Source organism: Bradyrhizobium sp. BWA-3-5 (assembly GCF_032917985.1).
GTDB lineage: Bacteria > Pseudomonadota > Alphaproteobacteria > Rhizobiales > Xanthobacteraceae > Bradyrhizobium.
The window spans coordinates 1,112,844-1,169,473 of the sequence record NZ_CP136626.1 but is presented as its reverse complement, the minus strand read 5'-3'; the positions used below and the strand labels follow the sequence as shown (position 1 = coordinate 1,169,473).

Below are 56,630 nucleotides of genomic sequence, written 5' to 3'. Positions count from 1 at the left end.
CGATCCTGCATAGGGAATGTGCGTCAGGCTGATCTGCGCCGTGAGCTTGAACAGCTCCATGGCGAGATGCTGCGGCGTGCCGCGTCCGGGCGAAGCATAATTGATCTCGCCCGGCTTGGAGCGGGCAAGCGCGAGCAGCTCCGCGAGCATGTTGACGCCAAGCGTGGGATGAACGACGAGCGCCAGCGCGCCGGTTGCGATCTCGACGATCGGCACGAAGTCCTTCTCCGGATCGTACGGTAGTGTCGGATAAAGGCTCGCATTCATCACGAACGTATTGACGGTGACCAGCAGGTTCTGGCCGTCGGGCGCGGTGCGCGCCGCGGCCTGCGTGCCGATATTGCCGCTGGCGCCGGGCTTGTTCTCAACGATGACGGGATGATTCCAGCGCTGCCGCAGTTCCTCTGAGAGGATGCGCGCGAGCAGGTCGGGCCCGGTGCCAGGCGAGAACGGGACGTTGAGCCGGATCGGTTGCTGCGACTGCCCATGCGCCAAACCGGGCATCATCGGGGTAACGGCCGCGGCGAGAATCCGCAGCACCGTACGGCGCGAATGCATGCCGCTTGCGGAAGCGATCGCCACGTTCTTCTCCCATGTTTTCACCGCTGGCCGGCCGGCTCGCGGACTTTTCTTTGTAAAATCTCTTAATGTGAGATTATGCTGTATTATGCGGCGATCCCGCGCCAGTTCAAGGTTGATTCTGCCGGATCGGGAAAAGTAATGCCCCGGGGCGTGGCCGACGCGGTCCCATGCGCCGAAACTGGAGCTAAGTCAGACCATGCGGCGTGAGGCATGAAGCCGAAGAACAGCCTGGAGCGGGTGCTTGCGGTCCTTGAAGTGTTTTCCGAGGAGAGGCTGGAATGGACTCCCGAGGATCTGATGCGCGAGCTCGGCTACAGCCGGCCGACGCTCTACCGTTACCTGAAAATCCTCAAGGACGCAGGCTTCCTGATGCCGACCCGCAACGCCGGCGTCACGCTGGGGCCGAAGGTCGTCGAGATGGATTACCTGACGCGCCGCTCCGACCCGCTGGTGCTGCTCGGCGCACCCTACCTGAAACAGCTCACGGCCGCCTATTCCTGCACCGCGATGGTGCTGCGCTGGTACGGCAACAAGATTCTTTGCGTGGCCTCGGAATCCTCCAGCAAGAACCCGGTCAGCTCCTATCCGCGCGGCCGGCCGATGCCGCTCGGACGCGGCGCCATCGCGCGCTCGATCCTGGCGCTGCTGCCGCGGCCGCGCCTGGTGCCGCTGATCGAGCGCAATCTCGCCGACCTCCGCGCGGTCGGTCTCGGCGACACCGCCGATGATGTGCTGAAAAGCCTGAGGAAGGTCCGCAAGGCCGGCGTTTGCGTCGCCTATGGCGAGGTCACGCCCGGCGCCGTCGGCATTGCAGCGCCTGTTGTCGACGACCGCGATTATCCGATCGCCAGCGTCTGCGTCACCATTGCCGGCAATTTGGTGACGGGCGCGCAGATCGATCAGATCGGCGCCGAGGTCCGCCGCGTGGCGTCGCAGATTTCGGCCGATCAGGCGAATGGGAAGGCCTAAGCCAAAATCTCACATAATGAGATTTATTCTTGACTCCGGGCCGGACCTGCTTTCATTTTCCTGCCGCCCGCGCGCCCGTCACGCCAATCGCAAGAAGCAAGAATGAACGTCACCGCCGAATCCGCCACCCAAGTCGTCATTGTCGGAGGCGGGCCGGTGGGTCTCGGTCTTGCGATCGAACTCGGCCAGCGCGGCGTGAACTGCATTCTGGTCGAGCGCTACATCAGCCCGCAGCCGATCCCGAAGGGTCAAAACCTGACCCAGCGCACGCTCGAGCATTTTTACTTCTGGGGCGCGGAGGCGGAATTGCGCGCGGCGCGGACGATCCCGCCCGACTACGGCATCGGCGGCATGACGGCCTACGGCACGCTGCTGAGCGGCTATCGCTATGACTGGCTGCAGCGCGAGCTGGTGCGGCGCTTTTACTTCACCGACAACGAACGGCTGCCGCAATACGCCACCGAGGCCGTGCTGCGGCGTCGCTTGAGCGAGTTGCCGAACGTTGAGACGGTTTATGGCTGGAGCGCTACCGGCATTGCACAGGACGCCAAGGGCGTGCAGGTGACGATTGCCGAGCGCGCCAGCGATCGGCAGCGCACGCTATTGGCAGACTATGTGGTCGGCTGCGACGGCAGCCGCTCGCTGGTGCGCGAGGGCGCCGGCATCACCCAGACCCTGACCGATCACGACCGGCTGATGGTGCTGTTGGTGTTCCGTTCGACCGGCCTGCACAAATTGCTGGAGCGCTTTCCCAACAAGTCCTTCTACAACGTGCTGCATCCCGACCTGAAAGGCTACTGGAAGTTCTTCGGCCGCGTCGATCTCGGCACCACCTGGTTCTTCCACGCGCCGGTGCCTTCAGGCACGACAAGGGACAATTTCGATTTCCGCGGCCTTCTGCATGGCGCGGTCGGTGAGGAATTCGACATCGCGTTCGAGCATGTCGGCTTCTGGGAGCTGCGCGTCGCGATCGCCGATCAATACCGCATCGGCCGCGTCTTCATCGCCGGCGATGCCGCGCACAGCCATCCGCCCTATGGCGGCTACGGCATCAACACCGGCCTCGAAGACGCCGCCAATCTCGGCTGGAAACTTGCAGCAGTGCTGCAGGGCTGGGCCGGAGCGCAGCTCCTGGATTCCTACGGCGAGGAACGGAGACCGGTGTTCGCATCGACCGCGCAGGATTTCATCGAGAAGGCGATCGAGAGCGACCGGAAATTTCTGGCCGAGTTCGATCCTGCGACCGACAAGGATGCGTTCGAGGCCGAGTGGCAGGCGCGCTCGTCCGGCGCGCGTTCCGAGGTGAACTCATTCGAGCCGAATTACGAGGGCTCGTCGATTGTCGCAGGCCCGCCCGGCGCCGCCTGCAGCGCGATCGGGTCGCATCAATTCGCGGCACGCGCCGGCCATCATCTGGCGCCCCGGAAACTCAGGTCCGGCCGCAATGTCTTCGAGGAACTGGGCGAAGGGTTTACGCTGTTCGATTTCGGCGCGCCGGACGCCGCCGCGACACTCAGGTGCGCCGCCGACGCCAGCGGCGTACCGCTCAAGCCCGTCGAGGACAATTGCGCGGAAGCGCGGGAATTCTACGGGGCGACGCTCGTGCTGGTCCGGCCCGATCAGTTTGTCGCCTGGGTTTCGGATGGCGACGTGACGGACGCTGCCGGCATTATCCGTCGTGTGGTCGGCGGCCACCCCTGAGGAATTACGCCAGTTCCCCCATCGAACAACAACAGGCCGAAGGCCGGCAAGAAAACGCAAGGGAAAACGTAATGAGCCGTTACAGCGCCGCGCATTATTTCCTCGAAGGCCTCGTCGACCTCGGCGTTGATTATATCTTCGCCAATCTCGGCACCGATCATGTCTCCCTGATCGAGGAGATCGCGCGCTGGGACCGCGAAGGCCGCAAGCATCCGGAAGTCATTCTCTGCCCGCACGAGATCGTCGCCGTTCACATGGCCGGCGGCTACGCACTGGCGACCGGCAAGGGACAGGCCGTGTTCGTCCATGTCGATGCCGGAACGGCCAATGCCTGCATGGCGATCCAGAACCTGTTTCGCTATCGGCTGCCGGTGATGCTGTTCGCCGGACGCGCGCCCTTCACGTTGCATGGCGAACTGACCGGATCGCGCGACACCTATGTCCACTTCGTGCAGGACCCCTTCGACATCGCCAGCATCGTGCGGCCCTATGTTAAATGGGAGTATTCCCTGCCCTCCGGCGTCGTCGTGAAGGAAGCGCTCGCCCGCGCCGGCGCCTTCATGCACAGCGATCCGCCCGGGCCGGTCTACATGATGCTGCCGCGCGAGACGCTGGCCGAGGAATGGGACGAGGCGCAAATGCCGGCCTACAGTCCCGCGCGCTATGGCGGTGTGGCGGCCGGCGGCATCGATCCTGCGCGTGTCGAGGCCATCGCCACGCGATTGATGGCGGCGCAAAATCCGATCGCGCTGACCGCCTATCTCGGGCGCAATGCCGAGGCGGTCGCGGCGCTGGAGCGCCTCGCGCTGGCCTGCGGCATCCGGATCGCGGAGTTCAACTCGATCGATCTCAATATCTCGCAGGATTCGCCGTGCTTTGCGGGTTTCGATCCAATGCCTTTGTTGGAACAGGCCGACGTCGGACTGCTGCTCGATACCGACGTACCGTTTGTGCCGCAATACGCCAGGCGCGTCGAAGCGATCGACTGGATCCAAATCGATATCGATCCATTGAAGTCGGATTTCCCGATGTGGGGATTCCCGACCGATATCCGAGTGCAGGCCGATTGCGCGACGGTGCTGCGACAGGTGCTCGAGATCGTCGCGGCCCGCGCCGATGACAGCTATCGCAAACGTGTCATCGACCGCATTGCCGGCTGGAGCGGCGCCCGCGAGGCGGCGGAGAAGCGCCGCGCGGCCGCAGCCTCCAACAAGGGCTCGCTAGGAGCGATCAGCGCGGCCTATCTGTTCGCGACCTTGAACCGCGCGCTGTCGCAGGAGGATATCCTCGTCAACGAAGCGATCCGCAATGCGCCGCTGGTGCAGGAGCATATCCGCCGCACCCGGCCGGGAAGCTATGTCGGCCTCGCCGGCGGCGGGCTCGGCTTCAGCGGCGGCATGGCGCTGGGCCTGAAGCTGGCGCAGCCGGAGCGGCGCATCGTGCAGATCATCGGCGACGGCGGTTTTCATTTTTCCTCGCCGGATTCGGTATTCGCCGTCGCCCAGCAATATCAAATTCCGATCCTGACGGTCGTGCTCGACAATGGCGGCTGGCAGGCGGTGAAATCGTCGGTGCAGCGGGTCTATCCGAAGGGCGTCGCGGCCGAGACCAATTCCTTTCAATCGGAGTTGCGCTCGGGTCGGCAGGGCGAACAGCGCAGCTTTTCCGATATCGGCCGCGCGTTCGGCGCCCACGCCGAATTCGTCAGCGAGCCGGATGAACTCGCCGCGGCCATCGATCGCTGCCTCGCCGCCGTCGACGGCGGGGCCGCGGCCGTCCTGCATGTCCAGATCACGCCGCTGTAGCGGCCAAAGTTTTGTACGTCGTGCCGCCAAGAGCACGAACGAAATAATTGCTTGGGAGGAAACACAATGAAGATCCTTTGCCAGATGGCACTCGCCACCCTCTGTTTGTGCTTACTCAGTCACGCGCGCGCAGACGCCCAGGTCGAGTATCCAAACCGGCCGATCCGTATCGTCGTCGGTTTCACGCCGGGTGGCGGCAACGACATCATCGCGCGCATCTTCGGGCAAAAGCTGTCGGAAAGCCTCGGCCAGCCAGTGATCATCGAAAACAAGCCCGGCGCGGGTGCGATCCTCGCCACGGAATATGTCGCACGCTCCGCGCCAGACGGCTACACCCTGCTGGTGGGTGCCAGCGGCGCCATGGTGATCAATCCCGCCGTCTACGAGAAGCTGAGTTACGACACGATGCGGGATTTCAAGCCGGTGTCCGAGCTCGGAGCGTTTCCGTTGATCCTGATCGTCAACGCGGCATCGCCGATCAAGTCGCTGGCCGATCTCGTCGCCTACGCAAAGGCCAATCCCGACAAGGCGAACTATTCCTCTTCCTCCGCCGCCTTCCAGCTCGCGACCGAGCTGTTCAAGCAGAAGACCGGCGTGCCGATGCAGATGATCCCCTACAAGGGCGCGAACGATTCCGTCACCGCGGTGATCTCGGGAGATGTGACCGCGACCATCGCCGATGCCGGGCCGGTGACCAGTCAGGTCAATGGCGGCAAGGCCCGCGCGCTGGCGGTTGCGGCGCCGAAGCGGGCGGAGAGCCTGCCTGACGTGCCGACCATGAAGGAAGCGGGAGCCGATGTCGAAGCGGTGCTGTGGAGCGGCATCTTCGTGCCGGCGGCAACGCCACCTGAAATCGTCAGCAGACTGGAGGCTGAGTTCATCCGCATTGCGCGATTACCCGACGTTGTCTCCCGCCTCAAATTGCTCAACATCGATTCCGTCGGCAATTCCGCGGAAGAGTTTTCCCGCATCATCGCCGCCGACCTCGAGCGCTGGAAGGTGGTCGCCCGCGCCGGCAATATCAGAATTGCCCAATAGAGCCGGTGCACTTCATGTCCGATGTCGTTGAAACCAAAATTCTCATCGTTGGCGGAGGCCCCGTCGGACTGACGCTCGCGATGGACCTTGCCAGGCGGGGCATCCGGACCGTCGTTGCCGAATTGCGCCACAAGGGCGAGCCGCCAAGCGTGAAATGTAACCACGTCTCGGCACGCTCGATGGAAATCTTCAGGCGCCTCGGCGTCTCGAGGGCGGTCCGGGAGGCCGGCCTGCCTGCCGACTATCCCAATGACGTCTCTTATCGGGTCAGCTTTACCGGCAAGGAGCTGTCGCGCATCCCGATCCCGTGCCGGAGCGACCGCTATACGGCCCGCGGAGGTCCGGACACCTGGTGGCCGACAGCCGAGCCGCCGCACCGGATCAACCAGATCTACCTTGAACCGACGCTATCGGCGCACGCCGAGACGATCGCCGGTCTCACCTTGCTCAATCGCGTTGAGATCAACTCGTTCGAGCAAACGCCTGACGGCGTGATCGCGCAAGGCATCCAGCTCAATAGCAACCAGACGATCACGATACGCGCCGACTTCCTCGTCGGGTGCGATGGCGGACGATCGACCATTCGCAGGGCGATCGGTGCGATCCTGTCCGGCACAGCGGAGGTTCAGCGCGTCCAATCGACCTATATCCGCGCGCCCGCGCTGCTTTCCATGAGCCGCGTGAAGCCGGCCTGGGCCAATTTTTCTCTCAATCCCGTCCGCTCCGGAAACGTCTACGCGATCGATGGCCGCGAAACATGGCTCGTGCATAATTATCTGAAGCCGGGCGAACATGAGTTTGACTCGGTGGATCGGGATTGGGCGCTGCGGAAGATCCTCGGGGTCGGCGCCGATTTTTCCTACGAGATCATTCGCAAGGAGGACTGGATCGGCCGCCGGCTGGTGGCAGACAAGTTTCGTGAAGGCCGGGTATTCATTTGCGGGGACGCAGCCCATTTGTGGGTGCCGATGGCGGGATACGGCATGAATGCCGGGATCGCAGACGCGGCCAACCTCGCCTGGCTGCTGGCGGCCCATCTGTCGGGCTGGGCTCCGGCCGATATCCTCGACGCGCATGAGGCGGAACGCCTGCCGATCACCGAGCAGGTATCCGTGTTTGCCATGAACCACGCGCTTTCGCTCTCGCGCCAGCGCAGCGAAGTGCCTGACAATATCGATGCCGACGATGAGGCCGGCGAGCAGGCAAGAACCGCGCTGGGCAAGCGCGCTTATGATCTCAATGTTCAGCAGTATTGCTGCGGCGGATTGAATTTTGGGTACTATTACGACAAGTCGCCGATCATCGCCTATGACGAAGGCACGCCGCCGGCCTATGGCATGGCGGACTTCACGCCATCCACGGTGCCGGGCTGCCGCGTCCCGCACATCTGGCTGGACGACGGCCGCTCGCTCTATGACGCGCTCGGTCCGGATTACACGCTGCTACGCTTTGACGCCGCTGTTGATGTTTCGGACCTGATGTCGGAAGCAGCCCGCGCGCGGGTCCCGATCAAGCTGCTGGACGTCGCATCCAGCGAAAGTGCCGGTGTCTACGATCGTTCGCTGGTCCTGGCACGACCCGACCAGCACGTCGCCTGGCGAGGCGATCTGCCGCCAAAAGATCTGAGGAAGCTTGTCGATTTGATTTCCGGGCGTCGGGATTAGAGCGGACGAGTGGATAAAGCCCGCCTTCGCCAAGTGGCTTCGGCGCGGCAGCCTTCGCTTGCTTCGCTACGATAGTTCGGAGTGTGGCTTGCCGAGCCGTAGCTTGCGAAGCAAGCGAAGGCTGGTGGGCACGACAGGGATCGAACCTGTGACCCCTACCATGTCAAGGTAGTGCTCTCCCGCTGAGCTACGTGCCCTAGAAGTCCAACTCGGGTGGGGTCCGTATATCGGCTCCAACGCCCCCCTGCAAGGATGCTTGGGCGTAATTTCTGGAGCGATTTTGACGGAAATGGAGGCCTGGTCAGGCCGCCAGCATCTTGTTCACTTCGCTGACCAGTTCGCGCAGGTGAACCGGCTTGGCCAGCACCTTGGCGTTCTTGGGCGCCTCCGAATCGGAATTCAGGGCGACGGCGGCAAAGCCGGTGATGAACATGATCTTGATGTCGGGATCGAGTTCCGAGGCGCGGCGCGCCAGCTCGATGCCGTCCATTTCCGGCATCACGATATCGGTCAGCAGCATCTCGAACGGCTCCTCGCGCAGCCGCTGATAGGCAGACATGCCATTATCGTGGGGCGAGACCTGAAACCCGGCGTTTTCCAGCGCCTTGACCAGGAAGCGGCGCATGTCGTTGTCGTCTTCGGCGAGGAGGATCTTGTGCATGGCAGTCAGCGGTCGAGCCCGGCTTGGAGGATCATTCCGCCCACTAAGCCCGACAGAGGGTAAATTTCGGGTGAAAGGTAACTGTGTCTAGGCAATAAGGGGCGGCGCTATTTTCGGTAGCGCCCCATATCTGGAGCAAACAACGCGGCGCTTTTCGGGCGTTTGCGACAGCTTCCAGGCGAACGGCGGCTTTTTTCGCTTGGCAGAATGATTACGATTACGGACAATGCATCCTTACAAAGCCCCGCCCTTCGCCGGCAGAATCGGTCACCGGATCGATCGCGGGATAAGGGAATGCGGACATTCAAGGGACGGCGCCCGACGATGACCCAGTTTGATGGCGAGCTGTCGCCCCCGTTCGAGATCGTGGAGCCGGAGCACTGGCGGGCGCCGATCATCTTCAACTCGCCCCATTCCGGCTCGGTCTATCCGCTCGAATTCTTAAGCGCCTCCCGGATCGACCTCGCCGCGCTGCGCCGCTCCGAGGATTCGTTCATGGACGAATTGATCGGCGATCTCAGCGCGCAGGGCTTTCCGACCGTCCGGGTCAATTTTCCGCGCTCCTATGTCGACGTAAACCGCGAGCCCTATGAGCTCGATCCGCGGATGTTCACCGGGCGCCTGCCGAGCTTTGCCAATACCCGCTCGATGCGGGTGGCTGGCGGCCTCGGGACGATCCCCCGCGTGGTCGGCGACGGGCAGGAAATCTATCGCGAACGGCTCTCGGTCGACGAGGCACTGGGGCGGATCGAGGCGCTTTACAAGCCCTATCACCGCGCGCTGCGGCGGCTGATCAACAAGGCCCACCAGGCGTTCGGCACCGTGATCCTAGTCGACTGCCACTCGATGCCGTCGGTCGGCGTATCCAGGGACGAGCCGCGGCGGCCCGATATCGTGATCGGCGACCGCTATGGCACCAGCTGCGCGAACCTGTTGCCCGAAATCGTCGAGGGCGTGATGGGCAAGCTCGGCTATTCGATCGGGCGCAACAAGCCCTACGCCGGCGGCTTCATCACCGAGCATTACGGCAATCCGGCCAGCGGGCTGCACACCGTGCAGCTCGAACTCAACCGCGCGATCTATATGGATGAGCGGCGGCGCGAGCGCAGCCCGCGCTTTGCGCAGGTCGCGGCCGACTTCACCAGGCTGGCGGAAGCGCTGGCGCAGGTGCCGCTCGGCGATCTCGGCCCGTTCCAGGCAGCGGCGGAGTAGAATTCACAACCGTCATTCCGGAGCGCGAAGCGAACTACGATGCGATTGCACATCGGAGAATCTCGAGATTCTCAGGTGCGCAATTGCGCACCTCAGTTCGATGCTGCGCATCGCCCCGGAATGACGAAGCACGAAATTCGGAATGGCTCCCAAAAGAAAAAAGGGCCGCTTGAATGAACAAGCGGCCCAAGTCTAGGGAGGAAACGCCCAAGGAGGGCAGCGATAGCGCGAGGCGCTACCGCACCGCAACAATATGCGACCGCGCTGCACAAAACGCAAGTATTTTCGCGCTTGTTCCGGTGCAATGTGGAACAGGCTGGCGGATTGGCCACACTCTCGCACAATGAAAATTGTACGAGTAATATCAATTACTTACGTGAATAGTGGCTACAAGCCCTCGTCTCAGTGCAGTGCTGGTATGCCAAAAATCGCAACTTCGTGATATCGGCGCTAACCAAAAATCCATGCCTAAACGAAGCCATTCCGAAACCCGATTCGAAAGCTGGATCGCAAAGCGGTTGGGAATAACGTTGCCGTCGGCGTGCGCGGCAGCCCGGATTGGGCTAGGCATGTGGCGGCATTTTTATTGCGGTAAGGGACAGCCGTGACGGTCATCGATTTCACTGCGTTTATCGGACGGCTTGCGACGGCGTCGGGCGAGACCATCCTGCCGTTCTTCCGGACCTCGCTGTCCATCGACAACAAGAGCGCCAGCGATTTCGATCCCGTCACCGAGGCCGACCGCGCCGCGGAAGCGGTGATGCGCCGCCTGATCAAGGCCAACTTTCCTCAGCACGGCATTGTCGGCGAGGAATTCGGCAATGAGCGCGAAGACGCTGAATACGTCTGGGTGCTCGATCCGATCGACGGCACCAAATCCTTCATCGCGGGCTTTCCGATCTGGGGCACGCTGATCGCGCTGCTTCACAAGGGCGTGCCGGTGTTCGGCATGATGCACCAGCCCTATATCGGTGAGCGCTTTTCCGGCGATTCCGGCTCGGCACATTATTCGGGTCCATCCGGCGAGCGGCGGCTGACGGTGCGCCGCTGCGCCTCGTTGAAGGACGCCACCTCCTACACCACGAGCCCGCTGTTGATGAACGCGGCCGACCGCGAGATATTCGGCCGGGTCGAGAGTTCGGTGAGACTGTCGCGCTATGGCGGCGACTGCTACTCCTACTGCATGCTGGCGTCCGGCCATCTCGACCTCGTGGTCGAGACCGAACTCAAGCCTTATGACATCGCAGCCTTGATCCCGATCGTCACCGGCGCTGGCGGGGTCGTCACCAATTGGGAAGGCAAGCCCGCCCAGAGCGGCGGCCGCATCATCGCCGCCGGCGACCCACGGGTGCATGAGGCGGCACTAAAGCTGTTGAACAGCTAGAGGCACACACGAGGCCCGATGGATGCATTGATCGTCGTCGACATGCAGGTCGGGCTCTAAGCGGCGAGCCCAAATACGACCTGTCCGGCGTCGTCGAACGGATCAACCGCCTCGCCGCAAAGGTCCGCGAACGGTCGGGCCGCGTCATCTTCATCCAGCACTGCGGCGGCAAGGGCGACGATTTCGAACCGGAAACGCCGGGTTGGGCATTCCTGCCGGAATTGCACCGCGAGGCCGCCGATATCGTAGTTCGGAAGACCTTGAACGATCCGTTCGTGGAGACCGACCTCTCCGCACGCCTGAAAGGCGCTCGCCCCTAGCCGTCTCCTGATCACTGGATAGGCGACCGATCTCTGCGTCGATGCGACCGTGCGATCGGCCGTTTCGAACCACTACGATGTCGTCGTGGTAACGGACGCCCATACCTTGAACGACCGCCCTCCCCTCGACGCGGCAAGCATCATTCATCACTACAATTGGGTCTGGTGCAATCTGATTACGCAGCGATCGATCCGGCTCGCGCGAACGGACGAACTGCTGGTTTGACGAGGCCCGGCTTCTGCCACAACCGGCAGGGCCTTGCATCGCGCGGCTCGTTGCGTACGATGGCTCCCAATGCGCACGACAGATGCGCCGTCGGGGAGTATTCATGAGACTACCGGGCACGTTGCTGGCTGGACTGACGCTGCTGTTGCTACCGGCTCTCGCCTCCGCGCAGGATTTCCCCGCAAAACCGATCAAGCTCATCGTGCCGTTCCCGGCCGGCGGCCCCAACGACATCATCGCGCGGGTGATCGGCCAGCGCATGTCGGAGATATCAAAGCAGCCGGTCTTGATCGACAACCGTGGCGGCCAGGGCGGCGTGCTCGGCACCGATGCAGTCGCCAAGGCCGCCCCCGACGGCTACACCATCGCTATCTCGAGCGCCGGCGCGCTCGCCATCAGCCCGAGCATGGAGAAGGTCGCCTACGACACACTGAAGGATCTTGCGCCGGTAACGCTGGTCGCGACCGTGCCCGAAATGCTGGTGGTCGCAACCAATGTCCCCGCCAAGGACATGAAGGAGCTGATCGCACTTGCCAAGGCGCAGCCGGGCAAATTGAACTTCGCCTCATCAGGTCCCGGCAGCCTGCCGCATCTGGCCGGCGAACTGTTCAAGCTGACTGCCGACATCGACATCGTCCACGTGCCCTACCGCGGCGCCGCGCCCGCGGTGAACGACCTGCTCGGACAGCAGGTGCAGATGACGTTCCTCGATTTGCCGGTGGTGCTGCCGCAGATCAAGGCCGGTGCCTTGCGGCCGATCGCCGTCGGCGCGGCCGAGCGGGCGCCGACCGCGATGGAGGTGCCGACGACGGCCGAGGCCGGCATGCCCGGCATGATCGTCGAGAACTGGTATGGCATGGTCGCGCCCGCCGCCACGCCGCCGGCGATACTCGCGGCCCTGCACAAAATCACGACCGAGGCGATGGCCGATCCGACCGTGAAGGAAAAGCTCGCCGCGCAAGGAGCGACGCTGGTCGGCGACACGCCGGAGCATTTCCGCGGCTTCATCGACAGCGAAATCAGGAAGTGGACGAAGGTGATCAAGGACGCAGGGGTCGTGACGACGAAGTGATAACGACGCGGACAGCCCTTGCTTGTTGCTGCACTTAAAGAAGTGAAATAGCCGGAACGTCCGGCACGACAAGTGACCGGAGGCTTTGATGCAGGCTCTTCGCGTGCTTCTGATCGGAATGGCGGTGCTGCTACCCGGCATGGCAACGGCGCAGGAGTTTCCGAACAAGCCGATCAAGCTGATCGTGCCGTTCCCGCCCGGCGGTCCCAACGACATCATCGCGCGCCTCGTCGGCCAGCGCATGTCGGAAATCACGAAGCAGCCGGTCGTAATCGACAATCGCGGCGGCCAGGCCGGCGTGCTCGGCACCGATGCGATCGCCAAGGCCGCGCCCGACGGCTACACGATCGGGATCGTCAGCGCGAGCGCGCTCGTCATCAATCCGACGATGGAAAAGGTGCCCTACGACGTCGCCAGGGATTTTGCGCCTGTCACGCTGCTGACGACGGTGCCGGAAATGCTCGTCGTCGCCGGCAACGTGCCCGCCGGCAACATGAAGGAGCTGATCGCGCTCGCCAAGGCGCAGCCCGGCAAGCTCAATTTCGCATCCGCCGGCGTCGGCGGCATGCCGCATCTGGCTGGTGAGCTGCTCAAGCAGACGGCCGCAATCGACATCGTGCACGTGCCCTATCGCGGCGCCGCGCCCGCCATCAACGACCTGTTGGGACAACAGGTGCAGATGGCATTCCTCGATCTGCCGGTGCTGCTGCCGCACATCAAGGCGGGCACCCTGCGCCCGATCGCGCTTGGCGCCCCGAAGCGCGCGCCGACCTCACCCGACGTACCGACCACAGCCGAAGTCGGCATGCCCGACCTCCTGATCGAAAACTGGTACGGCATGCTCGCGCCGGCCGGCACGCCCGAGACGATCCTCGCCACCTTGAACCGCCTGGCGAACGAAGCGATGAATGACCCAGAGGTGAAGCAGAAACTCGCCGACCAGGGCCTGACCGTCGCCGGCAACACGCCAGCACATTTTCGCAACTATATTGACGCCGAGAACCAAAAATGGGCGCGCGTCATCAAGGCAGCCGGGATTGCCATAGGCAAGTGACGTCCGAATTCTCATCAGAGTCAGGCAGACGCTTCCCATATTCAGCGCGGAGCGCTCTTTCGCAGATGCTCCGCCAGTTGCTGCGCAGGTTTTGGCAGAGACCGGAAGCTGCGGGCGCAGATCACCAGCCGCCGGTTGGCCCAGGAATCCCTGATCCTGATAACATTGATTTTCATCGAGCGCGCACAGCGTTTTGCGGCGACCTCGGGCATCACGCCAATCCCGATGCCCGAAGCGACCATCTGGCCGATCGAATCGAAACTGTTCAGCCGCGCACGAAAGCGCAGACGCGCGCCAAGGCGTGCGGCATGCCCGCTGATATGGGTGTGCAGCGCAATCGAGCTGATCAGGCCGACGAAATCGCGCTGCACCACTTCGCTGAAATCGACCTGTCGCCGGTTGGCCAGTTCGTCGTCCCGCCCGGCGATCAGCACCAGACGATCCTCACTGAACGGCATCCGCTCGATATTGTCCGCGAGCGCGTGTTCGGCCGCGAGTCCGAGATCGGCCGCGCCAATGACGATGGCGCGGGCGATCTCGGCACTTTCACGCTCCTCCACATCGATCGAAATGTGCGGATGGGCGGCAAGAAACGCCGCCAACGCCTTCGGTAGATATTCCGAAAGCCCCGATGTGTTGGCGAGGAAACGGACGGTAGCCTTCGCGCCGCGGCCAAAGGCTGCGAGATCGCCGCGCATCGTCTCGACATTGTGAAGCACGATCCTGGCATGATCCAGCAGGGTTTCGCCGGCCGGCGTCAGCTCGACGCCGCGGCGGCCGCGCGTCAAGAGCGAAACGCCGAGCGCCTCTTCCAGGCCCTTGATCCGCTCGCTCGCCGAGGCCAGCGCAAGGTGAACCTTCGCAGCGCCGCCCGTGATGTTGCGCGTCTCGGCGACCGCGACGAAGAGCTGAAGGTCGACCAGGTCGAATCGCATCGACATTTCGACATCTCCGTGCCTTAGGTAAACCCGAAGGCTATCTCCGTAATCTCCAGATTGTGCCGATAATTGCAATCGGTCAATGTCGCCGGCATGTTCGATACCACACTGCCTTTCATCGCCACCGCCCTGCTGCTGGCCGGCTTCGTCAAGGGAGCCCTCGGGCTCGGCCTGCCCACCGTGGCTATGGGCCTGCTCGCGGTATCGATGCCGCCGGCCCAGGCGATTGCCATCGTCATTGTCCCGGCGATCGTCACCAACATCTGGCAGACCTTCGGCGGCCCTTATTTTCGCGACATCATCCGGCGGCTATGGCCGTTGCTGATTGGGACCGCCGCAGGCATCTGGCTGAACGCGGGATCGCTGACCGGTCCCTATGCGCGCTACACCACGATCGCGCTCGGCCTGCTGCTGGTCCTCAATGCCGTCATCGGCCTCTGCAAATTGAATTTTACGATCGCGCGCCACAACGAAAAATGGGTGGGCGGCCTCGTCGGTGTCATCACCGGCATGGTTTCCGCCGCGACCGGCGTGCAGGTGATTCCCTCAGTGCCATTCCTGCAGGCGATCGGCATGGAGAAGGACGAGTTGATCCAGGCGCTCGGCGTGTTCTTCACGGTCGCGACCCTCGCGCTTGGCTTCAATCTCACGAGTGAAGGCTTGCTGACTGCCGCAAGCGCGCTGCCGGGTGCGATTGCGCTGGCGTGCTCGTTCATCGGCATGTTCATTGGACAGGCGGCACGCGCGCGATTGCAGCCGGAGACGTTCCGCCGCTGGTTCCAGATCGGAATGATTGCCCTGGGTCTCTATCTTGCCGGCAATGCACTCGCGAAACTGGTCGGCGTCTAATTGTTTGAGCATGATCTCCGCGCAAACGCGCTCCGCGTTTGTCGCGAGGAAAACCGCTTCACACTTTTCCGGATCATGCTCTAGCGCGCCTCCAGCATCGCAACGCGGATGCCGAGATAGACGAACAGCCCGCCGAGCGCGCGGTTGACCCAAGCCACGCCGCCGGCCGACTGCCGGATGCGGCCGGCGACGCGGGCTGCGAAGGCGGCGATGCCGAAGCACCACAACGTGCCGCTGGTGATGAAGATCAGGCCGAGCGTCAGGAAGGCCAGCGTCTTGTGGGCGGACTCCGCCGCCACGAACTGCGGCAGGAACGCCAAAAAGAACAGCGCCACCTTCGGATTGAGCACGTTGGTCAGCGCGCCCTGCCAGAACACGCGGGCAAGCGACGTTTCGCCGCCCGCTGAAGCTGTCTCCACCAGCGGGCGCGAACGTGACAGCAGCATCTGGACGCCGGTAAATAACAGATAGGCGGCGCCGACCCATTTCAGGACAGTAAGAGCGGCCGATGACGCCATCAGCAGTGCCGAAAGCCCGATGGCGGCCCCGAACACGTGAACGAGGCAGCCGACGCTGATCCCGGTCGCCGCCGCTGCCCCGCCGCGCCAGCCGAACTGGATGCTGCGGCCGATAATATAGGCAGTATCCGGCCCCGGGGTGATGTTGAGAAGCAGCCCCGAGAGGATGAATAGCCACAGTTCGTGAATGCCGAGCGCTTCCGCCATCGTTAACGGGTTCCCTTGCGCCTGAGACCAATGGCGCGCATGCCAATCTGGAAGGATTGCAGTACTATCATGGGCAAATCGGCCTTCCACCAAATTGCGCATATTTTATAAACATTGGAATTGGTCGACTGAGCGCGTAGTGGTTATGCTGCGCACTCCGGCGCCGTTGGGGATATAGTGGGGAAATGGAAAGACGCTTGGCAGCCATCGTCTGCGCTGACGTCGCCGGCTATTCCCGCATGATGGGGGCCGACGAGGCGGGAACGCACGCCACGTTCAAGGCCCATCGCACCGCGATCTATCCGATCATCCTCAATCATGGCGGCCGTCTGGTGAAGAACACCGGCGACGGCTTTCTTCTGGAGTTTCCCTCCATCGTCGGGGCCATCGAGGCCGCGGTCGCCATGCAGATGGTGATGGCGGAACGGAATGAGCACCTGCCGTCCGACCGCATCATGCAGTTCCGCATGGGCATCCACATGGGCGACGTGATGGCCGACGAGGATGAGGTGTTCGGCGACGACGTCAACATCGCCGTCCGCCTCGAATCGGTGGCCGCTCCCGGTGGCGTCGCGGTCTCGGGCAAGGCCTGTCAGGAGGCCGGCAAACGTCTCAGCGTCACCTTCACCGACGCCGGTCCGCACCGCTTCAAGAACATCGAGGAGGCGATCCATGTCTGGACCTGGCGGCCCGAAGGCGCCAATGACGGCGCCCCGGTGCCGAAGGAGACATCGATCGGCCTGCCGTCCCACTATCGCACCGCGATCGTGGGCGTGCTTCCATTCGCCAATCTGAGCGAAAGCGCGGATGAGTATTTTTCCGACGGGCTGACTGAGGACCTGATCCATGCGCTCTCGCTGCAATCGTTCTACCGGGTACTGAGCCGGCCCTCGACGTTCTCGTTCAAGGGCAAGAACGTGAGCACGCGCCTGATCGCGCGCGAGATCGACGCCAGCTACCTGATCCAGGGTTCCGTGCGTCGCGCCGCCAACAAGATTCGCGTCACCGCCGAGCTGATCGCGCCCGAAACCGGCGAGCAATTATGGACTGGCCGGTTCGACCGCGACATGGGCGACCTGTTCGCCATGCAGGACGAGCTCACGACCAGCCTCTCAGCGGCAATCGCGGCCGAGATCTACCGGGCGGAAGCTTCCGCCCCGCCCCGCTCCTCGTCGAATGACATCACCGCCTGGGATCGCTTCCTCAAAGGGCTTTCCTACTACTACCTGCAGACCAAGGAGGATTTCGAAACCGCGATCGGACTGTTCAGGGAAGCCATCGCGCTCGACCCGACCCTGTCGATTGCCCGCGCCTATCTCGCCACCATCCAGATCCAGGCCATCCAGTTCGGCTGGATCAAGGGCACGCGCGAAGCGTGGGACAGCGCGATGAGCCTCGCCGAAAGCAGCGTCCGGCTCGATCCCCGCTCGTCCTTTGCATTTCAGAGCCTGAGCTTTCTGCATGCCGTCGAAGGACACTACGAGGCGGCGATGGACGCCGCCCGACGGGCCGTGTCGCTCAATCCGTACGATATGGGCGCGCGGGGCGTGCTCGGTGTGTGCCACCTGGTGTCCGGCGACCACCGACAGGCCGTCGAGCTGTTTACGGCGGCGTCGCAGCTTGGCAACAACGATCCCCGGTATCAGTGGTCTGCCGTGAATGCGTTCAGCCATTATCTGCTCGGACAGTATGACGCCTCGCTGTCATGGTCGCGCGAGCAGCTTTATGTGCATCCGAACCATCTTCAGGCGCTCGCGATACGTGCCGCGGCACTCGCGCAACTGGGGCGCACCGGGGAAGCGGTAAGCGCGACCGAGATTCTCTTGAGCAACTATCCGACCCTGACCGTCGACCGCCACTTGCGGAACTTCCGCTGGAAGCTGGCTGCCGACGTTGCGCACTATCGTGACGGCCTCGTGAAGGCGGGCGTTCCTTTCAGCAGGCTCACGCTCGTCGAATCCTCACCGAAGCTCGCTGCCGATTCCTGAGCGCGTGTGAACCGGTCAATTGACACGGCGCCGAATTCCGCCAAGACTTCCCTACACGCTGAAGTAGCGCCTCGCCGAATTTTCTTTTCAAACGTCACCCGCTTCGCGCCGGGGGACGGGCCATTTTCATGTTCGGCGCCTTTGAGGATTGAACCATGTCGGATCATGCGATTGCCACGACCCTGGGCGCAGCGCTCCCCGGACAGTTTCCCGTCTCAACCAACAATCCCTGTCCATTCCTGCGCGCGCTGGTCGCGGGCGGCTATGTCGGCGGCCATGTCGTGCCGCTTTCAGAGCTCGCCGAAATGGTCGGGTGTGCCAGCGGCGAGACCGGATCCGCCCTGACCAAGGTGCATATCGAAACGCGGATGGTTGCCGGTATCGCCAACGGGCTCGGACCGGTGAGCGTGTTCAAGAGCGCCACCTCGGGCGCCGTGCTCGACGAGCTCCGCAACGGCCCGCTCGACAAGCATGGCGGCGGATCGCGCATTCTCGATGCCGAAGCGCAGGTTCACGAGGATCAGATCGAGCGGCTCGCCAGCTTCGGCAAGGACTGCAAGGACCCTGCAGGCGGCATCGAAACCGGGCTGACGGCGAAGGAGATCGAGGCCTTCATGGCGGCCAATATCAAGCGCGATGGCGACGCGGCGCGCTGGTACTTCCCGATCCTGATGAAGGGCGAATGGCCGGTGCTGCTGAAAATCCTCGGCAAGGGCGAAGGCGAAGCGCGCTACCTCAGCGTCGCCGAAGTCAGGACGCTATTCGTCGAGCGGCGGCTGCCCGAGCGCATTACGGCAAGGCTGCCGAAGCCGGCGGCAAAAATATAAACACGCGTGTCCCGGACGCGGTGCAGCGTGCAACGCTGCTCCGCAGAGCCGGGACCTTTCTCCGCAGCGAATGGACCCCGGGTTAGCAGCGCACCACGCCGCAAGTGCGGCGTGCTGCGCGGCACCCGGGGAACGCAAGTGGAGAGAAAGACAATCACTTGAACAGCGGCGTGCCCGGTACGAAGGCGTCGAACGCCGCCCAGAATTGGCTGCGGTAGCGGTCCTGCTCCTGCAGGATCTCGTGCTTGGAGCCGGCGATGACGAGATGTGAGCCGGCGCGCAGGTGATAGGCGAACTCCTCGATCGCGGCGGTGGAGACGATGGTGTCGTTGCTCGCCGCCAGCATCAGGATCGGCTGGCGAATTTCGGACGGGTAGTTCATGCCGCGAAACGTATTCATCGCCCGGAAGGCGGTATCGGCCCAGGCGACCGTCGGCGAGCCGAGGCCGAGCGTCGGGTCTTCCTCGAAGATCGCAGCATTGCGGGCGTAGCGGACGGGATCGCTGGTGAAGGGGTTGTTGATGAACGATTCTGTGCCGGTCAGCCTGTCGCCGCCACCGGGCACGTAGCGGCCGCCCTGCCCCATCAGCCGCATCACACGAAGCAGCGCCCGTGCCGGAAATGCAGTCGTGCGCCCCGGCAGGTCGATCATCGGCGCCGACAGCACCATGCGGTCGAACCAGCGCTTTCCGGCATGCGCGATCCGCAGCATCACGGCGCCGCCCATCGAATGCGCCAGCGCGAAAAAGGGCGGCGGGCAATCCGGCAGCACCACCTGCTGCACGAAGGTCTCGACGTCGACCTCGTAATCGGAGAAATCGCGGACATAGCCCTTGCGCGGATCGCGCAGCCGGCGCGAGGAATGCCCCTGGCCGCGCCAGTCGATCATCGCCACCGCAAAGCCGCGGTCGCGCAGGTCGCGCACCGTCTCGAAATATTTCTCGATCGGCTCGCTGCGCCCGGTGAAGACGCACACCGTGCCCTTGCGCCCGGCCGGCGGCGCCCAGCGCGCGAACCGCAGTTCCGCGCCGTCCGGCGTCTTGATCGTGCCCGAGACGACATCCTCCGGAACCGGATTGGCGGGAATCGAGACGAGCGTCATGACGGGGCAACCGGCTAGGTGAAAAGGGCTGGAAATCAAGGCGGGAAGCGCAAAAAAGCGGCCTGTTTCGCCCCTCTTGAACGCCGTTTCACCCCTCCCATATCATTTCTGTGCAGGCCGCTACCAGTGTTTCGGATCGCTCCAGACACAAGGCTGCACGGACCACGGCCCGGCCCGATAGCGGGCGGGTAATCGAAACAGTCGCTCAATGGAGGACTACCTTATGCGTACCTATGATCTCACCCCGTTTTATCGTTCCACCGTCGGCTTCGACCGCTTCTTCAACCTGCTTGACCAGGTGACCTCAGACGGCAGCCCCGGTTATCCGCCCTACAATATCGAGCGCACCGGTGAGAACGCCTACCGCATCAGCGTTGCGGTCTCCGGCTTCTCCCAAGGCGAGCTTTCGATCGTCGCGAAGGAAAACACGCTGACGATCAAGGGCGAGAAATCCGCCAACGAGAACGGCAAGGATAAATCCGAAGTGCTCTATCGCGGCATCGCCGCGCGCGCCTTCGAGCGCGTGTTCCAGCTTGCCGATTTCGTGCAGGTGAAGAACGCCTCGCTCGAGAACGGCCTGCTCCATGTCGATCTCGTCCGCGAGATCCCCGAGGCCAAAAAGCCGCGTAGCATTCCGATCAACTCGGGCGCGCAGGCCCCGCAGGTGGTCGACGCTTCCGTCGCCGCGTAACGCAGCGAGGCTTTCGGCCGATATTGGCTGAATGCGAAAACGCCCCGGGAAACCGGGGCGTTTTTCTGTGGGCAACACTGCATTCTTGCCAGCTCTCAAGCTGCATCACGTCGGCGTGACGACCGTAACGATGGCGCCGATCCCGTCGAATTTGTCAACGAGCCGGGACAACCAGATTACGGAACGGACCAATGAACATCTTACGAACACTGACAGTCGTTACCGCCCTCCTTGCCGGAGCGCTCGGCATGCAGACAGCGCCGGCGCTCGCCGCCGCACCGGAAAAGGTCAAGAACGTCGTGCTGGTGCACGGCGCCTGGGCCGACGGATCGAGCTGGTCGAAAGTCATTCCGCGGCTGCAGGCGGCGGGCCTCCACGTCACCGCGGTCCAGAATCCACTGAACTCGCTGGAAGACTCGGTCGCAGCCACGCGCCGCGCGCTGGCGCAGCAGGACGGTCCCACCGTGCTGGTGGCGCACTCCTGGGGCGGCACGGTCATCAGCGAAGTCGGCAATGACCCGAAGGTCACGGGGCTGGTCTATATCGCGGCGCGCGCCCCCGATGCCGGCGAGGATTTCGTGGCGCTGTCGCAAAAGTTTCCAACGGGCCCGGCGCGCGCCGGCATTCAGGAGCATGACGGCTTCACCAAACTGTCCGAGGACGCGTTCCTGAAATATTTCGCCAATGGCGTCGACCGCAAAACCGCGGAAGTCCTTTACGCCGTGCAAGAGCCGACCGCAGCTTCGCTGTTCGCTGGCCGCACCACGGCCGCCGCCTGGCGCAGCAAGCCGAGCTGGTATGCCGTGTCGAAGCAGGACTACACGATTAACCCCGATCTCGAACGCTTCCTCGCCAAGCGCATGAATGCAACGACCGTCGAACTGGATGCCGGCCACCTGTCGCTGGTGTCGCAGCCGGACAAGGTCGCCGATCTGATCCTGGCGGCCGCCGGCCGGCACGAATAGTGTGCCGCAATGAAAAAAACGCCCCCGGGGGGACCGGGGCGTTTTTCTTCTCACGTCATTCCGGGGCGCGCGAAGCGCGAACTATGGTGCGCAATTGCGCACCTGAGAATCTCGAGATTCCCCGATGCGTAATTGCGCATCTGCGGTCTGGTCCTTGACCATCCCGGAATGACGTCGCGCTTAGTAATCCTACTCCAGCCCCTGCGCGTTCGGCATATCCTGGGTCGGCGCAATCTTGGGCTCAGGCTTGGCCGGGACAGTCCCGGTCACAGCCGGTGCAGTCGCAGCCGCCTGCGCCTCGGTCGGCTTCGGTACAGGCGCCGCGGCCTGCTGGACCGGCGCCTGCGCAGGCTTGGCGGCGATCGGACTGGCCTTCGGCACCGGCACGCTGCGGCTCGCCACTTGCGCGGCTGGCTTCGGCGCCCGCGGCGCGGCCTGGACATGGACTGGATTTTGGGCTGAAGCCTGGGGCGATCCTTGAGCCGGAGCCTGGATTGCAGCCTGGCCTGGCGCATGGGCCTGCGGCACCGGCCCCATCGAGGGACTGCCGAGGGCGCTCTGGTCTTCGTAGAAATTGTCGCCCGTTCGGTAGGGCACGAAACGGATGATCCGGCCGTTGCGGGCGTCGATCACCAGCCGACCGTCCTCGCCGCCCCTGTCGAGCGCCGAGATCGTATAGACGAAGCCGCGCAGCCGCGGGATGCCGAGCGGCGAGAAGCCGTTGTCGCGCAGCACGGAATAGACTTCGGTCGACGGCAACAGGCCGGGACCGGGGGCGTATCCGTATTGCGGCCCGGGAACGTAGTCCGGACCGGGCGCGTATCGCGGCCCGCGGACCATCGGTGGCGCGACCGCAGCGTCGAAATCCGATGCTGCCACGTATGGCGAACGTTCATGGGGTCCGGGCACCTGCGCCTGCGCGCCGCCCGCCAAAAGGACCAGTCCCGCCACCAAAGATCCCGTGAACAACTTCATTATCGAAAGCTCCTGTAAGCCCCGCAGCCGCCGGGCCTGGCGGGAGCATTTCGCTCTCTCGCCCGTTGACCCGCGGCGAATTTCGTTAGGAAATCCGGCGGTCCTTGGGCCGGATCGGGGCACGCCGCTGCCGCAAAGCCTTACACGGCAGCTTTTCCCCGGCTCCGAGGCCCGAATCCGCATGCGGGCGAGGACTTTCACGCGCTTGTGTGATAGAGAAAAATTTGGCATGGTCGAAGTTAGGACAGTATCACTGTCTCAATTGCGGAGCTGTCCCGGCACAGGGATTGCAACGAAACCGTGGCGCCACGAGCTCCAGGGCAGTGCAGGCAAGGCCGTTCCTCAGGGACGTTGAACGGGAAAGCCTGAATTTAAGAAATAGCGGCTCGCGGCGGACGAGCGGTGGCCCGGTGGGTGCCGCAAGCGTCCAAGGTGCGCCGACGATGCGGTGAGGCCCTTTAGCCTTTTTTGAGAGGAATGAAATGAGCGGGTCGGAATTCGAGCGCGAAAACATCGTGGCAGAAACCCTGTCGGCGACCGCGGCTTCGAAACCGGCCGACACGTTGCTTGAGGATCCTCGGCGCGAGCATGATTGGCGCCCGCCGGCCGAAGGCCTGTACGACCTCAGCCTGGAAAAGGATTCCTGCGGCGTCGGCTTCATCGCCAACATCAAGGGCCGGAAGTCGCATCAGATCGTCTCCGACGCGCTCAACATTCTCTGCAATCTCGAGCATCGCGGCGCCGTTGGCGCCGACCCGCGCGCCGGCGACGGCGCTGGCATTCTGGTGCAGATCCCGCACGCCTTCTTCGTCCGTAAGGCCGCCGAGATCGGCTTCGAGCTGCCGGAGCCCGGCCACTACGCGATCGGCGCGCTGTTCATGCCGAAAGAGACGGCGTGGCGAAAGGTGATCCAGAGCATCATCGCTGACCAGATCAAGGAAGAAGGCTTGCTGCTGCTCGGCTGGCGCGACGTGCCGTCCGACAATGCTTCGCTCGGCGTCACCGTCAAGCCGACCGAGCCCTACCACATGCAGGTGTTCATCGGCCGCAACGGCACAGCGAAGACCGACGAGGAGTTCGAGCGCCGGCTCTACATCCTGCGCAAGTCGATCTCGCAGGCGATCTATCAGCGCCGCGACCGCGGCATGGCCGGCTATTACCCGGTCTCGCTGTCGTGCCGCACCGTGATTTACAAGGGCATGTTCCTGGCCGACCAGCTCGGCAAGTACTATCCCGATTTGCACGAGAAGGATTTCGAGAGCGCGCTCGCGCTGGTGCATCAGCGCTTCTCGACCAACACCTTCCCGACCTGGTCGCTGGCGCATCCGTACCGGATGATCGCCCATAACGGCGAGATCAACACGCTGCGCGGCAACGTCAACTGGATGGCGGCCCGCCAGGCCTCCGTGCATTCGGAACTCTATGGCAAGGACATCAGCCGCCTGTGGCCGATCTCCTATGAAGGCCAGAGCGACACCGCCTGCTTCGACAACGCGCTCGAATTCCTGGTGCAGGGCGGCTACTCGCTGCCGCACGCGGTGATGATGATGATTCCGGAAGCGTGGGCCGGCAATCCCCTGATGGATGAGCAGCGCCGCGCCTTCTACGAATATCACGCCGCGCTGATGGAGCCGTGGGACGGCCCCGCCGCGATCGCGTTCACCGATGGCCGTCAGATCGGCGCCACGCTGGACCGCAACGGTCTGCGTCCGGCGCGCTATCTCGTCACCAAGGACGACCGCATCTTGATGGCGTCCGAAATGGGCGTACTCAAGATTCCCGAGGACGAGATCGTCACCAAGTGGCGGCTGCAGCCCGGCAAGATGCTGCTGGTTGACCTCGAACAGGGACGGTTGATCCCGGACGACGAGATCAAGGCAACGCTGGCCAAGAGCCATCCCTACAGCGACTGGCTGCATCGCACCCAGCTCGTGCTGGAGGAATTGCCGGACGCGCCCGTCAAGGGCATGCGCTCGAACCTGCCGCTGCTCGACCGGCAGCAGGCGTTCGGCTATTCGCAGGAAGACATCAACATCCTGATGACGCCGATGGCGGCGACCGGCGAGGAAGCCGCCGGATCGATGGGCAACGACACGCCGATCTCCGCGCTGTCGGACCGGCCGAAGGCGCTCTTCACCTACTTCAAGCAGAATTTTGCGCAGGTCACCAACCCGCCGATCGACCCGATCCGTGAGGAACTGGTGATGAGCCTCGTCTCGATCATCGGGCCGCGGCCGAACCTGTTCGACCTGCAGGGCATGGCCTCGACCAAGCGGCTTGAAGTACGCCAGCCGATCCTGACCGATGCTGACCTGGAAAAGATCCGCTCGATCTCCGAGGTGGCCGATACCCATTTCAAGTCGCGCACGCTCGACACCACCTTCCACGCCGGCTTCGGCGCGGCGGGGATGGAGCAGGTGCTCGACGAGCTCTGCGCGCGCGCGGAAGGAGCGGTGCGCGAAGGCGTCAACATCATCATCCTGTCCGACCGCATGGCCGGCACCGACCGGATTCCGATCCCCTCGCTGCTCGCCTGCGCCGCCGTGCATCATCATCTGATCCGCACCGGCCTGCGCACCTCGGTCGGCATCGTCGTCGAATCCGGCGAGCCGCGCGAAGTGCATCATTTCGCATGCTTGGCCGGCTACGGCGCCGAAGCGATCAATCCGTACCTGGCGTTCGAAACCATCATCGCGATGAAAGACCGCCTGCCCGGCGCACTCGACGACTATGAGATTGTCAAGCGCTACATCAAGTCGATCGGCAAGGGCCTGCTCAAGGTGATGTCCAAGATGGGCATCTCGACCTACCAGTCCTATTGCGGCGCGCAAATTTTTGACGCGGTCGGGTTGAAGGCCGATTTCGTTGCCAAGTATTTTGCCGGCACCCACACCCGCATCGAGGGCGTGGGCCTTGCCGAAATCGCCGAGGAAACCGCGCGCCGCCACGCCGACGCGTTCGGCGAGGCGCAGGTCTACAAGAGCGCGCTCGACGTCGGCGGCGAATATGCCTACCGCACCCGCGGCGAGGACCATGCCTGGACGGCCGAATCCGTCTCCACGCTGCAGCACGCCGTGCGCGGCAACTCGCAGGAGCGCTACCGCGCCTTCGCAAAGATCCTCAACGAGCAGTCCGAGCGGCTGCTGACGCTGCGCGGCCTGTTCCGGGTCAAGACCGCCGAGGATGAGAAGCGCAAGCCGGTGAAGCTCGACCAGGTCGAGCCGGCATCCGAAATCGTCAAGCGTTTCGCCACCGGCGCCATGTCGTTCGGCTCGATCTCGCGCGAGGCGCACACCACGCTCGCAATCGCCATGAACCGGATCGGCGGCAAGTCGAACACCGGCGAAGGCGGCGAAGAGGCCGATCGCTTCAAGCCGATGGCGAACGGCGATTCGATGCGCTCGGCGATCAAGCAGGTCGCCTCGGGCCGCTTCGGCGTGACGACGGAATATCTCGTCAACTCCGACATGATGCAGATCAAGATGGCGCAGGGCGCCAAGCCCGGCGAAGGCGGTCAGTTGCCCGGCCACAAGGTCGACGCGACCATCGCGCGCGTGCGGCATTCGACGCCCGGCGTCGGCCTGATCTCGCCGCCCCCGCATCACGACATCTATTCGATCGAGGATCTGGCGCAGCTGATCTATGACCTCAAAAACGTCAATCCGGACGGTCAGGTCTCGGTCAAGCTGGTCTCCGAAATCGGCGTCGGCACGGTGGCCGCGGGCGTTGCCAAGGCACGCGCCGACCATGTCACGATCGCAGGCTTCGAGGGCGGCACCGGCGCCTCCCCCCTCACCTCGATCAAGCATGCCGGCTCGCCGTGGGAAATCGGCCTTGCCGAAACCCATCAGACGCTGGTGCGCGAGCGGCTGCGCAGCCGCATCGTCGTGCAGGTCGACGGCGGCTTCCGCACCGGGCGCGACGTCGTGATCGGCGCGCTGCTGGGTGCCGACGAGTTCGGCTTCGCTACCGCGCCGTTGATCGCGGCGGGCTGCATCATGATGCGCAAGTGCCATCTCAATACCTGCCCGGTCGGCGTCGCGACTCAGGACCCGGTGCTGCGCAAGCGCTTCACCGGCCAGCCCGAGCACGTCATCAACTACTTCTTCTTCGTCGCCGAGGAAGTCCGCGAGATCATGGCTTCCCTCGGCTACAAGAAGTTCGACGAGATGGTCGGCCAGACCCAGATGCTCGACCAGTCCAAGCTGGTGGCGCACTGGAAGGCCAAGGGCCTCGATTTCTCAAAGCTGTTCGTGCGGCAGAAGGAAGAGAAGGGCCAGAAGATCTACCACGCCGAGCCGCAGAACCATCATTTGGAGAAGGTGCTGGACCGCCGGCTGATCGAGAAGGCGCAAGCCGCGCTCGACCGCGGCGCTCCGGTAAAAATCGAGGAAGAGATCAACAACACCGACCGCTCCGCCGGCGCGATGCTGTCAGGCGCGGTCGCCAAGATCTATGGCCACGCCGGATTGCCGCATGACACCATTCAGGTCAGCCTGAAGGGCACCGCGGGCCAGGCGTTCGGCGCGTGGCTTGCCGCCGGCATCACCTTCGAGCTCGAAGGCGAAGGCAACGACTATGTCGGCAAGGGCCTGTCGGGCGGCCGCATCATCGTCAAGCCGCCTCGGAATTCCGGCATCGTGCCGGAGGAATCCATCATCGTCGGCAACACGGTGATGTACGGCGCGATCGAGGGCGAATGCTATTTCCGCGGCATCGCCGGCGAGCGTTTTGCGGTGCGTAACTCCGGTGCGGTTGCGGTGGTCGAAGGCGCCGGCGACCATTGCTGCGAATACATGACCGGCGGCATCGTGGTGGTGCTCGGCAAGACCGGGCGCAACTTCGCGGCCGGCATGTCGGGGGGCATTGCCTACGTGCTGGACGAGACCGGCGACTTCGCAAGACTCTGCAACATGGCGATGGTGGAGCTGGAGCCGGTGCTCTCGGAAGAGCTGATCAACGCCAACACCTACCACCACTCCGGCGATCTCGAAGCGCATGGCAGGGTCGATGTGTTCCAGAACTTGCTGTCGTCCGATGTCGAGCGGCTGCACGTCCTGATCACACGCCACGCCAAGCTGACCGGCTCCAAGAAGGCCGCCGAGATCCTCGCGAACTGGAAGGCCTGGCTGCCGAAATTCCGGAAAGTGATGCCGGTGGAATACCGCCGCGCGCTGAAGGAAATGAAGGCAAATGCCGACGCCGAGCCAAAAATCGCGATCGGGGCTTGATTACAACAAGCCCGTCATTGCGAGCGCAGCGAAGCAATCCATCGCTCCACAAGCCGAACCATGGATTGCTTCGTCGCCAGCGCACCTCGCAATGCCAGAGGCAGGACGAAACAAACGAACGCAAGATGCAGGGGCATCAGGTTTAATGGGCAAGATCACAGGTTTTCTCGAGATCGACCGGCACGACCGCAAATACACGCCCGTCGAAGAGCGGGTGAAGCACTACCGCGAATTCGTCATTCCCTTGAGCGAGAAGGACACCCGCGACCAGGCCGCGCGCTGCATGAATTGCGGCATCCCCTATTGCCACGGCACCGGCTCGGTGGCGCCGGGAACGCCGGGCTGCCCGGTTAACAACCAGATCCCCGATTTCAACGACCTCGTCTATCAGGGCAACTGGGAAGAGGCCTCGCGCAACCTGCACTCGACCAACAATTTCCCCGAATTCACCGGCCGCATCTGCCCGGCGCCGTGCGAGGCGTCCTGCACGCTCAACATCGACGACAACCCGGTCACCATCAAGACCATCGAATGCGCCATTGTCGATCGCGCCTGGGACAATGGCTGGCTGAAGCCGGAGATTCCTGCGGCGAAGACCGGCAAGAAGGTTGCGATCGTCGGCTCCGGCCCTGCCGGCCTTGCCGCAGCGCAACAGCTCGCGCGCGCCGGCCATGACGTCCATGTCTACGAGAAGTTTGCCAAGGCCGGGGGATTGCTTCGCTACGGCATTCCCGACTTCAAGATGGAAAAGCACGTCATCGACCGCCGTGTGGCGCAGATGGAGGCCGAGGGCGTGACGTTCCATTACGGCGTCCATGTCGGCGGCACCTCGCAAGGAAATGGTCAAGGCGCGATCGATCCGCGCGAACTGCTCGCCCAGTATGACGCGGTGGCACTGACCGGCGGCGCCGAAGCCGGCCGCGATCTGCCGATTCCGGGCCGCGAGCTCGACGGCATCCACTTTGCCATGGATTTCCTGCCGCAGCAGAACCGCCGCGTTTCCTCGGAGTCGCTCGGCGGCGCCAAGGACATTCTGGCCGGCGGCAAGAATGTCGTCGTGATCGGCGGCGGCGATACCGGCTCCGACTGCATCGGCACCTCTTTCCGGCAGGGCGCAAAATCCGTGACCCAGCTCGAGATCATGCCGGCCCCGCCCGAGCACGAGAACAAGGGCATCACCTGGCCGAACTGGCCGCTGAAGATGCGAACCTCGTCGAGCCAGGCCGAAGGCGCGACCCGCGAATTCGCCGTGCTGACGCAAAAATTCTCCGGCGCTGACGGCAAGGTGCAGAAGCTGCATTGCGTCAAGGTCGACGACAAGTTCAAGCCGCTGCCCGGCACCGAGTTCGAACTCGACGCGCAGCTCGTGCTGCTCGCCATGGGCTTCGTGCATCCCGTGCACGAGGGCATGCTGAAGACGCTCGGCGTCGACCTCGACCAGCGCGGCAACGTCCGCGCCAACACGCAAGATTACCGGACCTCGCTGCCGAACGTGTTCTCGGCCGGCGACATGCGCCGCGGCCAGTCGCTGGTGGTCTGGGCGATCCGCGAGGGCCGCCTGTGCGCGCGCGCGATCGATCAGTACCTGATGGGCTCGACCACGCTGCCGCGGTGAAGCTGTCTCCTCCTACGCGACTGTCATGGCCCGCGAAGGCGGGCGATCCAGTATTCCAGAGACTTCTGAGAGATTCGGATAGGCTGCGGCGTACTGGATGCCCCGCATGCGCGGGGCATGACGATTGAGCGTGGGACGGGCACGCTGCTCAATTCTGCACCCTCACCCCCAGCATCACCACCGTCGACGCCGTGCTATTCTCCGGTAAATTCGACTCCAGCCAACCTCTTGCCAGCGTGCCGCGGAGCCAGAGGTTGCGGTTCAGCTTGTAGATGGCTTCGCCTGACACCGTGTAGATCTTGTCGCGCCTGGGATTGCCCTGGTAGTCGAGATCCCCCCAGGTGAACTTGCCTATCGCGGTCAGCCAGCGTCGGAAGTCGTGGTCGACCTCGACGGTATAGATATGCGTCAGCACGCCCGACGTGCCCGGCAGCGTTGTCTCGGTGATCGTGGTGTCGGAATAGAATTTGGCCGTCGTCAGCGGCGTCGCGGTCCACACCAGTGAGGACGAGACGAGCAGACCTTCCAGGCGGTTCAGCCTGGGATCGACATAGTCGCGCATGGCGTAGCCGACGGCGATTTCGCCGGTCAATAGCCGCGAGAATTCGAAGCTGGTGCCACCCTTGGCATAGCCGCCCGCGGAATCGCGTGCAAAGCCGCTGCGGTCGAGCCTGAGGTCGTGCACGCGACTGTCGCCCTGTATTTCCACGAACGGCTTGAGGCCGGGTCGCAGATCGTAGCTGACGCGACCGACGCCGCCATACTGGGTGAAGTTGCGGTCGTCGTTGGTGCTCGAGGTGCCGTCGGTGAGCTTTGAATCCGTGTAGTCGGTGCGGTCGACGGTGGCGCCGGCGGACACCTGCAGACGGTTGAAGGTCTGGTCGACGCCGATCGTGCTGCCTACCGTGGTGAAGATCGGATATCTGGCGAGACCCGACTGCACGTTCGGGCTGCCCGGATTGTCGGTCGAGAGGAACAGCCGGCCCTGCGCGGTCAGCCGCGTATCGCGGCTGACGTCGAGCCGGCCGTCGACATGGCCGATGAAATTGGGCCGGTCGATATCGAGCGGCGCCGATAGCGGTGTGCCGTCGGCGTTCGGCGTCAGGTTGCTGGTGTAGCCGGTGAAGGAGCCGCGGAGGTCGGCGACCAGCGCGTGACGCTCCCAGTCGGAGACCGCCAGAAATTCCGGCGCGACCACGTAGACCGGCCTGCCCTGCTCCGCGGCGAGACGGCCGGGATTGGTGTCGTAGCCTGCGGAGACTTCGACTGCTGACTTGATCAGGAAACTGCCGGCGTAGTCGCCGACCGCGCCGAACGGATCGTCATCGCCCCTAAGGCGCTTGCGCGGCGGCTGTCCGACGATTGTGCCCGCCACCGCCGGCGGGATCGGTGTCTTGTGCGCCGACTCCGACGGCGGAATCGAGAGCCGCAGCGGCGTATTGGCAGCGATCGCCGGCCGTGGCGGGCTGCCCGGCCCGATCGGCGGCTTCGGCCTCGGCTGAGCCGGATAATATTTCGGCTGCTTGCGCTTGCGGTTGAGCGAGTCGTAGCCGGTATCGGCGGCACCGGTCGCGGCCGGCAGGCCATATTTCGGGATCGGCCCCGTCCGCCGCGGCGCGGGCTGCTCATTCTCGGGGAGTTTTGGGCTGGTGAGCGGATCGTTCACTTCCGCCGCGGTTCGGCGCAGCGGCGAATCCAGCGGCGCGGTCTGGCTGGTGCGGCGCGAACTGAACAAATCAGGCGTGACGGTCTGTGCCTGCACCGCGGTTCCCGACAGCGCGATCAGCGCAAGGCACGGCAAGGCGACGCCAAGGATGCGCGCGCGCCCTCTTCGGCCCGTTGCTGGCCCCACCCTCACGACAAATATACCCCAACCAAAACAGTCACTTAGCCGACGCGCTCCACGCGCTTGGGCGGAACAGGTCGTTAATGGAGTTAAAACAATTATGGTTAATGAGCCGTTGAGGGCGTCCCCTCGCGTCGCATCGCTGACGCGGCCATGCTATGGACGGCTTTGGCGCGTAGCGCCTTTCTCCCTGGAACAGACATGGCCAATCCGCATCCGCTGATGACAAACTCATCTGGCACCGACCAAGCCGACTCCGCCGTCGCGTCGGCCCTGCGCACACTCGACGCCGAGGGCAGCGGCATCGCCGCGCTGACGGCGGCGCTGCAGTCCGGCCTCCGCGCGCCCTTCACCGCCGCCACCGACCTGATCCGGAACGCCGAGGGACGGCTAATCGTGACCGGGCTCGGCAAGTCCGGCCATATTGGCCGCAAGGTCGCCGCGACCTTCGCCTCGACCGGCACGCCAGCGTTCTTCGTCCATGCCGCCGAGGCGAGCCACGGCGACCTCGGCATGATCACGGCCGACGACGTTATTTTGGCGTTGTCCTGGTCCGGCGAGCAGCCGGAGATGAAGAATCTGATCAGCTATGCCGCGCGGTTCCGGATTGCCGTGATCGCGATGACGGCGGAGCGGGAATCCTCGCTCGCCAAGGCCGCCGACATCGCGCTGACGCTGCCGAAGGCGCGCGAGGCCTGCCCGCACAATTTGGCGCCGACCACCTCCTCGCTGATGATGCTGGCGCTCGGCGACGCACTGGCGATCGCGCTGCTCGAAGGCCGCGGATTTACCCAAACCGATTTCAGCGTGCTGCATCCCGGCGGCAAGCTCGGCGCGATGCTGAAATACACCCGCGACCTCATGCACGCAGGCGACGCGGTGCCGCTGAAACCGCTTGGCACCAAAATGTCCGAGGCGCTGGTCGAGATGACGTCGAAGGGCTTTGGCTGCGTCGGCATCGTCGACGCGCGTGGCTATCTCGCCGGCATCGTCACCGACGGCGATTTGCGCCGGCACATGGATCATCCCGACCTGATGGCTGCGACCGTCGACGAGGTGATGACCAAGAATCCGAAGACGATCGACCGCGACGTTCTGGCCGGCGAGGCGCTGGAAATCCTCAACTCCTCGAAGATCACGACGCTGATCGTCACCGACGGCAGCAAGCCGGTCGGTATCGTGCACCTGCACGACTTTTTGCGCGCGGGGGTGGCGTAAGCGGCGGTCTCTCCGCCGTCATTGCGAGGAGCAGCGCGACGAAGCAATCCACCTATCCGTCATGCCGCCAGATCGATTGCTTCGCTTCGCTCGCAATGACGCGGTTAGGTCTGTGCCGGAAACCGCACCGCCTTCTCCTCCAGCGGCAATGCCAATCCATTCGCCAGATACGACACCGTGCGATAGAATCCGCACAGCAGGATGATCTCGAATATCTGCGCCTCGCCATAATGCGCCGACAGGCCAGCGAACTCGGTGTCGCTGAGCGTGGCGCGCTCGTGCAGCGCATCGACGGCGGCGATTAACGCTTGCTCCGCCGGTGACCAGCATGCCGCATCGGCGGCGCCTGTCACGGTAGCGCGAACCTCTTCTTCCGTCAGGCGCGCAGCCTCGGCGAACATTGCGACATGCACGCCCCATTCATATTCGCAGCCGGTTCGCGCGCAGGTGCGGTCGATGACGATCTCGCGCTCGCGCAAGCTGAGCGGTCCGCGGTCGAGCAGGCTGCCGGCCGTGAATTTCTCCCAGGCGCGGGCGCTGCCGGCGATGACGCGGAACAGCATCAGCGGCGGCGCACCGCGCATGATGCGGTCGAAGTGCGCGGCAATCTCCGGGGCATAAGGCGGCTCGAGCGGGGCGATGCGCTGTGAGCTCTGGGACATGGCCAGCTCCTATGCTACAAATAATGTAGCACAACGCTACATTATTTGTAGCGGAACGCAAGAGGTTCTTCCATGCCGAAACCGACCGCGACCAAACGCGCCGTCCGCGGCTCCCGGACCGGCCGGCCGATTATGGCGCTGCTCGATCTGCTCGGCCGCCGCTGGACCTTGCGGATCGTCTGGGAGCTGCGCGACCGGTCGCTCACCTCCCGCGCGCTCCGCACCGCCTGCGACGACGCCTCGCCGACGGTGATGCAAGCCCGCCTCTCCGAGCTGCGCGGGGCCGGCCTCGTCGAACTCCTGACCGGTGACGGCTATCGCCTGACGCCACTCGGCCTGGAGCTGATGGAAAGCTTCCAGCCGCTGCATCGTTTCGCCGAGCGGTGGAGCAGGCGAAGTTGATCCCTTCAGCCTCGCCCCGCTTGCGGGGAGAGGTCGCCGCGCTTGCGCGGCGGTGAGGGGGTACGGGTCACACGTCGTTCGGAACTAGTGGAGAGAGCGCCTCACCCCAACCCTCTCCTCGTGAAGAACGGGGAGAAGGAGCCAATCAAGCCACCGCCACCGTCAGGCTGGCGCCGTCGGCCTGCACGACCCTGACGCGGCTACCCGCTGGCGCATCGGGACCGGCGACGCGCCAGATCGTGTCGTCGATGCGGACTGTGCCCGTGCCATCGACGATCGGCTTTTCCAGGGTGAATTCCCGGCCGATCAGCGCGGCGGTCCGCTTGTTGAGGTATGGATTGCTGGCGCTGCTGGAGGATGCGCTACGCGCAAAATGCCGCCACGCCGGCACAGCGGCGGCAGCAAACACGGCGAACATCAAAAGCTGCGTCTGCCAGGATGGGTTGATGGCAAACGAGACCAGCCCGACCAATAGCGCCGCGAGTCCGAGCCAGAACATGAAGACACCCGGCGCGAGCACTTCCAGCGCCATCAGGATGAAGCCGAAGATCAGCCAGTTCCAGGTGCCGAGGGTGGAAAACATGTCGGCCATGACACGAACCTCTCATCAAGCAAAGTAATCTTCCGAACCAAACCTCACGGCTGCTGCGTGATCGGCGGCGGCGTCGAACCCGTGCTCGGCACCGATCCAGTCCGCCGCGCGGCTGCTGTCGCCGAGGCCGAGCTCTCGCCGAACGCCGCCTTGGCGATCTCCCCGATGCCGGCGAGCGAGGACAGCACGCTGGTGGCTTCCACCGGGATCATCAGGATCTTCTGGTTCGGCGATTCCGCGAACTGCCCGAACGCCTTGATGTATTTGTCGGCGATAAAATAGTTCAGCGCGGCAATGTCGCCCTTGGCGATGGATTCGGAGACCATCTGCGTCGCCTTGGCTTCGGCTTCGGCGAGCCGTTCGCGCGCCTCGGCGTCGCGGAAGGCGGCTTCGCGGCGGCCTTCGGCCTGCAGGATCTGGCCCTGCTTGGCGCCTTCGGCGCGCAAAATTTCCGACTGGCGCTGGCCCTCGGCCTGCAGGATGTCGGCGCGCTTGACGCGCTCGGCCTTCATCTGCCGTCCCATCGCCTCGACCAGGTCGGCCGGCGGCACGATGTCCTTTATCTCGATGCGATTGACCTTGAGGCCCCAGGGCGAGACCGCGGCATCGACCACCCGCAAGAGGCGCTCGTTGATCTCATCGCGATGCGACAGCACCTGGTCGAGGTCCATCGAGCCCATCACCGAACGGATGTTGGTCATGGTCAGGACGATGATCGCCTGTTCGAGATTGGCGACCTCGTAGCTCGCCTTCGCCGCGTCGAACACCTGGAAAAAGGCGACCCCGTCCACCGTCACGGTGGCGTTGTCTTTCGTGATCACCTCCTGTTCGGGGATGTTGATCACCTGCTCCATCATGTTCATCTTGCGGCCGACACGGTCGAAATAGGGAATGATGAGGTTCAATCCCGGCGCCAGCGTGCGGGTGTATTTGCCGAACCGCTCGATGGTCCAGTCATAGCCCTGCGGCACCGTCTTGACCCCCGCGAACAGCGTGACGATGACGAGCAGAACAAACGCGATCGCGAAAATATCGAAACCAGTCATAAAGTCCTCCAGAGCGGCAAGGTGATGCGTTGCCGGACGCTGCCTCTCCCTTATGAGTCAGCGTCACCGCGGCGCCGGTTCAGGCCGGCTGTTCTGTTATGGTATATAGCTGGGGAACGGTTGGGCGGCCACCAGATGTTCTCAAGCCCGAACGGCGGCAACATGTCGGCATTTTTTTAAGCCGCTATATCCAGCCCTGAAGCTCGCGCAAAACCAGCTGGCGGATCACGTCCATGCCAGCCTCGCTGTCGTTGAGGCAGGGAATCGCGGAAAACTGCTCGCCGCCATTGTGGCGGAATATCTCGGCGTTCTCCTGCGCGATTTCTTCCAGCGTCTCCAGGCAATCGGCGGCGAAGCCGGGGGTGACGACGGCAATGCGCTTCACGCCATCTTTCGCGAGTTTTTCGATGGTCTTGTCCGTATAAGGCTGCAGCCACTCGTCGTTGCCGAAGCGTGATTGAAATGTAAGCAGCAGTTTGGAGCCATCAAGCCCCAGCCGTTTGCGCAGGGCTTCCGTCGTTGCGACGCACTGCGTCTGGTAGGGATCGCCCTGGTCGACATATTTCTGCGGCATGCCGTGAAACGACGCCACGATCAGTTCGGGCTGGAACGGCAACGTCGTGAGGTGCGCATTGATCGAGACCGCGAGCGCCTCGATGTAATCGGGATCGTCGTAATAAGGTGGTGTGACCCGCAGCGTCGGCTGCGCGCGCAGATCAGCCAGCACCCGAAATACCTCGTCGCAGACTGTCGCCGAGGTCGCCGCGGAATATTGCGGATAGAGCGGCACCACCAGCAAGCGGTCGCAGCCTTGCGCCGCCAGCGCATCGATGCGCGCGCGGATCGAAGGATTGCCGTAGCGCATTGCCCAATCGACCACGACATGTTCGTGATCGGCGATCGCGTCGCCAAGCTTTTCGGCCTGGGAGCGCGTGATCGTCTTCAGTGGGGACTCGTTCTTTTCGGTATTCCAGATCTTCTGGTAGTCGCGCGCCTTGCGGCCGGGACGCAGCCGCAAAATGATGCCGTTGAGGATCAGCTTCCAGACCAGCCCCTGATCCTCGATGACTCGCGGATCGGACAGGAATTCCTTCAGGTAGATCCGCACGCCGGCAGCGTCGGCGGTATCGGGCGTACCGAGATTGATCAGCAGCACGCCGATACGCCGCGGCTGGGCGGCCTGCGCAGGCTTCGCATTTCCAAAGGTAGTGAACGTCGTCATGATTTCGATGGCTTCGCGCGTTGCCCCATCCTTGTCAAGGCAACCGCCGGTTCGCTACGCTCGCAGCATTGCCCCCGGGGCACGGGAGGAACCATGACGATCGCCGAATGGTGCGTTTTCGGGACGGTGCTGCTTTATCTCTTGACGATCGCATCGGTCAAATGGGCGGCCTGGCGCCGGTTCGACAATTCGAGGCCCCGCGATAGCGCCTTCTATGCCGATCCGATCCGCGGCCGCGCGCTCGGCGCGCACCAGAACGGCATCGAGGCGTTTCCGTTCTTTGCGGCTGCCGTGCTGCTGGCGGAGTTTCGGCAGAGCCCGCAGCACCTGATCGACGAGCTCGCCACTCTCTTCGTGATCGTGCGGATCGCCTATGTCTTCACCTATCTCGGCGACCGCCCGACCCTGCGCTCGATCCTCTGGAGCCTGGGATTTGCGATCAACATCGCGATCTTCTTCATGCCGGCGATCAAGGGGTATCTGCCGGCGTAGGGATTGTTGGGCGGGACGTGTTGTTCCTTGCACCATTAGTGCAGGCAATGACGCTGAGCTCGTACCGCACGCACTACTGTCATCCTCCGCGCAGGCGGAGGATCCAGTACGACGCGGCTTCTCGCTTCGACCATTGACGTCTCTGGAATACTGGGTGACGACAGCGGAACATGGCTTCGGGCTCCCAGCGGAAAAATACAAAGCACGAAATCTCACCCCGCTAGATGCTGCTCCCGCGTCGCGATCAGGTCGCGGGTCGCTTTCGGGATCGGCACCGGGCGATGGGTCTTCTGGTCGGTGTTGACCCAGACGATCTCGCCGGTCACCAGCGCCTCGTTGCCGCCCTTCAGAAAAATCGCGAGCTCGAACGTCATGCTCGAATTGCCGATCCGCGCGACGCGTGCGCCGACGTCGAGCTCCCAGTCGAAGCGGACCGGCGCCTTGTATTCGATGACGGATCTGACGACATGGAAATCGACGCCGGATTGCCTGGCGTCGGCATATTGATCGTAGCCGAGCGCGCGAAAATATTCGGTGATGGCGGTGTCGAAATAAGTCAGATAATGCGCGTTGAAGACCACGCCCTGGCCGTCGATCTCGGAATAGCGTACCCGGAACGGGTGGAAGAACCAGAATTGCTCGCGTGACATGGGATACTCGGCGTTACGGCGTTCGCTGACTGCATAGCGCATCAAAGCCGGAATGCGTAGCCCGCATGAGCGCCGCGATATGCGGGATGGGCGCCCCGGATATCGCGGAGCCTGGCGCGCATTCGCGCGACCCGTTGGCTCATCCGGACTACCGTCCCTTCTACAAACAAGTCGCCCGTTCGGCGGCGAGATAGCCGAAGAGAAGACCGAGGCCGAATAGCAGCACGAGGCCGGCGGCGCCGAACTCGATGCCGCGCATGATGAGCGCACCGCTGCCCTCGCGGCCGGCGCTGAGGCGCTTGGCGAGGCCCTTTGCCGAGACGGCGATGATGGCGATGGTGGCGACGGTGATCGCGGTGCCGAGGCCCATCAGGAAGGTGGCGGCGATGCCGGCCCAGAACAGGCCCTGCGCCAACGAGAACACCAGCACCAGGATCGCGCCCGAGCAGGGCCGCAAACCCACGGCAAAGATCGTCCCAAGTCCGCGGCGCCAGCCGCCGGGGCCGGCGAGTTGGTCCGGTTTCGGCCCGTGGGAATGGCCGCAATGTTCGTCATGCCCGTGATCATGCCCGTGCGAATGGCCGTGGCCGTGAGAATGGGCATCGCCATGGTGATGATCACGGTGGTGATGGCCATGATCATGTTCATGGTCATGATCGTGGCCATGATCATGCTGATGCGCAGTCACCACCGCGGGCTTCGCCTGCAGCGCGCGCATAAAACCCGCGCCCTTAGTCCAGACCAGCCGGGCACCGAATGCCGCGATCAGAGCGTAGCTGACGATTTCGATCGCCTTCTCGGCCGAGCACATCGTTTTCGCGGTGGAGGAAAGCAGCCAGGCGAACACCGCGACGATCGCGACCGCCACCAGCGCCTGCAGGAACGCCGAGGCGAACGACAGCACGATACCGCGCCGCGCGGTTTCCTCGTTGGCGACCAGATAGGACGAGATCACCGCCTTGCCATGGCCGGGACCGGCGGCGTGAAAGATGCCATACGCAAATGAGATCCCAAGCAGCGTCCAGACCGCGCTGCCGTCGGATTTCGCAGCGCGGATGGTTCCGGACATCTCGCGGTAGAATTCGGACTGCTTGGCGAGGATCCAGCCGATGACGCCCCCGACCTGCGGCTCGGCCGGCGGGCGCGGACCGCCGAACGGGTTCTGCGCCAGCACGGCGTGCCAGGCGGCGTCGAAAACGATGACGGCCGCGAACGCCGCGGCCGTAATGGCGATACCTCGCGCAAGACCTGCAGGTATCAACCTCACGGGCAGTTCACCGTGATCTTGTTGGCGAACATCGCGCCATAGTTGGAATTATCGCCGCTCATGAAATTGTTTTCATTGAGCCGCTGGGCGTTCTCGGTCCCATCATTGGGCCGCTGAAACTCCATCTGGCAGGCGGCGGGCGCGCCGACCAGCTTGATCGGGTCCTTGTCCTCGAACTTGAAGTCGATGAAGTAGGAGGGATCGAACACTTCCAGCGCCAGCTGCTTGGACGCCACCGGCGCTTTCAGCGGCAGCACGAAATGCAGGGTCAGCGTGCTGTCCTTGTATTCGAGGTAATAGTCGGTCGGCTCGTTGAACTTCGCCTTCTTGCCGTCGGCCTTGGCGAAGGTGAAGAAATTGAACTCCTTCAGCGACTCGACGTTGGTCTGCGCCAGCGGCGCCAACTCCTCGCGGGTGTAGACGCCCTTGGTCTTGCTCGCGAGCCCCTGCAGCGCGTAGGTCGTGAACATGTCGTCGAAGGTCCAGGCGTGACGCACCCCCGTCATCGCGCCGTCGGGCCCGTAGACCACCTCGCTCCTGGCGGTGATCCAGACATGCGGGTGTGCGTTAGCGGACGATACGCAGGCCGACCACGCGACGATCAAGCCCAACAATCCGAACAGCACGCGCACCATGTCGTCCCCGCGAACGCGGGGACCCATACGCCGTGCCCAATCTTTTTGGCAGTGTGGCAACGGCCTTCCCTTCACAACGAACACCGGGGGTTATGGGTCCCCGCCTTCGCGGGGACGACAGCGGAGGCTGCGCGCATCTCAGGCCGCCGGCGTTGTTTCGAGCAGGCCGCGCCGACGCAGCAGCGCGTCGGCCTCCGGCTCGCGGCCACGGAAGGCGACATAGGCGTCCTCGGGGTCGCGCGAGCCGCCCGACGAGTAGATGTCGTCGTGCAGGCGCTTTGCCACCGCCGGGTCGAAGATGTCGCCAGCTTCCTCGAAGGCGCCGAACGCGTCGGCATCCATCACCTCCGACCACATGTAGCTGTAATAGCCGGCGGCGTAGTGGTCGCCGGAGAAGATGTGGCCAAACTGGGTGGGCCGGTGCCGCAGCGCGATCTCCGCGGGCATACCGATCTTCTCCAGCTCCGCCTTCTCGAACGCCGCGACATCGCGGCTCGCCGCAGCCGGCTGGGTGTGGAATTCGAGATCGATCAGCGCCGAGGAGACGAACTCGACGGTGGCAAAGCCCTGGTTGAACTTGCGGGCGGCGAGGAAGCGCTGCAGCAGGTCGTCCGGCAGCGGCTCGCCGGTCTGGTAGTGTTTTGCGAATTGCCGCAGCACCTGCGGCTGCTCCTGCCAGTGCTCGTAGAGCTGCGAGGGCAGCTCGACGAAGTCGGTGAACACGGAGGTGCCCGACAGCGAGGGATAGGTGACGTTGGAGAGCATGCCGTGCAGGCCGTGGCCGAACTCGTGGAACAGGGTGCGGGCGTCGTCGGGCGACAGCAGCGAGGGTTGGCCATCGGCGCCCTTGGAGAAGTTGCAGACATTGATGACGAGCGGGGCGATCTCGCCGTCGAGCTTCTGCTGGTCGCGCAGCGAGGTCATCCAGGCGCCGGAGCGTTTTGAGGGCCGGGCGAAGTAGTCGCCGTAGAACAGCGCCTTGTGGCTGCCGTCGGCGTTCTTGACCTCCCAGACCCGGACATCCGGATGCCAGACCGGGATATCCTTGCGCTCTTCGAAAGTGACCCCGAACAAGCGGGTGGCGCAGTCGAAGGCGGCCCCGATCATGTGGTCGAGCACCAGGTAAGGTTTGATGGCGGCGTCGTCGAAATCGGCTTTCCGCTGCCGCAGCTTTTCGGCGTAGTAGCGCCAGTCCCACGGCGCGAGATCGAAATTGCCGCCCTCCTCCGCGATCAATTCCTGCAGCGCGTCGCGATCGGCCAGCGCCCGCTCACGGGCCGGCTTCCAGACCCGCTCCAGCAGGCCGCGCACGGCCTCCGGCGTCTTGGCCATGGAGTCCTCCAGGCGGTAGGCCGCATAGGTCGGGAAGCCCATGATCTTCGCGGCCTCCTCGCGCAAGGCCAGGATCTCCACGATGGTGGCGTTGTTGTCGTTGGCATTGCCATTGTCACCGCGGGCGGTGAAGGCCTTGTAGACCTTCTCGCGCAGGTCGCGGCGGGACGAGCTCTTCAGGAACGGCTCGACCGAGGAGCGCGACAGCGTCACGATCGCCTTGCCGGCCATGCCGCGTTCTTCAGCGGCCGCCTTGGCCGCGGCGATGAAGGCGTCCGGAAGGCCGGCGCGGTCGTCCTCGCCGATCTCCATGAACCACTCCTGCTCGTCGCCGAGCAGGTGGTGGCTGAAGGAGGTGCCAAGCTGCGCCAGGCGCTCGTTGATCTCGGCGCGGCGTTTCTTGGCGGCCTCGTCGAGGCCCGCCCCGGCGCGGTGGAAGTTGGTGTAGGTGCGCTCCAACAGGCGCTTCTGCTCGCCCGTGAGGTCGAGCGCGGCGCGGTTTTCGTGCAGCAGAGCAATGCGGCCGAACAGTACCGCGTTCATCATGATCGGGTTCCAATGCCGCGCCATCCGCAAGGAGACTTCCTTGTCGATCTCCAGAATGGCCGGATTGGAGTGCGCCGAGACGAGGTCGTAGAACACGGCCGCGACCTTGGAGAGCAGCTTGCCCGAACGCTCCAGCGCCGTGATGGTGTTGGCGAAGTCCGGCGCCGAAGGATCATGGGTGATCGCCGCGATCTCGGCGGCGTGATCGGCAAAGGCCTGCTCGAAGGCCGGCAGGAAGTGCTCCGGCTCGATCTCGGCGAAAGGCGGCGTCTCGAACGGCGTTTCCCACGGCCTCAGAAGCGGGTTTTCCCGGGCTTCCGACAGCTCGGCCGTTTGCAGTATTTCTGACATCCACAGATCCCGTTTTGGCCCAAAATTGATGCGGCAATCTATAGCACGCGATGCGGCATTTTTGGGCCTTTTGCGCTTGATAGATGGGGGCTTTTCGGAGAGATTGCGCCCCCGGAACAGGACCTTTTTCATGAACCCACAGCCCGCTTCGAAGCCCTCCTCCGCGATCTATTGGCCGAGCGTCGTCACCGTCATCTCGGCGGCGATCCTGATCGGCGCAGAAGTGTTCGGCGCAGCGTTCGCCGGCGGCTGGGCGCTGGCGATACTGTTCGGGCTCAACGACACCTCGGCGCACATCCTGCAGGCCGTGCTGTTCGGCATCGGCGTGCTGATCATGGTGGCGTTCATCCGCAACGCCCAGCGCGTCGAACCGTTCTTCCGGCGCGGCTGACGCGCGCGAGAATCGCTTGCGGGCTAGGCGCTGAAGCGCTCAGCGCCTGTCGAGAAATCTTAACGTCCATTCATGTTTGTTCATCGGCGGTGCGCGGTGCGAACGCTTTCGTAAGCACGCGTCGGGAAATTTGTCCCCAGCCTAAAAAAATTCTTGCGAAGCCGATTCAAAACACTTATTTCCCAACTTGCCCAATTTCGCACGTGCCTGTGGTCGTGTGTCAGTCGGTAGGTATCCGGACAAGAGGCCGGACAGCCGCCAAGGGATGAAGAACCGAGGGTCGCTGAGGAAGCGGCCAGCATCTCTCTCAAGAGATGCCGTTGAAGGTCCCTTCATCCTTTGCAACCGTGACTGGCAGCCGGAGGCGAACCGGCGCACCCCGCTCTCAACGGGGGACGCGACTTAAAGCAACGACGGATCGGGCTTTTTTGGTCTCTACCGGCATTCCAACGTCGGCGCGGGCTACTGAAAAGGCTTGTCCTTCATTGCCAGGTGTGCGGGCGGGAAATTCCCAACCAATCCACGGCAGCACAATTCGGTTCTGAGTTCTCGGCCTCGTCGCGTCTCCATCGTGCGACAGCGCCGAAGCACTCATGTCCGAGATCACATTTGAACGGGTCCTTGTCGCAAAGGCCGTTTGGAGGGTGCTATGACCGAACGTATTCAGGAATTCCTGCGCAACCGCCGCAGCGAGGGCCTCGACACCGAGCCGTGCCTCGTCGTCGACCTCGAAGTCGTGCGCGACAACTACCAGACCTTTGCCAAGGCACTGCCGGACAGCCGCGTGTTCTACGCCGTGAAGGCGAACCCGGCGCCCGAAGTGCTGCAGCTTTTGGCTTCGATGGGCTCCTGCTTCGACACCGCGACCGTCGCCGAGATCGAGATGGCGCTGGCCGCGGGTGCGACGCCGGACCGCATCTCCTTTGGCAATACGATCAAGAAGGAGCGCGACATCGCGCGCGCCTTCGCGCTCGGCATTCGCCTGTTCGCGGTCGACTGCGCCGCCGAGGTCGAGAAGATCGCCCGCGCCGCCCCCGGCGCCAAGGTGTTCTGCCGCATCCTCTATGACTGCGCCGGCGCCGAGTGGCCGCTGTCGCGCAAGTTCGGCTGCGACCCGGAGATGGCGGTCGAGGTGCTCGACCTCGCCAAGCGTCTGGGCCTGGAGCCGGTCGGCATCTCGTTCCATGTCGGCTCGCAGCAGCGCAAGGTGAAGGCGTGGGACCGCGCGCTGGCGATGGCCTCGACGGTGTTCCGCGACTGCGCCGAGCGCGGGATCAGCCTGTCCATGGTCAACATGGGCGGCGGCTTCCCGACCCGGTACCTCAAGGACGTTCCCCCGGTCGTGCAGTACGGCCGGTCGATATTCCGTGCGCTGCGCAAGCATTTCGGCAACCAGATCCCGGAGACGATCATCGAGCCGGGCCGCGGCATGGTCGGAAATGCGGGCATCATCGAGACCGAAGTCGTCCTGATCTCCAGGAAGAGCGACGAGGACGAGGTGCGCTGGGTGTATCTCGACATCGGCAAGTTCGGCGGTCTCGCCGAGACGATGGACGAGTCGATCCGTTACGCCATCCGCACGCCGCATGACGGTGCGGAGATGACGCCGTGCGTGCTCGCGGGGCCGACCTGCGACAGCGCCGACGTGCTGTACGAGAAGCTACCGTATCCGCTCCCGGTGACGCTCGAGATCGGCGACAAGCTGCTGATCGAAGGCACCGGGGCCTATACGTCGACCTACTCGTCGGTGGCGTTCAACGGCATCCCGCCGCTGCGGACCTACCACATCTAAAGGGGCCTCGTTTGAGGCCTTAAATAACGGGAGCCGGTGCGCCGGCTCCCTCCCCGTCATTAGCGAATTTTGACAACGCTTTGCGCGGCAGCCTTGCCGTTGCGAGCGGGGACTGACGTGCCATGACTGCTTTGAAGACCACCAATCCCCTCGTCGCCGACGCCGCCCGGTTCGTGATCCGTGCTGAGCGCGCCTCGGACGTCGCGGCGCGCGAGGCGCTGCTGGATGCCTGCTTTGGCGACAACCGCCATATGCGCACCTGCCAGCGCCTGCGCGACGGACGCGCGCCCGCCGAAGGCCTCGCCTTCTCGGCCGTGGCGGATGGACGGCTGGTGGGTACATTGCGGTTGTGGCACGTCAGCGCCGGGGGCGTCCCGGCGCTCATGCTTGGCCCGCTGGCGGTTGAGGCTCCCTCCCGCCAGTTCGGGGCCGGGGCCGCGCTGATGGCCCACGCGCTCGCGGCGGCGAAGGCGCGGGGCCATCGCGCGGTCATCCTGCTCGGCGATGCGCCCTATTACGCCCGCTTCGGCTTCTCGGCCGCGAAGACCGGCCAGCTATCGCTGCCGGGCGCGTTCGAGCGCGATCGGCTGCTCGGCCTCGAACTCACCGAGGGCACGTTGGGTGGCGCCTGGGGCATGATTGTCGCGACCGGAAAGAAGCTGCCGAAAATGCGGGCAGTCCGAACCCGGAAGGCGAAGGCGTTGCTCGTGCCGAGCGTGGCCTAAGGGCCATGCCGGAGAACCTTGCCACGCGCCCGCGCTGGCGCGGCGCCATCACCGTGGCCCTGCTGATCATGATCTCGGTCATGGTCGTCAGGGACACTCTGGCGCGCCGCTGTGGTGGCGCGGCGCCGCCGGCCTAGGACGCGACTTGGGGCCATTCGACCGGTGTCGCGAGGGGTTGCGCGCACCGGGAAAAACCCCTTAAACCCCGCCAAAACCAGCCAGCTCCCTGAAACCCGAGGTCCTGATGTCCCGACATCTCGTCTCCACCGGCTCGCCATTCGAAAAGGCCGCCGGCTACAGCCGCGCCGTTATTGACCGCGACATGGCCTTCGTATCCGGGACCACCGGTTACGACTACACGACCATGACGATGCCGGGCGATGTCACGAGCCAGGCACGCAACTGCTTTAGGACGATCGAGGCCGCGCTGAGGGAAGGCGGCTTTGCCATGACCGACATCGTCCGCGCGACCTACTACATCACCGATCCCAACGACGCCGACGCCCTGTTCGCGGTCTGCGGCGAGGTGCTCGGCCAGATCAGGCCGGCCGCCACGCTCCTGATCGTCGCCGGGCTCTATCGGCCCGAGATGAAGGTCGAGATCGAAGTCACCGCCCGCCTGCGTTCCGATTGATTTTCGCAAGCGCTGCCCACCATCCTGCCATCTTTCTGGAGACCCGCATGAGCCCCGCCTCGCAGATCTACGCCAAGATTACCGGCCCCATCGTCATGGTCGGCTTCGGCTCCATCGGCAAAGGCACACTGCCGCTGATCGAGCGGCATCTCGACTACGACAAGTCGCGCATCACCGTGCTCGATCCCAAGGACGAGGGCCGCAAGGCCCTTTGCGAAAAGCACAATGTCAGGTTCATCCAGAAGGGCCTGACCAGGGACAATTATCGCGAGGTGTTGACCCCGCTGCTTACCAAAGGCGGCGGCCAGGGTTTTTGCGTCAATCTCTCGGTCGATACCGGCTCCACCGACATCATGGAGCTCTGCAACGAACTTGGCGCTCTCTATATCGACACTGTCAACGAGCCCTGGCTCGGCTTCTATTTCGATAAATCGAAGGGCCCGGAAGCGCGCTCCAACTACGCGCTTCGCGAAGTGACGCTGGCCGCCAAGAAGGCGCGCCCCGCCGGCTCGACGACGGCCGTCTCCTGCTGTGGCGCCAATCCCGGCATGGTCTCCTTTTTCGTCAAGCAGGCGCTGCTCAATGTCGCCGCCGATCTGAAGCTCAACGCCCCCAAGCCGAAGACCAAGGCCGAATGGGCTGATTTGATGCGGCAGGCCGGCGTCAAGGGCATTCACATCGCCGAACGCGACACCCAGCGCTCCAGGAAGCCGAAAGAGCCTGATGTCTTCGTCAACACCTGGTCGGTGGAAGGTTTCCTGTCGGAAGGCGTGCAGCCGTCCGAACTCGGCTGGGGCACCCATGAAAAATGGATGCCTGAGAATGCGCATACCCACCAGGCCGGCTGCGGCGCCGCCATCTATCTGATGCAGCCCGGCGCCAACACGCGCGTGCGCACCTGGTGCCCGACCCGCGGCGCGCAGTATGGCTTCCTCGTCACCCACAACGAGTCGATCTCGATCGCCGATTACTTCACGGTGCGTGACGCATCCGGCACGGCGATCTACCGGCCGACCTGCCACTATGCCTACCATCCGGCTGACGATGCCGTGCTGTCGCTGCACGAAATGTTCGGCCGCGCCGCGAAGATGCAGGAAAAGCACCACATCCTCGATGAGAACGAAATCGTCGACGGCATCGACGAACTCGGCGTGCTGCTGTTCGGTCATGACAACAACGCCTACTGGTATGGCTCGCAGCTCTCCATCGAAGAGACCCGCAAGCTCGCGCCCTATCAGAACGCCACCGGCCTGCAGGTGACCTCCGCCGTGCTCGGCGGCATGGTGTGGGCGCTGGAAAATCCGAACGAAGGCATCGTCGAAGCCGACGAAATGGATTTCGATCGCCTGCTGGAAATCCAGTTGCCATATCTCGGCCCGGTGAAAGGCTACTACACCGACTGGACGCCACTGACCGACCGCCCCGGCCTGTTCCCGGAAGACATCGACACGTCCGACCCTTGGCAGTTCAGGAACGTGCTGGTGCGCTGAGCGCGCCAGCGCGGCACAAGCCGTGCGGCCGCCATTGTCGACGCCGAGGCTGTTAGGGTACGCAATCGCAACGTGACGCCCTGACGGCCGCGCCGGTGACATCACTGGTTTCCGCTGCAGCGCACATCGCGTGCCGGCCCTGCCCCGGCGTAGAACTACCTACGGGAACTCCAATTTCCTGTAACACTCGATTAACTCGATCGCGCAATCCTGAAGGATAGATTTGCGAGGGCCCATGGCCGTCGCCGCGCGCGACGGCTCCGGTTGGAGTGAACAATATGCGCGTCATCATCGCCATCATGCTGGCAGCCACGGCCCTGGCCGCGTGCACGCCTGAAGACGGCAGCAATGCCGAGGTGACGGGCTCGATCGACAATTGCGCGCGCAAGCTCTACACCCCGTACAATCCCAAGGACAAGAAACAGTGCGTCGCGGTCTGCATCGCATGCGAACGCGGCGTGGTGGTGACCTGCTCGACCGCCTGCACGCTCAGGGGCGCGATCTGATCGCGCGCCCTTCACTGCGCCATGTAATCGAACGCGACCGTTCCTAGACCGAGCGTCAGATCGGCTTTGAAATGCAGCGCAGAGACCACTTCGCGGGCCGGCAGCCGCGCCACGTCGCAAAGCGCATGCGGGAACAGGCCGAGCGCCCCGGGGCCGGTCCAGGCCTCCTTCAGGTTGATGTCTTCCAGATAATAGCGCACCATTTCGCAAATCCGCGGGCTGCCGTCGACATGCGGGATGATCTTGAGCATGAAGTTTGGCGCCTTCATCGCCTTCAGCACCGCGTCGTGATCGACCGCGCGATGTTTGTAGCCCATGGTGGCGGAGGCGCAGAGCACCGAGCCGTAATGCAGCGTGCCGACCAGCACATCGCTCTCGACGGCGATCTTCGGCGACGCCAGCTTCTTGGGAAAGCCCCAGAGTTCGCGGCCGCCGGCGATCGGCCCCTCATCGTCGAGATACATCGAATGAACGTAGACGCCCTCCTCGCCCTTGAAACGAACCGGGATGACCTGGCCGGTCTCGGTGTAATCGCCGAAGCCGGTTGAATCAGGCATGCGGATGAATTCGTATTTGACGACGGCATCCGCGACCTCGAGCGGTTCGGGCACCACGGCGGCAAGCGCCTCCGGGTCGGTGCGATAGGTGATGATGAAATATTCGCGGTTGAAGAACCGGTATGGCCCCCGCGGAAACGAGGGATTGGTCAGCGGCATCGAATAGGCGGTTCGCCGGATGTCATCGATCTTCATCGCCTGCCCCATTTATCATCTGCATTGACGCCACGAGATTATGCGGCAGATGATCGCAGCAAGCGAGGTTGAAGAATCGGCAGAACGTCACGATGCCGTCATAACCGTCAGACGACACCGCCGAGATAGAGCCGCTTGACGATGTCGTTGGCCTTCAACTCGTCGACCGATCGCGCCGATACCGCGATCTCGCCATGGACGATGATGTAGCCGCGGTCCGCGATCCGGATCGCCTGGTTGAAATTCTGCTCCGCCATCAGCACAGTCAAGCCCACGCGCTGCTTGAGCTCGCCGATCTTGGCGATGGTCTGCGACACCAATAGCGGCGAGAGGCCGACCGACGGCTCGTCAATCAGAAGCAAACGCGGCGAGGACATCAGCGCGCGGGCGATCGCCAGCATCTGCTGCTGGCCGCCGGACATGGTGCCGGCGAGCTGGTGGCGGCGCTCCTTCAGCACCGGGAAAGTATCGAAGACGAGCGCGAGGTTGCCGTCGATCGTGGCGCGCGCGGCCTTGCGGAAAGCGCCCAGCATCAGGTTTTCCGTCACCGTCAGCTTGGGAAACAGCCGCCGTCCCTCCGGCACCAGGGCGACGCCGAGATCGACGATCGCCTCGGGCGAGAGTTTTGTCAGGTCATGCGCCGCGCCGTCGATGATGAGCGAGAGTCGGCCACTGTCCGGTCGCACCAGGCCCATCACGCATTTCATCAGCGTGCTCTTGCCATTGCCATTGGTGCCGAGCAAAGCAACGGTCTCGCCGGCCTCCACATGCAGCGTGACGCCGCGCAGCGCCTTGACCGCGCCGTAACCGGCATCGAGCTTCTCGATGGCAAGGCTAAGTGCCAAGATAGGCCTCCTGCACCCGCTTGTTGGCCATCACATCGCTGGGCGCACCGAGCGCGATGATCTTGCCGGCATCGAGGCACATGACCCGTTCCGAGAAGCGCATCACCGCCTGCATGATGTGCTCGATCATGATGATGGTGATGTCTTCTTGGCCGAGGCTGATCAGAAGGTCGAGCACCTCGTCGACCTCGGAAGAGGACAGCCCAGCCATCGCCTCGTCCGAGATCAGAAGCTTGGGCCGCACCGCCATGGCGCGGGCGAGCTCCATCTTGCGCAGCTCGACCTGGCTCAGCGTGTCGCTGGGCGCATCGGCCTTCGCGGCAAGCCCCATCCGCGCCAGGATCGACATCGCGGCCTCTTCCTCCTGTTGGCCCGATCCGACGCCGGCAAAGTCGAGCCCGACCATGAGATTTTCCAGCACCGTCATGCTCCGGAAGGGGCGCGGAATCTGGAAGCTGCGGGCGATGCCGCGGCGTGCCCGCAAATGCGGCGGCAGTTGCGTCACATCCTCGCCGCAGAACACCACGCTGCCGACGTTAGGGCGCAGCGCACCGGAAATGCAGTTAATTAGCGTCGTCTTGCCGGAGCCGTTCGGTCCGATCAGGCCGAAGCGCTCGCCCTTCCTGATATCGACGGAGATATTGTCGAGCGCGGTGAAGCCGCCGAAGGTTTTGGTGATGGCCCCGACCTGCAGCAGGGGCGCGTCGGCTGCTGTCATGGCTTGCCTCCCGCGCGCAGGCGATAGCGCGGCCGGAGCAGCCCGATAATGCCCTTGGGCGCGCCGACCACGAACAGCACCAGCATGATGCCGAGCACCAGCACATTCACTTCCGAAGAAATGGTCACCGCAAGAAGCTGCTGGGTCGAGCCGAGCAGGATGGCCCCGAGCACCGGGCCGATCCAGTGCGCGGTGCCGCCGATCAGCGCCATCGCCAGCGCCGAAACCGAGTAGCTCAGATTGAACGCCGAGGACGGATCGGCGTATTGCAGGTACATCGCGGCCGGCGCGCCGGCGGCAGAAATCAAGCCGCCCGAGATCATGCAGGCGACGAGCTTCAGCTTGAGCGTCGGCACGCCCGTGCATTCGGCGGCAAGCTCGTCGTCGCGCAGCGCCTGCAGGCCGCGGCCGATCTTCGAATTCTGGATGTAGCGCGCGATCGCAACGGCCGTCACCGCCAGAACCGCCTGCACGAAGAACAGCATCTTTACATAGCTGTCGAACGGCGCCATCACCGGCGGCCGCTGGATCTGGATGCCGGCCGCGCCGCCGACGAAGCGCCAGTTCATCACGACGGTCTCGATGATGATGGCAAGCGCAATCGTCGCGATCGAGAAGAAGATGCCGCGCATGCGCAAGGTCAAGAGGCCGACACCGAAACCGAGCGTCATGCCGACGGCTGCGGCGGCCACGATCTGCACCACCAGCGGCGCGCCGGTCGCCTTGACCAGGGCGACTGCCGTGTAGACGCCGACGCCGAAAAAGGCGTTGGTGCCGAAATTGACGTAGCCGGCATAGCCGCCGAGGATGCTCCAGGCGACCGCCAGCGCGATGAACTGCAGGATGACGTAGCCGGCAAAGAACGGATATTCGTTGCGGACGAGCTGCGTCATCGCCAGCACGGCGACGAGAAAGACGGCGACGCCGGCCCAGAATGCGATGCTGTGGCGGGACTTTTTCATCGGCCGAGCAGACCTTGCGGGCGGACAGCGAGCACGGCGAGCAGCATCGCGAACGAGATCGCCGGCGCCCAGGAGGCGCCGAACATGGTGAGCACGATCGATTCGGCGACGCCGAGGATGATGGCAGCGATCAGCGTGCCGCTGATGCTGCCGAGCCCGGCCATGACGACGACGCAGAAGGTGCGACCGATATAGGCGCGGTCGAGCGTCGGCTCGACCGGCGCCACGATGATGAGGAGTGCGCCGGCAATGCCGAGCACCGCGGTGGCGATGCCGAATGCAAACTGCTTGATGCGGACCGGATTGGCGCCCATCAGCCGCAGCGCCTCCTCGTCCTGCGCGACGGCGCGGATCGCGCGGCCCATGAAGGTCTTCGACAGATAGATCGCCAGCAGTGCGGTCAGCGTCAGCGCCACCGCGAACGCGACCAGTTGCCGGATCGGTATCCGGAACTCGCCGAAGCGCCAGGATTTGCCGATATAGGTTGCGCTGACCGAGCGCTGGTCGACGCCGAACTGCAGGATGATCAGCACTTCGATGATGAAGGCGATGCCGAAGAAGAATGCGATGCCGCGGACGGCGGCATCGCTGCCACGCCGCTCGAAGGTCTCGTAATAGATGCGGTAGGCGATCAGGCCGAACAGGAAGAACAGCGGCGTGATTGCGAGCCCCGCCAGCAGCGGATCGATGTCGTAGCTTTCGTTGAGCTGATAGACGCCGTAGGACGCCAACACCAGGAAGGCCGGGTGAGCGACGTGGGGCACATCGAGCAGCCCGAACGAGACCGACAGCCCGACGCTGACGGCTGCATAGAAGCAGCCGAGCAGCACCCCGAGCAGCACGGCCCCGAGCAGCAGGTCCATCGAAAACACGTCAGTTCCCTCTCAGTTGCCCCTTGAGCTCGAAGCCGGAAAAGCCACGAGGCCTACTTTCGAGCTGCCTCGAAGGGACTGATGAGTTCGCCTGTCTTCAGCTTGTCCGGGAACAGTATCACCTGCTTGCCGGACGAACGGAACTGCTCGATGTCCTTGTCCTTGACGCCCCGGAACTGCGCCTGCAGCGTCGCCGTTTCCTTGCGCTCGCCGTCCGCCGAAAACGCGATCGGGCCGACGATGGTCTTGTGCTCATTCTCGCGCAGGTATTTGGCGATGCCCTTCTGGTCGAGCGATTTGGTGGAATTGACCGCCGCCTCGATCATCTGGCCCATCGCATAGCCGAACGGCGCGAGATAGTAGCCGAGCGGGTCGACCTTGGCCTCGATGGCGCGCTTTGTGTACTTGTCGAAAAATTCCTTGGTGCCGTCAAAATACATGCTCTTTTCCGGCAGCCAGGTGTTGTAGTTCACGACGCCATTGAGCAGCGAACCGAGGTTCGACATCACGGCGGCAAACTGCAGCCCGACCATGCCACCGCCGAAAATCTTGACGCTGTCGCTGACGCCGATCTCGTTCACCGCGCGCAGGATGCCGGCGGAATCCGGCGGGTACGAAGCGACATACACAATGTCGGGCTTGGCGGCGTTGAGCGCGCGGATGATCGAGGCGAATTCCACCGTGCTCGGCGGATAGACCTGATCGAAGACAACGGGAATGTTGCGCTGCTTGGCGACGTCGCGCGCAGTCACCGCGAGATTCTGCGCGAACTCCTGGTCCGCCGTGAGCAGCGCCATGTTCTTGCCGCCGGCCTTCTGGGCGAGATCGAGGAACGAGGCCGCCCAGCTGTCGGCCGGGCCCCAGGGCGCATTGTTGAACCACATGTCGTGGCCGACCTTGCTGTTCACCTGGAAGGAGAAATTGCCCATCAAGAGCAGGCCGCGCTGCTTGACGAATGGCATGATCGGCGCGGTCGGCACCGTCGCATAGGGCGCAAACAGCAGATCGACCTTGTCGACGTCAACCAGCTTGGCGTAGATCGCCGGCGTCTCGGATGCGCTCGACTTGTCGTCATAGACGACAAGCTCGACCTTGCGGCCGAGCAGGCCGCCCTTGGCGTTGATGTCGTCGCGCCAGATCTCGATACCGAGCAGCGACGCCTTGCCGCCGCCGGCGAGGCCGCCGGTTTGTGGCATCGACATGCCGATCTTGATCGGCGGCTGCTGGGCCCGCGCTTTCGAGCCCTGTCCGAGCACCGCAACCGCCATCGCACCGCCGAGAAATGTCCTGCGTTTCATTGCTTCCCCCTCATTTCGTTGTGTCATTTCGGCCCCGCCGGATCTTCGTCCGGTCGCTCACGATTGGTTGGTCGGCTGCGGACTATCCAGCCCCCACAGTTTCACTCTTTGCCGCTTGTTTGATAATCGCTGATGGATCGGCGCCAACGCGCCCGCTGACCTTGTCGGCGGCGCTTTCGCGCGACAGCCGCATGTCGAAGCGGATGCTCGGCATGCCCTTGATCGGACAATCCGGATCGTTAGCAACGACATCGACGGCAAGATCGCCGGACGAGCCGAACACGACATCATCGGCCAGATGCGGATCGTCGCGCAGATAGAGCGCGGTGACGAGCTCGCGATAGCCGGCGGCGCCGACCAGGAAGTGGATGTGTGCCGGCCGCATACCGTGCCGCGCCTGCGCCTTCACCATGGCGCCGACCGGTCCGTCCATCGGAATCGAATAGCCGAGCGGCTTGACGGTTTTCAGGATATAAATGCCATTGGCATCGGTCGCGAACACGCCGCGATAATCGACCGAAGTCGCGCTGGCCTGGATGTCGTAGAGGCCGTCGGCGCCGGTCTGCCAGATCGAGACCGTGGCGCCGGCCACCGGCTTTCCAGCGGCATCGGTGACGCGGCCATACAGCACGCATTCGGTGCCGGACTTTGGATTTTTGGCGATCGAGCTGCCGGCCGCGAGCGTCGGCGTCGCTTCGCGGTAGAACGGCCCGAGCAGGCTGGTATGGGTCGCCTCCTCCAGCGCGGTCGCGTCATGCAGCCCGTTGACCAGCGCCGAGAGGCCGAGCGTATCCGACAACAGGATGAACTCCTGCCGCTCCGGCGAGCACATCTTGCCCGCGGCGGTCATGAATTCGATGCCCTTGATCCATTCCGCAGGCGTCAGGTTGACCTCGCGAGCGAAGGCATGGAGATGCTTGACCGCGGACGCCATGATCTCCTTTAGGCGCGGGTCGGGCGTCGTCGCCATCTGCTCGAGCACGGCGTCCGTGATCGTCTCAGGCGTTAACTCACGCATGCGTCACTCCCCTGGCGTGCCGGGCATTATTCGAGCTGCCGGCTATTGTTGCCGCAAGCCTAACCGCTTGTTGGGGATCAACACAAGGCGTTCGGGGGCAGCGTCCTGATCGTCTGCTACCAATTGATGCGGGCGAACGGGGCGATATGGCCGCAACGACGCGCCCAGAACGCATGACCGCAACTTTTGCGGCCCACGATTTTGCGATTGCACAATCGGCGCCGCAAAAGTGGGATTATTTCTCCCGGATCGGCGGCGCGGTCTTTTCCGCCGGTGCGGGCGGCAGCGCGGGCTGAGCGCCCTGTTTCTGCGCGTCCGGATCAGGGCGGGCCGGCTGCGGCGGGATATCCGAAGGGCGCTGGCCGGTCGCGGGTGGCTCGGGCGGCGGTCCGGACGGCTTGGTTTCCGCGCCGGGCGTCGATTGCGTCGGCGGCGTCGCCTGCGCGATGTGCACGGAATCGCCTGCCATGATTTTGGTCATCGAAAGCACCGATACGACAAGACCGGCTGCAATCAGCGTGGACGCGGCCAGCATATCCCGTCGGTATTGGCGTTGGCGGTCATCGGCAGGCATGTCGTTCACCCACGAAATCATTTCGTGGTTTCAACGGCCGGCTGGACGCATGGTTCCGTGCGGAACCCTTGCTGTCGTCTGCCTAGAATTCCATCATCCCAGCGTCGCCATCTTCCGTGCCGAAGGCGAGCAGCGTGCCTTTCGCGTTCCAGCCGAGCGCAGAGACCGGTTCGCTGCCATTGCGGCGCACCAGAATTTCCGCGCCGTCCTCGTAGCGCACGATCAGGATGGTGCCGTCGCTATAGCCGGCCGCCATGAATTCCTGCTTCGGATGACAGGCGACCGCCGAGACCCGCGCCTGCAGCGGCGCCAGCATCGCAGGCTGCTTGCCCATCGGACCATCCTTGCTGTTGAACGGCCAGATGATCACGGTGTCGGCGCCCGAGGTGGCGAGACCCTTGCCGCCGGCGCTCCACGACATCGAGCGGACGCGGCCGGGATAGCCGCTCATCCGCATGTGCCTGTTGTCGGCGAGCCGCCAGCCATGCAGCGCCGGCTCGTGCATCGCGGTGACGAGGAATTTGTTGTCCGGACTGAAGGTCACCGAAAGATGCGAGCCGGCCCATTCCAAAAATTCCGGTTTCGCAGCCATGTTGGGAAACCACAGCGTCACGCCGTTGTAATGGGCCACCGCGACGCGCAGGCCCTTCGGCGCAAACGCCAGCCCGCCGACGGTCGAGGGCGCATCGAAACTCTTCTCCTCGCCCTTGGCGCTGCGGATGGACGCCGTCTTGCCGGCCGACCATGCCACGGTGCCATCGGAATGCAGCGCGACATTGTCGATCCAGCGCCGCTTGGCGTCGGTCGCGAGCACGGACGTCTCGCCCTTCGCATTGAATGCAATGACCTTGCCGTCATCGCCGCCGGTGACGATCCGCTTGCCATCGGAAGCCGCGCAGAGGATGGCGCCGCCATGCACGTCGGCGCGCGAGACCTCGCCATCGGCGGCGGCGACGGCGATCTTCTCCTCCGCGCAGACGAAGGCGGCGAGGTCGCCGAGGAAATGGACGCCAGTAATCGGCGCGCCGACCGCGACGGGCTTGACGCGGTCGGTCATGGAAGCAATGGAAAGCTGTTCGGAAGACATGAGTTCGATCTTCTTCGCCTCACGTAACGATACAGGCTTCAAAACCTTCGCGGATCGTCTTTTCCGGCAATTCGCGGCCGATGAAGACGACGCGGCTTTCGCGCGGCTCGCCTTCCTTCCATTTCCGCTGATGATCGCCTTCCAGCATCATGTGCACGCCCTGGAACACATAGCGATCGTCGTCGTCGGTGAAGGCTAGGATGCCCTTCGAACGCAGAATCTTCTGGCCCTCGGTGGCGACGAGGTTCTGCAGCCAGGGCATGAAGAGTGTGGGGTCGAGCGGCTTGTCCGAGCGCAGCGACAGCGATTGCATGTCCTCGTCGTGATAGTGCTTCAACCCGCCATGGCTATGGCTGTGATCATGGTGGTGGTCGTGACCATGATGGTGGTCATGATCGTGGTGATGATGATCGTCGCCGGCATCGAGGAATTCCGGCTCGATCTCAAGAATGCGATCCAGATCGAATGCGCCGCGCTCCAGCACATCAGCCAGCGCGACCTTGCAACGCTCGGTGCGGTGCAGTTTTGCATAGGGGTTGATGCCGCGGATGCGGGCCTCGACCTCGGCCAGTTCCGGCTTGGAGACGAGATCTGTCTTGTTCAGCACGATGACGTCGGCGAACGCGATCTGGTTCTTGGCTTCCGGCGCATCCTTCAGGCGGTCGCTGAGCCATTTGGCATCGGCCACCGTGACGACGGCATCGAGCCGGGCGTTCTTCTGCACGTCCTCGTCGACGAAGAACGTCTGCGCCACCGGCGCCGGATCGGCGAGGCCCGTGGTCTCGACGATGATGGCGTCGAACTTGCCCTTGCGCTTCATCAACCCGTCCATGATGCGGACGAGGTCGCCGCGCACGGTGCAGCAGACGCAGCCATTGTTCATCTCGAACACTTCCTCATCGGCGCCGATGATGAGGTCGTTGTCGATGCCGATCTCGCCGAATTCATTGACGATGACGGCATATTTCTTGCCGTGGTTTTCCGACAGGATGCGGTTGAGCAGCGTGGTCTTGCCGGCGCCGAGATAGCCCGTCAGCACAGTCACTGGAATTTTTTGGGACGAAAGTTCAGACATAATCGCTCCGGAGCGGAAAATTTTGGACGCGCCGGC

The 56,630-nt window shown here is 63.8% G+C and carries 53 protein-coding genes and 1 tRNA gene (1 of these 54 only partly in view); 28 read left to right on the top strand and 26 right to left on the bottom strand.

The features are described from left to right. Positions 1-582 carry the 5' portion of a tripartite tricarboxylate transporter substrate binding protein gene (locus tag RX331_RS05580; RefSeq protein ID WP_317255626.1) on the bottom strand. The gene continues 411 nt to the left of window position 1, outside the view, so only the first 582 of its 993 coding nucleotides appear in the window; the start codon lies at positions 580-582; its stop codon lies beyond the left edge, outside the window. 210 nt (positions 583-792) lie between these two features. On the opposite strand from RX331_RS05580, the gene RX331_RS05575 reads away from it, so the two are divergent. From RX331_RS05575 to RX331_RS05555, 5 genes are all read left to right on the top strand, one after another. Then, positions 793-1,551: an IclR family transcriptional regulator gene (locus RX331_RS05575; protein WP_317255625.1), complete on the top strand. Its 759-nt coding sequence runs from the start codon at positions 793-795 to the stop codon at positions 1,549-1,551. A gap of 102 nt (positions 1,552-1,653) precedes the next feature. Further along, the gene (locus RX331_RS05570; RefSeq protein ID WP_317255624.1) at positions 1,654-3,252 is read left to right on the top strand and encodes an FAD-dependent monooxygenase; all 1,599 of its coding nucleotides are present in this window, start codon (positions 1,654-1,656) and stop codon (positions 3,250-3,252) included. A gap of 71 nt (positions 3,253-3,323) precedes the next feature. Then, the gene (locus RX331_RS05565; protein WP_317255623.1) at positions 3,324-5,057 is read left to right on the top strand and encodes a thiamine pyrophosphate-requiring protein; all 1,734 of its coding nucleotides are present in this window, start codon (positions 3,324-3,326) and stop codon (positions 5,055-5,057) included. 66 nt (positions 5,058-5,123) lie between these two features. Further along, entirely contained in the window at positions 5,124-6,095 is a 972-nt protein-coding gene (locus tag RX331_RS05560; protein ID WP_317255622.1) for a tripartite tricarboxylate transporter substrate binding protein, read from the top strand. Between the two features lie 14 nt (positions 6,096-6,109). Next, the gene (locus tag RX331_RS05555; RefSeq protein WP_317255621.1) at positions 6,110-7,759 is read left to right on the top strand and encodes an FAD-dependent oxidoreductase; all 1,650 of its coding nucleotides are present in this window, start codon (positions 6,110-6,112) and stop codon (positions 7,757-7,759) included. Between the two features lie 122 nt (positions 7,760-7,881). Here RX331_RS05555 and RX331_RS05550 read toward each other — a convergent pair. Together RX331_RS05550 and cpdR are read right to left on the bottom strand one after the other, a co-directional pair. Further along, a tRNA-Val gene (locus RX331_RS05550) sits at positions 7,882-7,956 on the bottom strand. A gap of 104 nt (positions 7,957-8,060) precedes the next feature. Then, positions 8,061-8,420: a cell cycle two-component system response regulator CpdR gene (gene cpdR / locus RX331_RS05545; protein WP_027539837.1), complete on the bottom strand. Its 360-nt coding sequence runs from the start codon at positions 8,418-8,420 to the stop codon at positions 8,061-8,063. A 324-nt stretch (positions 8,421-8,744) separates the two neighbouring features. On the opposite strand from cpdR, the gene RX331_RS05540 reads away from it, so the two are divergent. The 6 genes from RX331_RS05540 to RX331_RS05525 all read left to right on the top strand — a co-directional run bounded on the left by RX331_RS05540 (position 8,745) and on the right by RX331_RS05525 (position 13,688). Beyond that, positions 8,745-9,632, top strand: coding sequence for an N-formylglutamate amidohydrolase (locus tag RX331_RS05540; RefSeq protein WP_317258028.1), 888 nt, complete (start codon positions 8,745-8,747; stop codon positions 9,630-9,632). A gap of 604 nt (positions 9,633-10,236) precedes the next feature. Then, a complete protein-coding gene (gene hisN, locus RX331_RS05535; RefSeq protein ID WP_317255620.1) occupies positions 10,237-11,016 on the top strand; it encodes a histidinol-phosphatase in 780 nt (259 codons plus the stop codon). Positions 11,017-11,042: 26 nt separating this feature from the next. Next, positions 11,043-11,336, top strand: a complete 294-nt coding sequence (locus RX331_RS38685; RefSeq protein ID WP_410708250.1) for an isochorismatase family protein — start codon at positions 11,043-11,045, stop codon at positions 11,334-11,336. A 49-nt stretch (positions 11,337-11,385) separates the two neighbouring features. Then, positions 11,386-11,562, top strand: coding sequence for a hypothetical protein (locus tag RX331_RS38680; RefSeq protein WP_410708131.1), 177 nt, complete (start codon positions 11,386-11,388; stop codon positions 11,560-11,562). A gap of 103 nt (positions 11,563-11,665) precedes the next feature. Next, positions 11,666-12,634, top strand: a complete 969-nt coding sequence (locus tag RX331_RS05530; RefSeq protein WP_317255619.1) for a tripartite tricarboxylate transporter substrate binding protein — start codon at positions 11,666-11,668, stop codon at positions 12,632-12,634. A gap of 88 nt (positions 12,635-12,722) precedes the next feature. Continuing rightward, positions 12,723-13,688 (top strand): tripartite tricarboxylate transporter substrate binding protein, encoded by a 966-nt coding sequence (locus RX331_RS05525; protein WP_317255618.1) that lies wholly within the window; start codon positions 12,723-12,725, stop codon positions 13,686-13,688. Between the two features lie 41 nt (positions 13,689-13,729). Here RX331_RS05525 and RX331_RS05520 read toward each other — a convergent pair whose 3' ends face one another. Further along, a complete protein-coding gene (locus RX331_RS05520) occupies positions 13,730-14,623 on the bottom strand; it encodes a LysR family transcriptional regulator (RefSeq protein WP_317258027.1) in 894 nt (297 codons plus the stop codon). 96 nt (positions 14,624-14,719) lie between these two features. Between RX331_RS05520 and RX331_RS05515 the strand changes: the two genes are divergently transcribed. Further along, entirely contained in the window at positions 14,720-15,475 is a 756-nt protein-coding gene (locus tag RX331_RS05515; protein ID WP_317255617.1) for a sulfite exporter TauE/SafE family protein, read from the top strand. Between the two features lie 80 nt (positions 15,476-15,555). On the opposite strand, the gene RX331_RS05510 is transcribed toward RX331_RS05515, so the two are convergent. Next, a complete protein-coding gene (locus RX331_RS05510; RefSeq protein ID WP_317255616.1) occupies positions 15,556-16,200 on the bottom strand; it encodes a LysE family translocator in 645 nt (214 codons plus the stop codon). A 185-nt stretch (positions 16,201-16,385) separates the two neighbouring features. On the opposite strand from RX331_RS05510, the gene RX331_RS05505 reads away from it, so the two are divergent. Together RX331_RS05505 and RX331_RS05500 are read left to right on the top strand one after the other, a co-directional pair. Then, positions 16,386-18,188 (top strand): tetratricopeptide repeat protein, encoded by a 1,803-nt coding sequence (locus RX331_RS05505; protein WP_317255615.1) that lies wholly within the window; start codon positions 16,386-16,388, stop codon positions 18,186-18,188. 155 nt (positions 18,189-18,343) lie between these two features. Next, a complete protein-coding gene (locus RX331_RS05500; protein ID WP_317255614.1) occupies positions 18,344-19,015 on the top strand; it encodes a hypothetical protein in 672 nt (223 codons plus the stop codon). 154 nt (positions 19,016-19,169) lie between these two features. Here the strand turns inward: RX331_RS05500 and RX331_RS05495 are convergent, their stop codons facing one another. Beyond that, positions 19,170-20,117, bottom strand: coding sequence for an alpha/beta hydrolase (locus RX331_RS05495; protein WP_317255613.1), 948 nt, complete (start codon positions 20,115-20,117; stop codon positions 19,170-19,172). Positions 20,118-20,340: 223 nt separating this feature from the next. Here RX331_RS05495 and RX331_RS05490 point away from each other — a divergent pair, with 223 nt between their 5' ends. Both RX331_RS05490 and RX331_RS05485 read left to right on the top strand, forming a co-directional pair. Beyond that, the gene (locus RX331_RS05490) at positions 20,341-20,808 is read left to right on the top strand and encodes an Hsp20 family protein (protein WP_317255612.1); all 468 of its coding nucleotides are present in this window, start codon (positions 20,341-20,343) and stop codon (positions 20,806-20,808) included. 191 nt (positions 20,809-20,999) lie between these two features. Continuing rightward, positions 21,000-21,773: an alpha/beta hydrolase gene (locus tag RX331_RS05485; RefSeq protein WP_317255611.1), complete on the top strand. Its 774-nt coding sequence runs from the start codon at positions 21,000-21,002 to the stop codon at positions 21,771-21,773. Positions 21,774-21,962: 189 nt separating this feature from the next. Here the strand turns inward: RX331_RS05485 and RX331_RS05480 are convergent, their stop codons facing one another. Next, positions 21,963-22,748, bottom strand: a complete 786-nt coding sequence (locus tag RX331_RS05480; protein WP_317255610.1) for a hypothetical protein — start codon at positions 22,746-22,748, stop codon at positions 21,963-21,965. A gap of 482 nt (positions 22,749-23,230) precedes the next feature. Here RX331_RS05480 and gltB point away from each other — a divergent pair, with 482 nt between their 5' ends. Together gltB and RX331_RS05470 are read left to right on the top strand one after the other, a co-directional pair. After that, on the top strand, positions 23,231-27,979 hold the full coding sequence (gene gltB / locus RX331_RS05475) for a glutamate synthase large subunit (protein WP_317255609.1): 4,749 nt from the start codon (positions 23,231-23,233) through the stop codon (positions 27,977-27,979). A gap of 145 nt (positions 27,980-28,124) precedes the next feature. Then, complete coding sequence (locus RX331_RS05470) at positions 28,125-29,594, top strand: glutamate synthase subunit beta (protein WP_317255608.1); 1,470 nt, start codon at positions 28,125-28,127, stop codon at positions 29,592-29,594. Between the two features lie 148 nt (positions 29,595-29,742). Here RX331_RS05470 and RX331_RS05465 read toward each other — a convergent pair whose 3' ends face one another. Beyond that, on the bottom strand, positions 29,743-31,452 hold the full coding sequence (locus tag RX331_RS05465) for an outer membrane beta-barrel protein (protein WP_410708130.1): 1,710 nt from the start codon (positions 31,450-31,452) through the stop codon (positions 29,743-29,745). A 189-nt stretch (positions 31,453-31,641) separates the two neighbouring features. Between RX331_RS05465 and RX331_RS05460 the strand changes: the two genes are divergently transcribed. After that, positions 31,642-32,658 (top strand): KpsF/GutQ family sugar-phosphate isomerase, encoded by a 1,017-nt coding sequence (locus RX331_RS05460; RefSeq protein WP_317255605.1) that lies wholly within the window; start codon positions 31,642-31,644, stop codon positions 32,656-32,658. A 104-nt stretch (positions 32,659-32,762) separates the two neighbouring features. On the opposite strand, the gene RX331_RS05455 is transcribed toward RX331_RS05460, so the two are convergent. Next, a complete protein-coding gene (locus tag RX331_RS05455) occupies positions 32,763-33,320 on the bottom strand; it encodes a carboxymuconolactone decarboxylase family protein (RefSeq protein WP_317255604.1) in 558 nt (185 codons plus the stop codon). Between the two features lie 72 nt (positions 33,321-33,392). Between RX331_RS05455 and RX331_RS05450 the strand changes: the two genes are divergently transcribed. Next, positions 33,393-33,722, top strand: coding sequence for a helix-turn-helix domain-containing protein (locus RX331_RS05450; RefSeq protein WP_317255603.1), 330 nt, complete (start codon positions 33,393-33,395; stop codon positions 33,720-33,722). A gap of 145 nt (positions 33,723-33,867) precedes the next feature. Here the strand turns inward: RX331_RS05450 and RX331_RS05445 are convergent, their stop codons facing one another. The 3 genes from RX331_RS05445 to hemH form a co-directional block, all read right to left on the bottom strand. Further along, the gene (locus RX331_RS05445) at positions 33,868-34,314 is read right to left on the bottom strand and encodes an NfeD family protein (RefSeq protein ID WP_317255602.1); all 447 of its coding nucleotides are present in this window, start codon (positions 34,312-34,314) and stop codon (positions 33,868-33,870) included. Between the two features lie 44 nt (positions 34,315-34,358). Further along, on the bottom strand, positions 34,359-35,360 hold the full coding sequence (locus RX331_RS05440) for an SPFH domain-containing protein (RefSeq protein ID WP_317255601.1): 1,002 nt from the start codon (positions 35,358-35,360) through the stop codon (positions 34,359-34,361). Positions 35,361-35,544: 184 nt separating this feature from the next. Next, entirely contained in the window at positions 35,545-36,582 is a 1,038-nt protein-coding gene (hemH, locus tag RX331_RS05435) for a ferrochelatase (protein ID WP_317255600.1), read from the bottom strand. 93 nt (positions 36,583-36,675) lie between these two features. On the opposite strand from hemH, the gene RX331_RS05430 reads away from it, so the two are divergent. Then, positions 36,676-37,074 carry an MAPEG family protein gene (locus RX331_RS05430; protein ID WP_317255599.1) on the top strand — a complete coding sequence of 133 codons (399 nt, stop codon included), beginning with the start codon at positions 36,676-36,678 and terminating at the stop codon, positions 37,072-37,074. A 212-nt stretch (positions 37,075-37,286) separates the two neighbouring features. On the opposite strand, the gene RX331_RS05425 is transcribed toward RX331_RS05430, so the two are convergent. From RX331_RS05425 to RX331_RS05410, 4 genes are all read right to left on the bottom strand, one after another. Then, positions 37,287-37,724 (bottom strand): thioesterase family protein, encoded by a 438-nt coding sequence (locus tag RX331_RS05425; protein ID WP_317255598.1) that lies wholly within the window; start codon positions 37,722-37,724, stop codon positions 37,287-37,289. A 160-nt stretch (positions 37,725-37,884) separates the two neighbouring features. Further along, positions 37,885-38,997: a nickel/cobalt transporter gene (locus RX331_RS05420; RefSeq protein WP_317258026.1), complete on the bottom strand. Its 1,113-nt coding sequence runs from the start codon at positions 38,995-38,997 to the stop codon at positions 37,885-37,887. After that, complete coding sequence (locus RX331_RS05415) at positions 38,988-39,626, bottom strand: DUF1007 family protein (RefSeq protein WP_317258025.1); 639 nt, start codon at positions 39,624-39,626, stop codon at positions 38,988-38,990. Before RX331_RS05415 ends, RX331_RS05420 begins: the two co-directional genes overlap by 10 nt. 138 nt (positions 39,627-39,764) lie before the next feature. Continuing rightward, positions 39,765-41,855 (bottom strand): M3 family metallopeptidase, encoded by a 2,091-nt coding sequence (locus RX331_RS05410; protein ID WP_317255597.1) that lies wholly within the window; start codon positions 41,853-41,855, stop codon positions 39,765-39,767. Positions 41,856-41,985: 130 nt separating this feature from the next. Here RX331_RS05410 and RX331_RS05405 point away from each other — a divergent pair, with 130 nt between their 5' ends. From RX331_RS05405 to RX331_RS05375, 7 genes are all read left to right on the top strand, one after another. Beyond that, positions 41,986-42,246, top strand: a complete 261-nt coding sequence (locus RX331_RS05405; protein WP_317255596.1) for a hypothetical protein — start codon at positions 41,986-41,988, stop codon at positions 42,244-42,246. Positions 42,247-42,895: 649 nt separating this feature from the next. Next, positions 42,896-44,038 carry a type III PLP-dependent enzyme gene (locus RX331_RS05400; protein WP_317255595.1) on the top strand — a complete coding sequence of 381 codons (1,143 nt, stop codon included), beginning with the start codon at positions 42,896-42,898 and terminating at the stop codon, positions 44,036-44,038. Between the two features lie 122 nt (positions 44,039-44,160). Next, positions 44,161-44,763 (top strand): N-acetyltransferase, encoded by a 603-nt coding sequence (locus RX331_RS05395; RefSeq protein ID WP_317255594.1) that lies wholly within the window; start codon positions 44,161-44,163, stop codon positions 44,761-44,763. A gap of 5 nt (positions 44,764-44,768) precedes the next feature. Then, on the top strand, positions 44,769-44,900 hold the full coding sequence (locus RX331_RS05390) for a hypothetical protein (RefSeq protein ID WP_317255593.1): 132 nt from the start codon (positions 44,769-44,771) through the stop codon (positions 44,898-44,900). Between the two features lie 107 nt (positions 44,901-45,007). Continuing rightward, positions 45,008-45,397, top strand: coding sequence for a RidA family protein (locus tag RX331_RS05385; RefSeq protein WP_317255592.1), 390 nt, complete (start codon positions 45,008-45,010; stop codon positions 45,395-45,397). A 47-nt stretch (positions 45,398-45,444) separates the two neighbouring features. Further along, a complete protein-coding gene (locus RX331_RS05380) occupies positions 45,445-46,887 on the top strand; it encodes a homospermidine synthase (RefSeq protein WP_317255591.1) in 1,443 nt (480 codons plus the stop codon). Positions 46,888-47,165: 278 nt separating this feature from the next. After that, a complete protein-coding gene (locus RX331_RS05375) occupies positions 47,166-47,393 on the top strand; it encodes a hypothetical protein (protein ID WP_317255590.1) in 228 nt (75 codons plus the stop codon). Positions 47,394-47,404: 11 nt separating this feature from the next. On the opposite strand, the gene RX331_RS05370 is transcribed toward RX331_RS05375, so the two are convergent. The 10 genes from RX331_RS05370 to RX331_RS05325 form a co-directional block, all read right to left on the bottom strand. Further along, complete coding sequence (locus RX331_RS05370; protein ID WP_317255589.1) at positions 47,405-48,145, bottom strand: acetoacetate decarboxylase; 741 nt, start codon at positions 48,143-48,145, stop codon at positions 47,405-47,407. A gap of 107 nt (positions 48,146-48,252) precedes the next feature. After that, positions 48,253-48,990, bottom strand: a complete 738-nt coding sequence (locus RX331_RS05365) for an ABC transporter ATP-binding protein (protein ID WP_317255588.1) — start codon at positions 48,988-48,990, stop codon at positions 48,253-48,255. After that, positions 48,980-49,708, bottom strand: a complete 729-nt coding sequence (locus tag RX331_RS05360; protein WP_317255587.1) for an ABC transporter ATP-binding protein — start codon at positions 49,706-49,708, stop codon at positions 48,980-48,982. Before RX331_RS05360 ends, RX331_RS05365 begins: the two co-directional genes overlap by 11 nt. Continuing rightward, complete coding sequence (locus tag RX331_RS05355; protein WP_317255586.1) at positions 49,705-50,670, bottom strand: branched-chain amino acid ABC transporter permease; 966 nt, start codon at positions 50,668-50,670, stop codon at positions 49,705-49,707. Before RX331_RS05355 ends, RX331_RS05360 begins: the two co-directional genes overlap by 4 nt. Beyond that, positions 50,667-51,533 carry a branched-chain amino acid ABC transporter permease gene (locus RX331_RS05350; protein WP_317258024.1) on the bottom strand — a complete coding sequence of 289 codons (867 nt, stop codon included), beginning with the start codon at positions 51,531-51,533 and terminating at the stop codon, positions 50,667-50,669. The genes RX331_RS05355 and RX331_RS05350 overlap by 4 nt, the downstream gene beginning before the upstream one ends. A 62-nt stretch (positions 51,534-51,595) precedes the next feature. Next, on the bottom strand, positions 51,596-52,840 hold the full coding sequence (locus RX331_RS05345; protein ID WP_317255585.1) for an amino acid ABC transporter substrate-binding protein: 1,245 nt from the start codon (positions 52,838-52,840) through the stop codon (positions 51,596-51,598). An 82-nt stretch (positions 52,841-52,922) separates the two neighbouring features. Next, on the bottom strand, positions 52,923-53,858 hold the full coding sequence (locus RX331_RS05340) for a dioxygenase (protein WP_317255584.1): 936 nt from the start codon (positions 53,856-53,858) through the stop codon (positions 52,923-52,925). A gap of 235 nt (positions 53,859-54,093) precedes the next feature. Further along, complete coding sequence (locus tag RX331_RS05335; RefSeq protein WP_317255583.1) at positions 54,094-54,432, bottom strand: hypothetical protein; 339 nt, start codon at positions 54,430-54,432, stop codon at positions 54,094-54,096. Between the two features lie 82 nt (positions 54,433-54,514). Then, the gene (locus RX331_RS05330; RefSeq protein WP_317255582.1) at positions 54,515-55,519 is read right to left on the bottom strand and encodes a WD40 repeat domain-containing protein; all 1,005 of its coding nucleotides are present in this window, start codon (positions 55,517-55,519) and stop codon (positions 54,515-54,517) included. Positions 55,520-55,538: 19 nt separating this feature from the next. After that, positions 55,539-56,594 carry a GTP-binding protein gene (locus tag RX331_RS05325; RefSeq protein WP_317255581.1) on the bottom strand — a complete coding sequence of 352 codons (1,056 nt, stop codon included), beginning with the start codon at positions 56,592-56,594 and terminating at the stop codon, positions 55,539-55,541. Positions 56,595-56,630 lie beyond the last annotated feature (36 nt).

What these genes read in the sequence shown, in the direction of transcription:
- RX331_RS05575 (WP_317255625.1), top strand. Translation starts at nt 793, where the DNA reads ATGAAGCCGAAGAACAGCCTGGAGCGGGTGCTTGCGGTCCTTGAAGTG.
- RX331_RS05570 (WP_317255624.1), top strand. Translation starts at nt 1,654, where the DNA reads ATGAACGTCACCGCCGAATCCGCCACCCAAGTCGTCATTGTCGGAGGC.
- RX331_RS05565 (WP_317255623.1), top strand. Translation starts at nt 3,324, where the DNA reads ATGAGCCGTTACAGCGCCGCGCATTATTTCCTCGAAGGCCTCGTCGAC.
- RX331_RS05560 (WP_317255622.1), top strand. Translation starts at nt 5,124, where the DNA reads ATGAAGATCCTTTGCCAGATGGCACTCGCCACCCTCTGTTTGTGCTTA.
- RX331_RS05555 (WP_317255621.1), top strand. Translation starts at nt 6,110, where the DNA reads ATGTCCGATGTCGTTGAAACCAAAATTCTCATCGTTGGCGGAGGCCCC.
- cpdR (WP_027539837.1), bottom strand. Translation starts at nt 8,420, where the DNA reads ATGCACAAGATCCTCCTCGCCGAAGACGACAACGACATGCGCCGCTTC.
- RX331_RS05540 (WP_317258028.1), top strand. Translation starts at nt 8,745, where the DNA reads ATGACCCAGTTTGATGGCGAGCTGTCGCCCCCGTTCGAGATCGTGGAG.
- RX331_RS05530 (WP_317255619.1), top strand. Translation starts at nt 11,666, where the DNA reads ATGAGACTACCGGGCACGTTGCTGGCTGGACTGACGCTGCTGTTGCTA.
- RX331_RS05525 (WP_317255618.1), top strand. Translation starts at nt 12,723, where the DNA reads ATGCAGGCTCTTCGCGTGCTTCTGATCGGAATGGCGGTGCTGCTACCC.
- RX331_RS05520 (WP_317258027.1), bottom strand. Translation starts at nt 14,623, where the DNA reads ATGCGATTCGACCTGGTCGACCTTCAGCTCTTCGTCGCGGTCGCCGAG.
- RX331_RS05515 (WP_317255617.1), top strand. Translation starts at nt 14,720, where the DNA reads ATGTTCGATACCACACTGCCTTTCATCGCCACCGCCCTGCTGCTGGCC.
- RX331_RS05510 (WP_317255616.1), bottom strand. Translation starts at nt 16,200, where the DNA reads ATGGCGGAAGCGCTCGGCATTCACGAACTGTGGCTATTCATCCTCTCG.
- RX331_RS05505 (WP_317255615.1), top strand. Translation starts at nt 16,386, where the DNA reads ATGGAAAGACGCTTGGCAGCCATCGTCTGCGCTGACGTCGCCGGCTAT.
- RX331_RS05500 (WP_317255614.1), top strand. Translation starts at nt 18,344, where the DNA reads ATGTCGGATCATGCGATTGCCACGACCCTGGGCGCAGCGCTCCCCGGA.
- RX331_RS05495 (WP_317255613.1), bottom strand. Translation starts at nt 20,117, where the DNA reads ATGACGCTCGTCTCGATTCCCGCCAATCCGGTTCCGGAGGATGTCGTC.
- RX331_RS05490 (WP_317255612.1), top strand. Translation starts at nt 20,341, where the DNA reads ATGCGTACCTATGATCTCACCCCGTTTTATCGTTCCACCGTCGGCTTC.
- RX331_RS05485 (WP_317255611.1), top strand. Translation starts at nt 21,000, where the DNA reads ATGAACATCTTACGAACACTGACAGTCGTTACCGCCCTCCTTGCCGGA.
- RX331_RS05480 (WP_317255610.1), bottom strand. Translation starts at nt 22,748, where the DNA reads ATGAAGTTGTTCACGGGATCTTTGGTGGCGGGACTGGTCCTTTTGGCG.
- gltB (WP_317255609.1), top strand. Translation starts at nt 23,231, where the DNA reads ATGAGCGGGTCGGAATTCGAGCGCGAAAACATCGTGGCAGAAACCCTG.
- RX331_RS05470 (WP_317255608.1), top strand. Translation starts at nt 28,125, where the DNA reads ATGGGCAAGATCACAGGTTTTCTCGAGATCGACCGGCACGACCGCAAA.
- RX331_RS05460 (WP_317255605.1), top strand. Translation starts at nt 31,642, where the DNA reads ATGGCCAATCCGCATCCGCTGATGACAAACTCATCTGGCACCGACCAA.
- RX331_RS05455 (WP_317255604.1), bottom strand. Translation starts at nt 33,320, where the DNA reads ATGTCCCAGAGCTCACAGCGCATCGCCCCGCTCGAGCCGCCTTATGCC.
- RX331_RS05450 (WP_317255603.1), top strand. Translation starts at nt 33,393, where the DNA reads ATGCCGAAACCGACCGCGACCAAACGCGCCGTCCGCGGCTCCCGGACC.
- RX331_RS05445 (WP_317255602.1), bottom strand. Translation starts at nt 34,314, where the DNA reads ATGGCCGACATGTTTTCCACCCTCGGCACCTGGAACTGGCTGATCTTC.
- RX331_RS05440 (WP_317255601.1), bottom strand. Translation starts at nt 35,360, where the DNA reads ATGACTGGTTTCGATATTTTCGCGATCGCGTTTGTTCTGCTCGTCATC.
- hemH (WP_317255600.1), bottom strand. Translation starts at nt 36,582, where the DNA reads ATGACGACGTTCACTACCTTTGGAAATGCGAAGCCTGCGCAGGCCGCC.
- RX331_RS05430 (WP_317255599.1), top strand. Translation starts at nt 36,676, where the DNA reads ATGACGATCGCCGAATGGTGCGTTTTCGGGACGGTGCTGCTTTATCTC.
- RX331_RS05425 (WP_317255598.1), bottom strand. Translation starts at nt 37,724, where the DNA reads ATGTCACGCGAGCAATTCTGGTTCTTCCACCCGTTCCGGGTACGCTAT.
- RX331_RS05415 (WP_317258025.1), bottom strand. Translation starts at nt 39,626, where the DNA reads ATGGTGCGCGTGCTGTTCGGATTGTTGGGCTTGATCGTCGCGTGGTCG.
- RX331_RS05410 (WP_317255597.1), bottom strand. Translation starts at nt 41,855, where the DNA reads ATGTCAGAAATACTGCAAACGGCCGAGCTGTCGGAAGCCCGGGAAAAC.
- RX331_RS05405 (WP_317255596.1), top strand. Translation starts at nt 41,986, where the DNA reads ATGAACCCACAGCCCGCTTCGAAGCCCTCCTCCGCGATCTATTGGCCG.
- RX331_RS05400 (WP_317255595.1), top strand. Translation starts at nt 42,896, where the DNA reads ATGACCGAACGTATTCAGGAATTCCTGCGCAACCGCCGCAGCGAGGGC.
- RX331_RS05395 (WP_317255594.1), top strand. Translation starts at nt 44,161, where the DNA reads ATGACTGCTTTGAAGACCACCAATCCCCTCGTCGCCGACGCCGCCCGG.
- RX331_RS05390 (WP_317255593.1), top strand. Translation starts at nt 44,769, where the DNA reads ATGCCGGAGAACCTTGCCACGCGCCCGCGCTGGCGCGGCGCCATCACC.
- RX331_RS05385 (WP_317255592.1), top strand. Translation starts at nt 45,008, where the DNA reads ATGTCCCGACATCTCGTCTCCACCGGCTCGCCATTCGAAAAGGCCGCC.
- RX331_RS05380 (WP_317255591.1), top strand. Translation starts at nt 45,445, where the DNA reads ATGAGCCCCGCCTCGCAGATCTACGCCAAGATTACCGGCCCCATCGTC.
- RX331_RS05375 (WP_317255590.1), top strand. Translation starts at nt 47,166, where the DNA reads ATGCGCGTCATCATCGCCATCATGCTGGCAGCCACGGCCCTGGCCGCG.
- RX331_RS05370 (WP_317255589.1), bottom strand. Translation starts at nt 48,145, where the DNA reads ATGAAGATCGATGACATCCGGCGAACCGCCTATTCGATGCCGCTGACC.
- RX331_RS05360 (WP_317255587.1), bottom strand. Translation starts at nt 49,708, where the DNA reads ATGACAGCAGCCGACGCGCCCCTGCTGCAGGTCGGGGCCATCACCAAA.
- RX331_RS05355 (WP_317255586.1), bottom strand. Translation starts at nt 50,670, where the DNA reads ATGAAAAAGTCCCGCCACAGCATCGCATTCTGGGCCGGCGTCGCCGTC.
- RX331_RS05350 (WP_317258024.1), bottom strand. Translation starts at nt 51,533, where the DNA reads ATGGACCTGCTGCTCGGGGCCGTGCTGCTCGGGGTGCTGCTCGGCTGC.
- RX331_RS05345 (WP_317255585.1), bottom strand. Translation starts at nt 52,840, where the DNA reads ATGAAACGCAGGACATTTCTCGGCGGTGCGATGGCGGTTGCGGTGCTC.
- RX331_RS05340 (WP_317255584.1), bottom strand. Translation starts at nt 53,858, where the DNA reads ATGCGTGAGTTAACGCCTGAGACGATCACGGACGCCGTGCTCGAGCAG.
- RX331_RS05335 (WP_317255583.1), bottom strand. Translation starts at nt 54,432, where the DNA reads ATGCCTGCCGATGACCGCCAACGCCAATACCGACGGGATATGCTGGCC.
- RX331_RS05330 (WP_317255582.1), bottom strand. Translation starts at nt 55,519, where the DNA reads ATGTCTTCCGAACAGCTTTCCATTGCTTCCATGACCGACCGCGTCAAG.
- RX331_RS05325 (WP_317255581.1), bottom strand. Translation starts at nt 56,594, where the DNA reads ATGTCTGAACTTTCGTCCCAAAAAATTCCAGTGACTGTGCTGACGGGC.